This is a genomic window from Vreelandella sulfidaeris Esulfide1, assembly GCF_054072535.1.
In genome coordinates, this window is the sequence record NZ_CM133364.1 from 628,492 (window position 1) to 686,162 (window position 57,671).

Here is a 57,671-nt window from a genome sequence, read left to right on the forward strand (position 1 = left end):
ACTCGGCCATGCCGATGGCTCAGGCGCTCAAGCGCTGCCCGCATCTCACCGTAATCCGCGGTGAGATGGCTAAATACAAAGCGGTGGCCCGCCAGGTATTTGCGATTTACCGCGAGGTCACCGACCTTATCGAACCGCTCTCCCTGGATGAGGCTTTTCTGGATGTCTCGGAGGTCACGCTGCATCACGGCAGCGCCACGCTAATGGCAGAAGCGATCCGCGAGCGGGTGAGCCGCGAAGTGGGAATTACCGTTTCCGCCGGCGTGGCGCCCAATAAGTTCCTGGCCAAAATTGCCAGCGACTGGAACAAGCCCGACGGCCTGTGCGTGATTACGCCGGATAAAGTCGATAGTTTTGTGCAACTGCTGTCGGTGAAAAAGATCCACGGCGTTGGCCCCCGCACGGCCGAAAAGTTGGCGGGGTTGGATATTCATACTTGCGCTGATCTGCGTACCCGCTCGCTGACCGAACTGGTCGAACACTTTGGCCGTTTTGGAAGGCGGCTGCACGAGCTTAGTTGGGGGCGGGATGAGCGCCCGGTAAAAACCCACCGCGAGCGTAAGTCGGTCAGTACCGAGCAGACCTATGCCCAGGACTTACCTGACCTCGATGCCTGCCGCCGCGAGCTACCGGCACTGATCGAGGATTTAGAGCGGCGCTACGCACGGCTTGATCCACCGCTGGCGGTGCGTGGCGTGATGGTGAAAGTGAAATTTAGTGATTTCACCCAAACCACTGTAGAACACGCCGACCCCGCGCCTAATCTTGAACAATTCGAAACCTTACTCAATGTCGGTTGGGCCCGGGGCGAGCGGCCCGTACGCCTGCTAGGCGTAGGTTATCGGCTCGCGGAAAACAGCCAAGAACAACAGCTATCGCTGTTTTAATTAGCCTGTTAACCCTTATGCTGATTGACGCTCCATCAGGTGCACGATAAAACAGACGTATGATAGGTGGTCTATCCATCGCCAACTTGACCATCGCCATTTAGTTATTTTTCCAACGAGCCCGCCATGTCTGCTGATGCCACGTCACGTACCCGCTTAGTGTTTGCCCATGCCAACGGTTTTCCAGGGTTAAGTTACCGCAGCCTGCTGAATCCACTGGCAGAGACCTTTGATCTGCATCCGCTGGACCGCCTGGGCCACCACCCGGATTACCCGGTGAATCACAACTGGGGCAACTTGGTGGATGAGTTGCTGAGTTATTTGCCTCAGAGCGATACGCCGTTGTTGGGCGTGGGGCATTCGCTGGGTGGCACTCTGATGGCCATGGCGGCTGATAAACAGCCCGAGCGGTTTTGCGGTGTGATTATGCTGGACCCACCATTAATGCTGGGAACGGATGCTTGGGCGATGAAAGCCGCTAAGCGATTTGGTTTTATTGATCGTGTGACGCCTGCCGGCAAAACCCAGGGGCGCCGCACGGTGTGGCCGAGCCGTGAAGTAATGGCCAGCTCGTTGGGACGCCGGGGCTTGTTTCGCCGCTTTACCCCAGAAGCGCTTAACGACTACATTGAAGCAGGAACGCGTTTGTTAGATGACGGCAGTGCGGAGCTGACGTTTGATCCGCGGATCGAAGTTGAAATTTTCCGCCACCTGCCTGATCACCTTTCGCAGATGCCAAAGCGGCTAGGCGTGCCGATAGAATTGGTGGCGGGTAGCGAGTCGCACCTGCTGACGGCGTCGCGCATCAAGCGCTTGAAGCGTAAGGGTTTATCGGTGAGCGAAGTGCCTGGTACGCACATGTTCCCAATGGAACACCCGGATGAGACGCGCGCCGCTATTCTGGCTGCCTGGCAGCGCATCGCTAACGTTAGGCAGTCTTCCCATACAGCGTAAGGAGGCGTTATGTATCTTTCCGTACAGCTTAGTTATTACCCACTGGCCGATGACTTCAAACCGGTGGTTAAAGAGGTGGTGAAACGCCTGGAGGCGACGGGGTTGGAAGTACACCCGAATCGCATGAGCACTCAGGTATTTGGCGAGTTCGATGCCGTGATGGCGGCGTTAAGTGAGGTAATGAAGTGGTCGTTTGAGACCCATGGCAAAGCAGTGTTTACGGCGAACTTCCTGGAAGGCGACCGCAGACCACGTTAACGACCATGTTAATTAGCCATTTTGGCAATGAGGTCTGAATCAACCCGTAGCACTCACCAAAACGCCGCCCGATTGGGCGGCGTCTGTTTTGGCATTGCTGAAGCTTAGGTCAGTGATTCCAAGCAGGACTCAATGATATCCAAGCCTTCGTTGAGCACGTCGTCTTGAATAGTCACGGGCATCAAGAAGCGGATAGTGTTGCCGTACATACCGCATGAAAGCAGGATCAAGCCTTCTTCGCGAGCTTTCTTGCACAGCGCAGCCGCTAGTTCCGCGTTAGGCGTATGGTCAGCTTTGTTTGAGACCAGCTCAAACGCGGCCATCGAGCCCATGTTGCGCACGTTATCGATGCAGTCAAACTTGCCAGCCCAATCATTGAAGCGCTTCGCCAGTTTGTCACCCAGGGCTTGGCTCTTCTCCAGAATGTTCTCTTCTTCAAATACGTCCATGACCGCTAACGCCGCCGCACAGGCAGTGGGGCTACCGGTATAGGTGCCGCCCAGGGAGTTAGGGCCGGAGGCATCCATTACTTTGTCGGTACCGACGATCGCGGAGATCGGCATGCCGTCGGCCATACTCTTGGCCATGGTCATGATGTCCGGCTCAACGCCGCTGTGTTCGATGGCAAACATCTTGCCGGTGCGGCCAAAACCCGATTGCACTTCGTCGATGATCATTAATATGCCGTGCTCATCGCAGATCTCACGGATCTTGGTCAGGAAGCTGGTCGACGCTGGGTAGAAGCCGCCTTCACCGAGCACCGGCTCAAGCACGATCGCCGCGGTATCTTTCGGGTTGGCATCGGTTTTTAGCGTCATCTTCAAGCCGCGGATGGCTTCATCTTCGCTAACGCCATGGTAGGGCACTGGGAAGGGGGCGCGGAAGACGGTGCCCGGCATGGGGCCAAAGTCGCTCTGGTAGGGCGCTACCTTGCCGTTCATGGCCATGGTGAAGAAGGTCCGGCCGTGGTAGCCGCCGTCAAAGCAGATGACGTTGGAACGGCCGGTAGCCGCGCGCGCGATCTTGACCGCATTTTCGAGTGCTTCTGCACCTGAGTTAGCCAGCATGACTTTGGCATGGCCACGGACCGGAACGATTTGGCTGAGCTTTTCAGCCACTTTTACATAGCCTTCATAAGGCATGACCGTTTGGCAGGTGTGCATCAACTTATCGAGCTGGGCTTTGACCGCAGCGACCACTTTAGGATGGCGGTGGCCTACGTTGAGTACGCCAATACCGCCCGCAAAGTCGATGAAGCGGTTGCCGTCAGCGTCCCAGATTTCAGCGTTTTCAGCACGGTCGGCGAATGCCGTCGCTGGGCTAGCGGCGCCAGCAGCGACGTATTTGCGTTTTAGCTCGTTCAGTTCGGCATTGCTGCTCATGGCTTACTCCCTATTGATGAAGGTTGATCTTTCAACATAGTGCGTAACTTTTAGCATAGTTCTTAATATAGTTCTTAATAAGGTTGCTTACATGAGTGACGATGCGATGACAGCACATTATGCCATTTTAAACTTATGCCATTTTAAACTCATGCCGTAGCGCTTGAAGGCGCGCCGTTAAATCTACGCTAAGGGCGTTCACCCGAGGCTTGGCAAAGTAAAAACCCTGCTGGCAAACAATGCCCGCTCGCGCCAGCCATAGTGCTTCGGCGTGGGTCTCTACGCCTTCGGCAATCAACGTCATATTGAGTTTTTTAGCGAGGGATATAATCGCACTCAACAGCACTTGGCGGCGATGATCGCTATCGCAGCGTACCACCAGTTCACGGTCGATTTTAAGCTTATCAGGCGTTAAATCGGTGAGTAGGTCCAAGTTGGCGTAACCGTTGCCAAAGTCATCGAGCGCCGTTTGAAAGCCCAGGGAGTGATAGGTATTAATAATATTACGCAGGTGCTGTCGGTCGTGGACGCGCTCGGTTTCGGTGATTTCAAAAATGAGCCGGTGAATTGGCCAGCCAACCCTTTTGGATGCCGCTAACGTTGGTTGGATACAGGCTTTGGGCTCATTAACGGCGTTGGGCAGGAAGTTAATCGATAGATTGGTTTGCATGCCCAAAGCGCTGGCCATTTCGATTGCTTTCACTCGGCAGGCTTGGTCAAAGCGGTAGCGCAAATCATCAGTGACTTTTGCGATCATGCTCTTAGCAGATTCCCCGTTCGTACCGCGAGCCAGGGCTTCGTAAGTAACGATGCGAGCCAGGGATAAGTCCACAATCGGCTGAAAAGCCATGGTGAATTCAAATGGTAATTCGCCTTCACAGCGATGGCAGCTGCCGTTAACGCGTGCGCACTGGCTCATTGCTGCTCCTGCCTGATAGTGGCGAGTTAGGGGCGCGTTAGGGGCTGGTGCCGCTAAAACTTTAGTGTGAAGAAGCGCTGTGACTATAGGCAAGGCTGCAGTCGAAGATAGGGGCGCTTTGCGTTGTTTTATACATCTAAATATAGTCTTGATGACGCTTTATACAACAATGATTGTCTTTCAAACGCTGCTAAATAATCCCCGCTTCGCGAAGCGCAGTGCGCTGTTCGACACTAATACCCAGTTCTTCTAACACGCTTTCAGTATGTTGCCCCAAGTGGGGCGGCGCTATGCCGGCACTCATCTGGGTGCCGTTAAACCGGATCGGATTGGCGACAAGATCCACTTGGCCTGCTTGATCGTGAGGCAGCGTCTGTTTGAGACCGCGGGCTTTAACATGGGGGTCATCGAAGACGCGGTCGAGCGTATTGATGGGGCCGCAGGGCACACCCACGGCTTCAAAGGCGGCCAGCCATTCATCGGTGGTGCGTTGGGCCAGTGCCGCTTCCAGCTGGGGAACCAGCAGGGCACGGTTATTCACTCGGGCGCCGTTGGTGGCAAAGCGTGGATCCTCGGCCAACGCTGGTAGCGAAAGCACCGCACAGAAACGCTTGAACTGTTCGTCGTTGCCGACGGCCATAATCATATGACCATCTTGGGTGGCGAAGGCCTGGTAAGGAACGATGTTAGGGTGAGCATTACCCAACCGCTGGGGCACATTGCCGGAGGTCAGGTAATTCAATGCTTGATTGGCGAGCACACCGACCTGTACATCCATCAGTGCCATATCGATATGGCACCCAACGCCGCTATCGCGGCGCTGGTAAAGCGCTGCCAGTACTGCATTGGCCGCATACAGCCCGGTAAAAATATCGGTGAACGCAACACCGCTCTTCACTGGTCCGCCACCCGGTTCGTTATCGGGCTTACCGGTTAGGCTCATGATGCCGCCCATGGCTTGAATCATAAAGTCGTAACCGGCGCGATGGGCGTAGGGGCTCTCCTGGCCGAATCCGGTAATCGAGCAGTAAATCAGCTTGGGATTCAACGCTTTAAGACTTGCGTAATCCAAGCCATAGCGCTTTAAGCCGCCGACTTTAAAGTTCTCAAGCAGTACGTCAGATTGAGCGACTAACTGCTTGATCACCGCCTGGCCTTCGGGCTTGGCCATATCCACTGTTACGGATCGTTTGCCTCGGTTAGCGCAGAGGTAATACGCCGACTCTTCGGTACCGGCCAGCCAAGGAGGGCCCCAATGACGTGTGTCGTCGCCGCTACCGGGTCGTTCCACCTTAATGACATCCGCGCCCATATCCGCAAGCATCTGGCCGCACCAAGGCCCGGCCAGTACTCTGGAAATATCGAGTACTTTTATCCCGGCCAGTGGTTTAGTGGGCTCACTCATAACGGGCTTGCTCATAAAGGCTGTTTCCTTGGCTGATGGCGTTTAAAAGAACGACTGAATGCCTGTCTGCGCGCGGCCAAGAATTAAGGCGTGGACATCGTGGGTACCTTCGTAGGTATTCACTGATTCCAGGTTGACCATATGACGAATAACCCCGTACTCGTCAGAAACGCCGTTGCCGCCGTGCATATCGCGGGACTGGCGAGCAATATCCAGCGCTTTGCCGCAGTTGTTACGCTTGATCAGTGACACCATTTCCGGTGCCCAGTTGCCGCTATCCATCAGGCGGCCTACCTGCAGCGCTGCTTGCAAGCCCAGTGTTATCTCGGTTTGCATATCGGCGAGCTTTTTCTGGATCAACTGGTTGGCAGCCAGCGGGCGGCCAAACTGCTTGCGGTCTAGCGTGTACTGACGTGCTGCGTGCCAGCAGAACTCCGCGGTACCCATAACGCCCCAGGCGATGCCGTAGCGTGCTTTGTTCAGGCAGCCGAACGGGCCTTTCAGGCCGCTGACGTTGGGCAGCAGGTTCTCTTCGGGAACGAAGGCGTTATCCAGTACGATCTCACCGGTAATCGATGCACGCAGTGATACCTTGCCTTCGATTTTAGGCGTGGTGAAGCCTTCGGTGCCGCGCTCAACGATAAAGCCTTTAATTTGATTATCGTGGGCTGCTGACTTCGCCCACACTACCGCGATATCAGCGATCGGGCTGTTGGTGATCCACATTTTGGCGCCGGTTAGACGGTAGCCGCCGTCGACTTTTTCCGCCCGGGTAATCATGTTGCCGGGGTCGGAGCCGTGATCAGGCTCGGTCAGACCAAAGCAGCCGACCATTTCGCCACTGGCAAGCTTGGGCAGGAATTTTTGCTTCTGCTCTTCAGAGCCGTACGTTTCGATGGGGTACATCACCAGCGAGGACTGCACACTCATGGCGGAACGGTAGCCGGAGTCGACGCGCTCGACTTCACGGGCGATCAAACCGTAGGCCACGTGATTAACGCCTGCGCCGCCGTACTCGGGGGAAACGGTGGCGCCGAGTAGGCCAAGCTCGCCCATCTCGGTCATGATCTCGCGGTCAAAGCGCTCTTCGCGGAAAGCGGTTAGCACGCGGGGCTGAAGGTTTTCCTGGCAATAATCGTAGGCCGCATCGCGGATCTGGCGCTCTTCATCAGTGAGCTGTTGTTCCAGGAGCAGCGGGTCGTCCCAGTTAAAATGTGTCATGGCGTGGATTCCTTTATTCGTTCGGCAGGCGCTGTTATGGCAGTCACTTTTTTGACGGTCTCTAAAGAGCGTAGCGCCTACAGCGATGAAATGGGCAGTCGTAAGAAGTTGCAAAGGTGCTTGCAGTCAATGTATCGCCGTTTTTTTAAAATATCTACATTTTTTTAAAACGCAGAATTTAATTGATACGAACTGACTAGGTGGTGCTACGTGGCTAGGTGATACTACGTGGCTAGGTGATACCCCGTGCTTTGAGCACCCGCGTAATAATCGGCACCGGGGTCATCAAGTGGTCCCGCATCATCGTGTCGGCCTGGTCTGTATTCCTGGCTAAAATAACCTCCACCAGTGCCGTATGTTCCTGCCGCTTAAGCTCTAGCGCTTGGGATGACATCACGGTTTCCTGAAGCCATAGGTGGCGGTAACGTTCCACCTGATCAAACAGGGTGTTGCGCATTTGCAATAGGTGAGGGGAGTTACAGCCACTGGCGATGGCGGTATGGAAAGCTTTGTGGCGCTGATCCCAGATGTCGAGCAGATCATCGGGTGTGCTGACGTCGGTGACTTTCGCTAATCGGTGCGCGGTGGCCAGCACCGTGGCTTCCCAGTCGTCGTCGCCGCGCTCGATAGCCAAACGCAGTATTAGCCCTTCAAGCTGAGCGCGAGCATCATAAATATCGTTGAGTTCGGCCAGTGACATTGGGGCCACGCGGTAGCCTCGCTGGCTGATCGCTACCACTAAACGGTCAGCGACTAACTGTGAGAGCGCCTCCCGCAAGGGCCCGGTGCTGGCGCCGTAGTGTTCTTTCAAATGGCTCATTAGCAGCTTCTGCTCTGGAGCGTAGCGGCCACGAATAATGTCATGCTTGAGTTGGCGATAAGCGCTAATGGCTAGATTCTGGCGCGGCGCGCTGGACGCCTTAAAACCTGACTCCATAGCAGTGGGGCTCCTGGGCGTTTGACGGTAAGAGGTAAAGAGTGTCAGCTGTTATCAAAAATATTAACAATTTGGCATAGGGTAAGGCATTTATGCAGAGTTTCGTCATTTTGTTGAGCAAGTAATCACTCGAGTACATGCCTACAGCGCAGGCAATCAATAGCAGATTAAGGCACCGTTGCGCTGATAACCTCTATTAGCATCTAACGCATAAGCCGTGCTAACTTCTCTTCCACCGCTTCTGGTTGCCTATGGATCAAGCAGAAGTTGGGGCTTCAACACCTCCTTTTTCGTCAACCATACCTATAAGTCCAAGCAGGACGGAGGAAATGCTCATGCGAACTCTACGCTCTCTACCCTACGCTGTTGCTGCCGCTTCTATGCTCGCAGTCGCGCTTCCCGCCAGTGCCCAACAACTTTCAATCGCGACTGGCGGTACCGGTGGCGTTTATTACCCGATCGGCGGTGGTTTTGCCGAAATGATCAACAACCATATCGAAGGCGCTCAGGCGACTGCTGAAGTGACCGGTGCCTCGGTTGAAAATATGGGTCTGATCATGCGCGGTGACGCGGACCTTGCGCTGGCACTGGCCGATACGGTTTATCAGGCGTACAACGGTTCGGGCGACTTCGAAGGTCGTCAGATTGAAAACATCCGTGCACTGGCCTCGGTTTACCCCAACGCCGTTCAGCTGGTCACCCTGGCGGAATCCGACATCGAGTCGATTGCCGACTTGGAAGGTAAGCGGGTTTCTGTTGGTGCGCCGGGTAGCGGTACCGAGCTAAACGCTCGTGCGCTGCTCGAAGCCAATGGCGTCAGCTATGAAGACTTCACTCCCCAGCGCCTTAACTTCAACGAAACCGCTGATGCCATTCGCGACGGTGATATCGACGCTGGCTTCTGGAGCGTTGGCCCCCCGACCAGCTCGATTCTTAACCTGGCCGCCACACGCGACATTCGCCTAATCGGTCTTTCCGATGAAGAAGTGGCCAATGCTCAGGCGGAAGAAGAAGTCTTTGCCCCCTACGAGCTTGCCGCCGGTATGTATGACGGTATGGATGAAGCCGTTCAGACCATCGGTATTCCCAACGTGCTCGTCGTTAACTCTGATATGGACGAAGAGCTGGCTTACCAGTTGACTCAGTTGCTGTTTGAAAACACCGATGAGCTAATTGCCGTTCACCCGGCAGCGAACGACACGACGGTGAAGTTCACGATGGACTCTACCCCGGTGCCGTTACACCCAGGCGCACTGCGTTACTTCGAAGAGACCGGTGCTGAGATTCCGGATCGCCTGCGTCCGTAACTGCTAACGTGTCTTGAAGGATATTGCCATGCAGTGGCAGCAACGCTTGGTGGCGCTACTGATTGCATGTTCTCCGTTCGCCGAAGTGGGGGCTTCCCCTGCTTCGGCGTCGGCGTTTATGCACCTAGCCGTGGTGACCGAGCAAGGCGACACCCTGGTGGATGAAGCGGTGCCTGCGGGTGGTCGCTGGTGCATTAAGTGGCAGCACTCCGTCGAGCATTTTACGGTGTTGGATTGCTATCGTAATGCGGCCGGTGTCATGCAACTGGAGCGCAGTCATCAACCTGACTTTGCCGCCGGGCTCGGGCATATTTTTGGCCGCGGCGAGCAGGTATCCGACGGTGAAGGCGGTTACTGGATTAATGGTATTAACGAGCCAGTCGCCAATAACCGGTATGTGTTAAGAGTCGGTTCTCCTGCCGTCAACCATCGCGTCGTGTGGCCCGGTGGTGAGCATGCGCCGGTGAGCTTAAGTGATCACGCGGCTGGGCAACGCGTGACCATTCAGCTAATAGCCCCTCACGCATCCCCGCGTGAATAAAAACGACATTAGTTAACGCTTCCGAGGACTTCATGAACGAATCCAAGCAACCGCCGAGCGTGATGCCGGGCGGTAATGCGATTCAACCCCGCATGGTGCTGTGGTCAATCACCATTGTGGCGGTGGGTCTCTCCCTATTTCAGCTCTATTCTGCGGGTATTCAGCCGTTAGGGCTTTTTTATCAGCGCAGCATTCACCTGGCATTGATCATGATGCTGGCGTTTTTGATGTTTCCCGCCTTTGGCCCGACCCGCAAACGGGGCGTGTTAGGTTGGGGGCTGGACGTGGTGTTTTTAGCCGGGGCGGTGCTGACCGGTGGCTACTTGGTTTTCAACCTGGATGAGATATTCAGCCGTGCCGGGTTTTGGAACAGTACCGATATTCTGGTTGCCTGTATCGCCACGGTAACCGTGCTGGAAGCCAGCCGACGGGCGGTAGGCTTCGGTATGACCGTGATTGGCCTGTTGGCGATCGTCTATGCCTTTGCCGGGCCGCGGGGTGAGCTGCCGTGGTTGGGCGAGTGGATGCCGGGCATTCTGGAGCACCGCGGCTATACCTTTGATCGGGTCGCCGGTCAGCTGTACCTGGGGCAAGAAGGCATCTTTGGCCTGCCGCTAGGCGTTGCGGCAACTTATATCTTTATCTTTGTGCTATTTGGTGCCTTTTTGGAGTGTACCGGAGCGGGCAAGTTCTTTATCGATATGGCCTATGCGGCGACGGGCCGCCAGCGCGGTGGGCCAGCCAAAGCTGCCGTGCTGGCCTCCGCCGGGATGGGGTCTATTTCCGGCAGTGCGATTGCTAACGTGGTCACCACCGGTGCCTTTACCATTCCGCTTATGAAGCGCTTGGGCTACAAGGCCAAGCAGGCGGGCGGTATTGAAGCGGCGGCTTCGACCGGTGGGCAGATCATGCCACCGCTAATGGGCGCCGGGGCGTTCTTGATTGCCGAATACACCAATACGCCTTACCTGGATATCGTCAAAGTCAGTATCCTGCCAGCGATTATGTATTTTGCGACGGTGTATTTGTTTGTCCACATCATTGCGCTTAAGCAAGGCATGCAGGGGTTACCCAAGGACGAACTGCCGCAGATGCGCCAGGTAATGAAAGAGGGCTGGCACTTCCTGCTACCGCTAGCGGTACTGGTCTGGCTGCTGGCGATGAGCATGTCGCCGATGCGGGTAGGCTACTACGCAGTGGTCACTATGGTTGCCGTGGCGGTGATTCGCTATGCGCTGTGGTTCTTCTTTGTAGCGCCTCGCCAAGGACAGCCGGTGACGGCCTCGGCGGTGAAAGATACCATCCGCGCCGGTATTGCCAAATTGATCGAAGGTTTGGAGCTGGGTGCGCGTAACGCGGTCGCGGTGTCGATGGCCTGTGCGGTGGCCGGTATCATCGTCGGGATCGTGGGCTTGACCGGTCTCGGGTTGAAGTTCTCTTCCATGATGTTGGCTTTCTCCGGCGGTAATATCTTACTGGCGCTATTAATGGTGCTGTTGGCTAGCTTGGTGCTGGGCATGGGGCTGCCGGTCACCGCCAGCTATATCGTTCTGATCGTACTGGTCGGCCCTGCGCTTACCCAAGAGTTTGGTATTCCGCTGTTGGTCGCTCACTTAGTGGTGTTCTGGTACTCCCAGGACTCCAACGTGACGCCGCCGATTGCCTTGGCAGGCTTTGCCGGGGCGGCGATTGCTGGCAGTAAACCGATGGAAACTAGCTTCCAGGCATGGAAGTTCGCCAAAGGGCTTTACCTGATTCCGCTGTTTATGGTCTTCAATCCTGAGATCATTATGGGTGGCCCGGTGCCGGTGGTGATTTGGAACGGAGTGATCGCCATACTGGCGTTGGGCGCTTTTGCGGCAGCGCTGGAAGGGTATCTCTTTACCCGCATGTCGTGGTTGCCACGTATCGCAATTACCGGGGCGATCATTGCGGTGTTCTACCCCAATCTGCTCAGCGAGGTTGCCGGTGTCGTTGTAATGGTTGTTGCCATTGGTGCTAACTGGCTGGCCAGCAAACGCGAAGCGACCGCGACGCCTGTTAGCGGTTAGTGGAAGGCGGTTTAACCAGTAGTGAAAAAGTAACAAATAGAGAAAAATAATAAGTAATGAAAAGGCCCGGAGATCTAATCTCCGGGCCTTTTGTTTGGTGGATCTTTTGTTTGGTGTGCTATGGGATTGGCTGGTTTAGAAGATCGACTCAGCGGTACCTGAACCCTGGGAACCACTAGCTTCTTCCAGCTCACGGCTGATGCGGCGCTGCTGGTAGTCCGGCAAGTGATCCTGGTGGAACAGCTCGGTAATGCCCCCCGTCTGGCCGTCCGCTAAGCGTCGGCCTGATTGCGGGTCCACCTGCGCGGTCACCACTGTCGATGGGCGCTCGGGCACGGCACTAGGCGTACCTTCCAGGGCATCGCCCATGAACTCTATCCAAATGGGTAGCGCGGCCTGAGCCCCATATTCAGAAATAGTTTCGTTACTGTCCTTGCCTACCCATACCGTGGTCACCAGGTTGTTGTTAAACCCTGCAAACCAGGCATCACGCTGGCTATTGGTCGTGCCGGTCTTACCCACGATATCGTCGCGGTTAAGGCTTAGCGCGCCACGGCCAGTGCCTGAAGTGATAACGTCACGCAGCATATCGCGCAGAATGTAAACCGCTGCCGGGTCCGCTACGCGTTTGGCGATTGGGTATTCACGCCCATCGATTTCTACCGTCTCTTGATCCTCGGCACAGCTTGGGCAAGCGACCTGCGGGGTGGCTTCATCGATGATCTCGTTATCGTCGTCACGGGTGACGCGCTCGATGAACCAGGGCGATACCTGGAAGCCGCCATTGGCCAATACCGCATAGGCATTGGTCATCTCCATCGGCGTCAGGCTTGCGCTGCCTAGTGCCAATGCCAAGCCGTGTGGCAAGCGACCAGGCGCAAAGCCAAAGCCTTCCAGGTAGTCGATCGTATGATCAAGCCCCATGGTCTGCAGCACGCGGATGGTCACCAAATTGCGAGAACGGGCAAGGGCGGGGCGTAAGCGCATGGGACCTTGGAAATCGCGACTGGAATTGACCGGCCGCCATATGGAGTCGCTGCCATCATCGAGTACCACGGGCGCATCGTTCACGACGCTGGCGGCATTCATCTCGCCATCTTCAAGGGCCGCTAAGTAAATAAAGGGTTTGAAGATCGAGCCTGACTGGCGCTGCGCTTGTACCGCACGGTTAAACTTACTGGCGTTAAAGTCAAAACCGCCCTGTAGCGCCAAAATAGCGCCTGTCTGAGGATCTTGCGCGACCAGCGAACCTTCAGCATCCGGACGCTGAGAGAGGCGTAGTGAACCGTCTTCCTCCTCAATTACGCGAATCATGTCGCCGCGTACCGCAATCTCTTCCGCCGAACTGGGCTCGGCACCGCGGCTACGCGGGCTTAGGTAAGGACGAGCCCAGCTCAAGCCTTCCCAGTCGATAGTTTGTAAGCCACCGCGGCGGGTAAGCACCTGCATCTCTCGACCGCTACTCTCTACCACAATGGCGGGCTGGAGAAGCCCATAGTTAGGCGTACGTTCAAGCACCTGAGCCCAGTTGCTAACGTCGCCCTCTATACCCTCGACTTCCGTTTGACTGCGCTGGGCCGCTTGACGTGCGGTCTGACGGATTTCCGGCGATTCGGAAAGCTCTTCTTCCAGGCCTTGGATAGCCGTTTGCTCCTGCGCTTCAACCAGGCTTGCGGCAATATCACGCTGCTCCGGTCCGCGCCAACCATGGCGCAGGTCATAGTCAGTCAACCCATTGGCCAAAGCTTGGCGGGCAAGGGGCTGCAGCTCGCTATCAATGGTGGTGTAGATACGATAGCCGCCGGTGTAAGCGTCATCGCCGAAACGCTCCACAGCATACTGGCGCGCCATTTCAGAGACATAAGCGGCATCGACTTCTGCCCGGGTATAGTGGCGGCGGGCGGTGACGGGATCTTGAACGGCTACTTGGTAAGTTTCATCGTCGATATGACCAAGCTCGCGCATGCGGAATAGGATCCAGTTGCGACGAATCAGCGAACGCTCGGAGTTAGCTAGCGGATTAAACGCGGAAGGTGCCTTGGGCAGGCCGGCAATCATGGCCGTTTGCGCCAGGTTAAGCTCGGCGAGAGGCTTGTCGTAATAGGTTTCGGCAGCCGCAGCGATACCGTAGGCGCGATTCCCCAGGAAAATCTTATTGACGTAAAGCTCAAAAATTTCCTCTTTATTGAGCACTTGCTCCATTTGCAACGCCAGCAGGATTTCGCGAATTTTACGTGTAAAGGTCTGGTCCAGCGTTAGCATATAGTTACGCGCGACCTGCATGGTGATGGTCGAACCGCCTGATTGGATGGTGCCGCCACTCTGCACAAGTTCCACGGCGGCCCGGGCCAAACCGCGCGGATCGACGCCTGCGTGGTCGAAATAGCTGGCATCTTCGGCTGCGATCAGGGCATTGATCATATCCTGGGGGATTTCATCAAAGTTGATCGCCATGCGACGCTCTTCACCAAATTCGCCGATCAATTTACCGTCCTGGGTAAAAATGCGCAGCGGCGTGTGCAGTTCGAAGTCCTGCAGTTGGCGAACGTCGGGCAGCCCCGGGGCAAAGTAAATGGCGGCACCTACCACGGCTAACGCGGTGGCACCGACCAGCGACACAACCAGGAAAAACAGCGACACAATAAGGGTTCGAAGAAACGTCATGAACAGAGAGCACCCGGGGAAGAATAAAAAGTACGGCAACTAAACGGCCGTATCATGAAATTGGCTGCCATTATAGGAAGCTGAGGCGGCCACCACCAGTGTTGATATGTCGTAAGTTCGTTAGCGTGTGACTTAACTAAAAATCATGTAACCTCAAACTACGTGTGATAAATGGGCGACAAGCAGGTGGAGCCAGACCCAATATGCGCTTTCTAAAATCTGGTAAGGGATTGATCGGTGTCGATATTACATCGGCAACCGTTAAACTGCTTGAGCTAAAACAGTGCCACGATAACTACCAAGTTGAAAGCTATGCAGTGAGGCCGTTACGCGAAGGCGCCGTCGTCGAGCGCCGTATCCGCGATATTGATGACGTCGCTAGTGTACTGAGTCGTGCCGTGGAACACGCCAAGCCTTCTACCCGCAAAGCAGCGGTTGCCGTTCCTGCGAGCGCCGTGATTACCAAAACGCTGAGCTTTCCTGCCGGGCTAAACGAAGAGGAGATTGAAGAGCGCATCGTGGCCGAATCCGACCGCCATATTCCTTTTCCGTTCAATGAAGTCGCGTTTGATTTTCAGTGCTTGGGCCCTGCGCCTTTCGACGATGAGCAGCAGCAGGTAATGCTGGTCGCCTGTCGGCAGCAGGATATAACTCAGCTTACTGAGACATTAGAGCGAGCTGGCTTAGAGCCTGCCGCCGTTGACGTTGAAACCTTTGCTATGGAGCGTTCGCTAGCTGAGCTGCGCCGTCAGCTTGAGGTTGAGAATGACCCTACCGCCTGCGTTGGGTTGGTGGATATTGGCGCCAATATGAACGCCTTTCACGTCGTCCGTGGCGGGCACATCGTTTATACCCGCGACACAGTGTTTGGCGGTCGGCAGCTAACCGATGCGATCCGCGATCGCTACGAATTGAGCATGGAGGAGGCAGGGTTCGCTAAAAAGCGTGGGGGGCTACCTGATGATTATCACGAGCGCGTCCTTAACCCTTTCCTGGAAACCGTGGTGCAGCAGGTGGGACGCTCATTGCAGCTTTACTATACCGCCGGGCGTCAGCAAGAAGTGAAGCACATTGTGTTGGCAGGTGGTTCGAGCGTTATTCCAGGGCTTGCCGAGCGGATTGCCGACGACAGCGGTATGTCAGTGACGATTGCCAACCCCTTCCAACGCATGCTGGTGAATAAGCGCTTAAATCTTCAGGCGTTGACTAATGATGCCCCCGCGATGCTCACGGCAGGGGGCTTGGCGATGAGAGTGAGTCAATGAGCATCACTATTAATCTTTTGCCCTGGCGCGAAGCGCAGCGTGAGCAACGAACACGCAAATTTTACGCTATCGTGGCAGGCATGGTGGTATTTGGCGTAGCCCTTGGCCTGCTGATCTCTCAATATTACCAACTCAAACTGGCCGCCCAGGAACAGCGCAATGCTTACGTGAGTGATCATATTGAGCGGCTTAATGCTGATATCGACGGCGTTTCTCGCTACGCAAGCGATGCTGAGCGTTTAGGCGAGCAGATCGCGGTGTTCCAGGCATTAAAGGCCGAGCAAACGAATACCGTGCAGCTATTTAATGACGTGGCGGATAGTGTGGCTAACGGTGTCATTTACCAACGGCTGGCGAAAAGCGGTAACAGCGTTAGCGTCACGGCGGTGGCTGGCAGCGAACGGCAGGTCTCTGAGCAACTGCGACGTATTGCAGCGCTGCCTGGTTTAGGTGTGCCCTCTCTCTCGGCGGTTGAAAATGACCAAAATGGTACAGGTCGGCTATTTCGTTTTGACGTTAATCAGACCCCGACAGCAGAGTTGCAAGAAGCGGGTCAAGACGTGGAAAGAGGAACACCATGAGCCTTAACCGCGAGCAATGGGCTATCGAATGGCAGAACCTGCGCGATGTCGACTGGCGGGATCTCGACGTGAAGGAAGCCGGGGGCTGGCCGTTGCTGTTAAAAGGTTTGTGCTGTTGTTTGGCACTGCTGGCGGCATTGAGTGTCATGATGTGGTTAGTGGTGAGCGAACAGCGCGAGGCTTTCGGCGCGGCCCAGCGTGAAGAGGTCAGGCTGTTGAGTGCGTATCGCAGCCAGGCCTCGGAAGCGGCCTTCTTACCGGAAATGCGTGAACAGCTGGCTACCCTGGAAGAGCAGATGGCGCGTTTGCGCACCATGCTTCCCACCGATGCAGAAATCCCCTCGTTGCTCGATAGTATCAGCGATGCCGCCGTCGACAACCGCCTGACGATTGAAACGATTCGGCTGCGCCCAACGCTAACGCAGGCCCATTATATCGAGCAACCGCTTGATATACAGGTGCGTGGCGGTTATCACCAATTAGCTCGTTTCAGTGCCGATATTGCCTCGTTACCGCGGATGGTGACCCAGCACGATTTTACCTTGGAGTCAGTTGAAGGGCGTGGAGACACGCTGCGTCTTTCGCTATTGGCCCGTACCTATCGCTACGTTGAGGAAAGTGATCAGGCAGCCAGTGATGAGGCGAAAGCGCTATGAGGCGAAAACAAATAGCGCTGCTCGTCGTGAGGGGGGCCGCCGCCATTACCCTAATGGCCTCAACAGTGATGCTGGCAGGTTGTGCGGACGCAGACTTGCCCCAGCTTGAACGCGTCTTGGCCGATATACGTCAGTCGCCGGGGGGGCAGCCGCCGAGCATGACTGTCGCGATGCCCGAAAGCCGCGATTTAACCTACTTATATAGCGATGGTCGTAGCCCTTTTTTGCCGCCTGAAGCCATTGCCCAGGGCGGCCTTAATCGTAACGAGGGCGCTCTCGCCCCTGACCAGCAGCGCACGCCGGAGCCACTGGAGCAGTTTCCACTGCAGGAGCTCAGATTGGTCGGTACGATGCAGATGGCGGGACGGCAGGTGGCGCTGGTTGCATCGCCGGATGGTAATGTGACCAGCGTGAAAGAGGGAAACTATATGGGTACTGATTATGGGCGTATTGCCGAGGTAAGCGCACAAGAAGTTCGTGTCATCGAACGGGTGTTTACCCAGCGGGAAGGTTGGCAAGAGCGGCAAGCATCGCTCGTTATCAACGCAGGGTCTGCGCGCTAATCACGTAGCCACTTTTTTACCAGTAAGCGGATAATAGCTCATGGCAGTTACAGCTTGGCGAAACACTCTCTTTATGGCCATGGCCTCAGTACTTTTATTAGTACTTGTATTAGTACTTTTATTACTGCCTTCTCTGGCGGCTGCCTCGGTGCTGACCGATATTGATGTGCAGCCCGCCGACAACGGTGGTGTCAATGTCGACCTTAGCTTCACTGGCGGTGTGCCTGAACTACGCAGCTACCGCTTGGATTCACCTCCACGTGTGGCCTTGGATTTGGCTGAGGCCCAAAGTGGCCTCACTAATCGGCGAATCAAGGTGGGCCGCCACGGTATCGAGCAGATTACTGCCTTGGAGGGCAATGGCCGAACGCGTTTGGTGGTAACGCTCAGCGAGCCGCAGGCGTTCACATCTAGTGTGCAGGATAACCATCTACGGCTTACCTTCGAGGCAGACAGCCGCCGCTCTCCTCGTCCTTCTCCCAGCATTGCTTCCGCAGGGCTTGAAACTGACGAAGGGCCGCAGATCGAGAATATTGATTTTCGTCGTGGTGCAGATGGCGCCGGTCGGCTGATGGTCACTTTTGACCGAGAAGGTGTCGAGGCGGACGTCCGCGAAGGCGGCCCTGATCAAGTGCTGGTTAATTTGCGCGATGTGGCCATTCCCGACTCGCTTAACCAGGTCTACGATGTCACCGATTTTGCTACACCGATCACACGGATTACGCCCCGCACCAACCAGGGTGATGCCCAGTTGGCCATCGCCACACAGGGCGCTTATGCAATGATTTCCTCGCAAAGTGGCCGAACGCTGACGGTCGAAGTGCAGCCCGCCAGCCAGGAAGCACAATCCTCCCAGGCAACAGGCGAGCGCTTCACTGGTGAGCGTTTAAGTCTTAATTTTCAGGATATCGAAGTGCGTTCGGTGCTAGCGACGCTGGCCGAGTTCACTGGGTTAAATCTGGTGGCTAGTGACAGTGTAACGGGTCGAGTGACGCTCAATTTAAACGACGTGCCTTGGGACCAGGCGCTAGCGTTAATTCTACAAAGTCAGGGGTTGTCGAGCCGGGAGCAGGGCAATGTGATTGTCGTGGCACCTGCCAGTGAGCTGGCAGATTTGGAGCGCCAGGAGCTAGAGGCGCGCAACCAACTTGAAACCCTTTCGCCACTGGTGACCGAGTTCATCGAGATCAAGTACGCCCGAGCTGAGGATTTGGCCCAGCTGCTGCGCGGCGGTGAAGGCGATGGTTTTGGACTGCTCACCGAGCGTGGGCGTGTCAGCATTGATAACCGCACCAATACGTTGCTAGTACAGGATACGGCTGATCAGGTGCGCGATATCGTGCGCACCATTGACCGCTTGGATGTCGCCGTCCGCCAGGTGCAAATAGAAGCACGTATTGTCATTGCCCGAGACACCGCTTCACGCGAGCTGGGCATTAACTGGGGCATGTCGAGCACTCGAGGCTTTCAAGAGGGGGAGGATGGCACGTTCGGTCGACGCGATATCAACCCGAATGGCATTAACCGGGCGCAAGGGGACTTGGCCGTGGATTTAGGTGCTGCCACTGGGCCTGGCACCGGTTTTAGTTTTGGTTATTTATCCGGTGATATTTTGTTGGATTTGGAGCTGCGCGCACTGGAAAGCGAGGGTAAAAGCCAGACTATTTCTCAGCCTAGAATTATTACCGCCAATCAACGTACCGCCAAAATTAGCCAGGGTGAAGAGCGCGCCTTCCAGAGTGTGGATGGCAATGACAACCCGGATACCGAGTTTAAAGAGGCTTTGCTCTCTTTGGAGGTGACGCCACAGATCACCCCGGATAATCGCGTTATCATGGATCTGATCATCAAAAATGATAGCTTCCGTGAATCGGAGTTTGGCGGCGAGCCCCCGATAGACACCAATACAATTGAAACCCAAGTGCTGGTAGATAACGGCCAAACGGTGGTGTTGGGCGGTATTTTAACCACGGAAGAACTGCGCCAAATCGCCAAAACACCGCTTTTGGGTGATATTCCTTTGCTGGGTAGACTGTTTCGCTATACCGAAGAGAGCAATGAAAAGGTAGAGTTGTTAGTCTTTATTACTCCACGACTCCTAGACGATGGCTTAACGGTTCGCTGATGCAGGATTTACCCAACTTATTTCTCATAGGCCCCATGGGGGCTGGCAAAAGCACTATTGGTCGCCTGTTGGCGGCCGAGCTTTCGCGCCAATTCTATGACAGTGACCACGCCATTCAAGATCGCTGCGGGGCGGATATACCCTGGATTTTTGATGTCGAGGGCGAACAGGGCTTTCGCCTGCGGGAAGCGCACATGATCGATGAGTTAACCCGGCTTTCACCCGTGGTGGTTGCCACCGGTGGTGGTGCGGTGCTGCGCGAAGAGAACCGCCGTGCACTGCGCGAGCGTGGCACAGTGGTGTATTTGCTGACCACTGTCGACCAGCAACTCAAAAGAACGGCAAAAGATCGCAATCGCCCGCTTTTGCAGTGCGATAACCGCGAGCAGGTGCTGAAGGATATGTTTGCCCAACGTGATCCGCTCTATCGGGCGACGTCGGATATTGCGGTGCGCACCGACCGGCGAAGCCCGCGGGCAGTCGTGAATGAGATCCTGCGTCGGGTGCATCGGCTGGTGGACCCTCTGAAGTCCTCGTCGCCGTCTCATACGGCCGGAACGCTTAACCATAAGGTATCTCCATGACTTCGACAGCTGGTGCGCCACGCACGCTTCATGTTGCGTTAGATGAGCGCAGCTACCCGATTCATATTGGTACCGGTCTAATGGGTCGGGCCGATACGCTGACACCTTACTTGGCCGGAAAACAGGTGATGGTGGTGACCAACGAGACCATCGCGCCATTATATCTGGAAAAACTCTGTGCCAGCCTGCCCGATCATTTGGATGTGCGTACGCTGGTGTTGCCTGATGGCGAGCAGTACAAAAACATTGAGCAGGTCAGCCGTATTTGGGATGCGCTATTGGAATCCGGTTTTAACCGTCGCTGCACCCTGATCGCCCTAGGCGGCGGGGTGATTGGCGACATGGTTGGCTATGCCGCAGCTTCCTATCAGCGCGGCGTGGCGTTTATTCAAGTACCGACCACGCTGCTTTCCCAGGTTGACTCCTCCGTGGGCGGCAAGACTGGTGTGAATCACCCTCTGGGAAAAAACATGATCGGTGCTTTCTGGCAGCCTAAAGCCGTGCTGGTAGATATCGATACGCTGAGGAGTCTGCCCAGACGCGAACTCTCCGCCGGGCTGGCCGAAGTCATCAAGTACGGACTGATCCGCGACGAAGCGTTTTTAAGCTGGCTGGAAGCCAACATGCCCGCACTGCTTGATGTGGAGCCTGAAGTAGTCACAGACGCCATTGCGCGCAGTTGCCAAATCAAAGCAGACATTGTTGCCGAAGATGAGACTGAACAGGGCGTGCGTGCATTGCTCAACTTGGGCCACACGTTTGGTCATGCCATTGAAGCGCATCAAGGCTACGGCAACTGGTTGCACGGTGAGGCGGTCGGCGCGGGCATGGCCATGGCGGCAACGCTTTCAAACCGGCTGGGGTGGATTGATGATGCAGCACTCGCGCGCAGCCTAGCGGTGATTGACAGCGCCGAGCTACCTTTGGCGGCACCCGCCAACATGTCCAGCGATGACTTTTTAACGCGCATGCGGCTAGATAAGAAAAACATCGATACCCGGCTGCGACTAGTGTTGCTTAATGCGCTGGGTGATGCCTGTGTCAGCGATACAACGCCCGTTGAAATGCTTGCTACCCTGCTTGACGATTACCCTCGCTGTTAAACCACTCTAGAACATCTGCTTCAGCAGAACGCATACGGCAGGGCAGCCCTATCATCGGGCTGTCCTGCCGTCGTTTGTAGGTCAGGATGATCGGGATGAAAAGCTAAAATCATTCGTTTGCCGGCTGCGGTTTAGATAATCCGCATGCCTTATGCGCTATCGGCATGGGGTTTTTTAGCCTTATTAGACTAAAGTATGGCGCCTAATCTGGTTGGTTTATTTATCGTTTAACGTCTTTACAAGTGCTTGAAGTATATGCTTTTTTCACTTAAGAAGGTGTGCAAATACAGGATTTGAAAAGGGTTTCCCTGACGTTGTGAACGTCAAGAGATTGCGCAACGTAGGCGCCAATCGCTATGCTTACCGGCCATTTTCTTGCAGCAGCCTACGTGGGAAACACCCTATTCTGGGCAGGTTATAAGCACCATAAAAAAAGCAAAACCGTCCTTTATACCATATAAAAGCTGCTAAAAAAATACGCTGACTAGTAGAGGCACGCCCATGAATAGAGGTCTTCACCAGCCTGGCGAATTTCGCGATAACTGTGGTTTTGGCCTGATAGCCCATATGGAAGGCCAGGCTAGCCACGACTTGCTGAAAACTGCCATCGAATCATTGACCTGCATGACCCACCGGGGCGGTATCGCTGCCGACGGAAAAACCGGCGACGGCTGTGGTCTGCTACTCAAAATGCCTACCCCCTTTATGCAGGCGCTGGCCAAAGAGTCGTTTGATGCCGACTTGGGTGATCGCTTTGCCGTGGGCGTCGTGTTTTTACCCAACGATGATGCCCGGGAAGCGAATGCCCGCGATACCTTGACCCATGAGCTAGAAGCGCGTGGGCTCAACGTGCTGGGTTGGCGCGATGTGCCGACGGATCCCAGCGTTTGTGGCCCCATGGCGCTGGATTGCCTGCCGCGTATTCGTCAGCTGTTTGTAAAGCCTGGCCTGGGTGAGCACTTCGATGTTGATCTGTTTATGGCTCGTCGCCGCGCTGAACAGGCGTTGCGTGACGAAGAGGACTTCTATGTCGCATCGCTTTCATCCGAAGTGATCTCCTATAAAGGTCTGGTAATGCCGGAGGATCTACCGGCGTTTTATCAGGACTTGAACGACCCGCGTCTGGAAACTGCCATTTGCGTTTTCCACCAACGCTTCTCAACCAATACCGCGCCTCGTTGGCCGCTGGCACAGCCGTTCCGCCTGTTGGCGCACAATGGTGAGATTAATACCATTGAAGCCAACCGCGGCTGGGCGAACTCGCGTAAAGCCAATTTTGTTAACGAGCGCCTGCCGGATATCGCCGGTCTGGATGAGATCGTCAACACCACCGGTTCTGACTCTTCAAGCATGGACAACATGCTGGAAGTGCTGCTGACCGGTGGAATGGAACTTCATCGCGCGGTGCGCATGATGGTGCCGCCAGCGTGGCAGAACGTCGAAACCATGGACGCTGAACTGCGCGCGTTCTACGAATATAACTCCATGCACATGGAGCCGTGGGACGGCCCAGCGGGCGTGGTCATGACCGATGGCCGCCAAGCAGTCTGTATGCTTGACAGAAACGGCCTGCGCCCGGCGCGCTGGGTGATTACCAAAAACGGCTATATCACGCTAGCCTCGGAAACGGGCACCTACGGCTACAAGCCGGAAGACGTGGTTGCCAAGGGTCGTGTTGGTCCCGGCCAGATGCTCGCCGTGGACACCCAGACCGGTGAAGTGCTGCACACTACTGATATCGATCAGCGCCTGAAATCCGCCTACCCCTATAAGCGCTGGTTAAAGCAGGAAGCCAACTACTTGGAGTCAGCGCTGACCGAGCTTGCGCGTTTCCAGACCATGGATACCGACTCGCTGAACGTTCAGCAGAAACTTTTCCAGGTAAGTAATGAAGAGCGCGACCAAGTGCTGCGTCCGTTGGCGGAAAGCGGTCAGGAAGCCGTTGGCTCGATGGGCGACGATACACCGATGGCGGTGCTGTCGAGTCGGCCTCGCTTGTTGACGGACTTCTTTCGCCAGAAGTTTGCCCAGGTCACCAACCCGCCGATCGACCCACTGCGCGAAGCGATCGTCATGTCGCTGGAAACCTGCTGTGGCGCCGAACTGAACGTGTTTAAAGCCACGCCTGAGCACGCGCATCGCTTGATTTTGACGACCCCGGTGCTGTCGCCGCGCAAGTTTACTGCGCTGGTGAGCCAGGATGACCCGGCCTTTGCCAGCCATACGCTGTCACTGGGTTACGACCCCGAGCAGCAGAGCCTGCACCAGGCGCTCAAGGCGCTCTGTGCAGAAGCTGAAGCACAAGTGCGCGCAGGTAAGGTCATTTTGGTACTTACCGACGCCGAGTTGGCGAAAGGGCTGATTCCCATTCAGGCTGCCTTGGCGGTGGGGGCTGTGCACTCGCATTTAGGCCGTTTGGCATTGCGTCCCAACGCCAATATCGTGGTCGAAACCGGCTACGCACGCGATGCTCACCAGATGGCGGTGCTGTTTGGTGTGGGTGCCACGGCGGTTTATCCCTGGCTTGCCTATCAGGTCATGGCGGATATGCACCGCATCGGCGAGCTGACCGGCAACCCGGCTGACGGTCGCGAGAATTATCGTAAAGGCCTACAGAAAGGCTTGTTCAAGATCCTGTCTAAAATGGGTATTTCGACATTGGCCTCCTACCGGGGTTCGATGTTGTTCGAGGCGGTGGGTTTGTCTGATGAAGTGATGGACCTGTGCTTTGTGGGCATGGCATCGCGTATTCAGGGCGCTGGATTTGCCGAGTTGCAGATGCAGCAGGCGCTGCTGGCAAAAGATGCCTGGACTCCCCGCAAAGGTATCTCCCAGGGCGGCATGTTCAAGTATGTCCATGGCCACGAGTATCACGCCTACAACCCCGACGTGGTGATGACGCTGCAGGCCGCCGTGCAGGAAGGCAGCTACACTAAGTGGAAAAAGTTTGCGCAACTGGTTAATGAGCGTCCGGTCGCTACTATTCGTGATTTGCTCAAGCTCAAACCTGCTGAAACGCCGCTTGCGCTGGAGGAAGTAGAGCCGATTGAAGACTTACTGCCCCGTTTTGACAGCGCGGGTATGTCACTGGGTGCGCTCTCGCCTGAAGCGCATGAAGCGCTGGCTCAAGCCATGAACGAAGCCGGTGGTCGCTCCAATTCCGGCGAAGGCGGCGAAGACCCAGCGCGTTACGGCACTATCCGTAGTTCGAAGATCAAGCAGATCGCCTCGGGTCGCTTTGGTGTTACCCCGGCGTATTTGGTCAATGCAGAAGTGCTGCAAATTAAAGTCGCCCAGGGCGCCAAGCCCGGTGAGGGCGGTCAGTTGCCCGGCGGTAAAGTTAACCAGCTAATTGCCAGGCTGCGTCATGCAGTGCCCGGCGTTACGCTGATTTCACCGCCGCCGCACCACGATATTTACTCTATCGAGGATTTGGCCCAGCTGATTTTTGACCTCAAGCAGGTCAATCCAGACGCCCAGGTGTCGGTCAAGCTGGTCTCCGAGCCCGGCATCGGCACCATCGCCACCGGCGTGGCCAAGGCCTACGCCGATTTGATTACGGTCTCGGGCTACGACGGCGGCACGGCGGCGAGCCCGCTGACCTCGATCAAGCACGCCGGTTCTCCTTGGGAATTGGGCTTGCCCGAAGTGCACCAAGCGCTGCGTATCAACGGCCTGCGCGACAAGATTCGCCTCCAGACCGATGGCGGCCTGAAAACCGGCTTGGATGTGGTGAAAGCCGCGATTCTGGGTGCAGAGAGCTTTGGCTTCGGTACCGCGCCCATGGTCGCGTTGGGCTGTAAATACCTGCGTATTTGTCACCTCAATAACTGTGCCACCGGTGTGGCGACCCAGGATGATTTTCTACGTGGCGAGCATTTCCGCGGCACTGTGGACATGGTCAAAAACTACTTCCGCTTTATCGCCGAAGAAGTGCGCGAGTTAATGGCGATGCTGGGTGTACGCAAGCTCACCGACCTAATTGGCCGCACCGACCTGCTGGAAGCGCTTGAGGGCAATACAGCGTCCCAGCGTAAGCTTGACCTGACGCCGCTGTTGGCGAATGACTTTGTGCCTGCCGATGCGCCGCAGTTCTGCAAGGTTAGCCGTAACGTACCTCACGACCCAGGTGCTAAAAACCAGGAAGTGCTGGCGGCGTTGAAAGATGCCATCGAAAACCGCTCGGGTGGTGAGTTTGATTTCACTATTACCAACTGTGACCGGAGCGTGGCTGCGCTAACGTCCGGCGCGATCGCCAAGCGCTATGGCGACGAAGGCCTGGAAGACGCACCGATCACCGCCCGCTTTACTGGGGTGGCGGGGCAGAGCTTTGGGGTATGGAATGCGCGCGGCTTGAACCTTTATTTGGAAGGCGATGCCAACGATTACGTCGGTAAAGGCATGAACGGCGGCAGCATCGTAATTGTGCCGCCTAAAGTCAGCCAGTTCGAAAGCCATAAGACCGCTATTGTCGGAAACACCTGCTTGTATGGTGCTACGGGCGGTACGCTGTTTGCGGCCGGTATGGCGGGCGAGCGCTTTGCGGTACGTAACTCTGGCGCGACAGCCGTCATCGAAGGCGCGGGCGACCACTGCTGCGAGTATATGACCGGCGGTTTGGTCTGCGTGCTCGGCGAAACCGGGGTTAACTTCGGCGCGGGCATGACCGGTGGGTTTGCCTATGTGTTAGATGAGGAGCGCACCTTCGTGGACAAATATAACCACGAGCTGGTCGAGATTCATCGTATCAACACAGAGGTCATGGAGGCGTATCGTCGTCACCTGCGTGAAATGATCGAAGCCTATGTGGCTGCAACGGGGTCAGCGCGTGGGGCGGAAATTTTAGAAGACTTCAGCGATTACGCGCGCCACTTCTGGCTGGTGAAGCCCAAAGCGGCCAGCCTGGGTAGCTTGCTGGATCAGTCTCGGCGTCAGCCGGAATAGCCCGCTTATGCCCCTCACGCTGACAGGAGAAAAAGATCATGGCTAACCGTTTAAATAACGATTTCCAGTTTGTCGATGTGGGTCGTAAGGACCCACAAAAGAAAGATGCTCGCGCCCGCGCTAAAGAGTTTGCGGAAATTTATGAGCCGTTCAAACCCACCGATGCGGCAAGCCAAGCGCATCGCTGCCTGCACTGCGGTAACCCTTACTGCGAGTGGAAGTGCCCGGTGCACAACTATATTCCCAACTGGCTACAGCTGGTGGTGGAAGGCAACATTATTGAAGCTGCTGAGCTGTCGCATAAAACCAATTCGCTGCCCGAAGTATGTGGCCGCGTTTGCCCGCAGGACCGCCTCTGCGAAGGCGACTGTACGCTGAATGACGGCTTCGGTGCGGTGACCATTGGGTCGGTGGAGAAGTACATCACCGATACGGCATTCGCCATGGGCTGGCGTCCCGATATGTCTCACGTCACCTGGACCGACAAAAAAGTGGCCATTATTGGCGCGGGCCCTGCTGGTTTAGGCTGTGCCGACATTCTGGCCCGTAACGGCGTCAAGCCGGTGGTGTTTGATAAGTACCCTGAGATCGGTGGCCTGCTGACGTTTGGTATTCCCGAGTTCAAGTTGGAAAAGAACGTCATGGAACGCCGCCGTGCGGTCTTTGAGGAAATGGGCGTCGAGTTCCGTCTCAATACCGAAATCGGTACCGATATCGAGTTTGAAACCTTGATGCAGGAGTACGACGCGGTCTTTCTGGGCATGGGTACCTATAAGTACATGGAAGGTGGCTTTCCAGGTGAAGAGCTGCCGGGCGTTTACAAGGCGCTCGATTTCCTGATTGCCAACGTCAATCGCTGCCTGGGCTTCGAGCAAGACCCCAACGACTATATTTCCATGGAAGGCAAGCGTGTCGTGGTGTTGGGCGGCGGCGATACAGCGATGGATTGTAACCGCACGTCCATTCGCCAGAATGCAACCAGCGTGACCTGTGCGTACCGTCGTGACGAAGGCAACATGCCGGGGTCGCGCCGCGAAGTGGCCAATGCCCGTGAAGAGGGCGTGGAGTTTCTGTTCAATCGTCAGCCGGTCGCGGTAGTGGGTGAAGAGAAGGTCGAAGGCGTGAAGGTGGTTCGCACACGCTTGGGTGAGCCCGATGAAAACGGCCGTCAGCGCCCTGAGGTGGTGCCCGGCTCGGAAGAGATCATTGCGGCGGATGCTGTGGTTATCGCTTTCGGTTTCCAGGCAAGCCCCGCGCCGTGGTTCGACAGCGCCAACATTCAGGTCGACGAGCGCGATCGCGTCACCGCGCCGGAGCACGGTCAGTATGCGTTCCAAACCAGCAACGAAAAAATCTTTGCCGGTGGCGATATGGTGCGCGGTTCTGATTTGGTGGTCACGGCGATTTACGAAGGCCGCCAGGCAGCGGAAGGCATTTTGGATTACCTGGGCGTTTAAAAGCGTTACTGAATACGCTTGATGTCATCGCGAGCGAAGCGTGGCGATCTGGTTAGATTGCCGCGTCGCTGCGCTCCTCGCAATGACAGGGCGCGATGCTTCAGCTAAATGTCATCGCGAGCGAAGCGTGGCGATCTAGGGTTAGATTGCCGCGTCGCTGTACTCCTCAATGAAAGGGACTCCTCCCCTCTCGAAGCTTCAGAGAGCTACATTGATAGCTGAACCACTTCAATGCGGAGGGGAAGAGTCATGAACAAGCATAAGACAATAGGTATTGATCTGGCAAAGCGCGTTTTTCAAGTGTGTGTTGTCGACACACGCTCCTCGCGTGTTCAGGTCAACAAAGAGCTTAAACGGCATCAGGTGTTGGATTTTATGCGCCGTCAGCCGGCCTGTCGGGTGTTCATGGAAGCGTGTGGCGGATCGCATTATTGGGCGCGACAGCTGCAGGCCCTCGGCCATACCGTTGCCCTCATTTCGCCCCAGTTTGTGACGCCCTTCCGCAAGGGGCACAAGACCGATGCCAATGACGCGCTCGCGATCGTCGAGGCTGGATTGCGCCCTGATATGCGCTTTGTCCCACTCAAAAGCGTCGAGCAACAGGATATTCAGAGCCTGCACCGCATTCGGGAAAGGTATATTCATCAACGCACCCAGTTGATCAACCAGGTTCATGGACTATTGCAGGAATATGGAGTGATCAGCGGTCGGGGGCAGAAAGCGTTAAAGCAACGTGTCTGGCTCGCCCTGGAAGATGCCGACAACGAGCTTTCGATGTTGATGCGTGACTTGATTGCCGAGCAAATGGCGGAGCTGGATCGACTCAACGAGCGTATTCAGTCACTGGATAAACGCGTGGAGCAGATGAGCCGTGCGGTGATGCCTTGTCGCCAACTGTTGGCGATTGAGGGAGTGGGGCCGGTGGTCGCCACCCAGCTCTATAGCGCCCTCGGTAACGGCAACGCGTTCAAGAAAGGTCGCCAAGCATCAGCGTATCTGGGATTAACCCCGACACAACACAGCAGCGGTGGCATCGCGAAGATCAAGGGCATTGGCCGAACGGGTCAAGTCTCGCTGAAAGCCGCTCTGATACGCGGCGCACACTCGGCCATCAACACCGTGGGTGACAAGCAGGATGCTAAAAGCCGTTGGCTACGCGCGCTGGTCGCACGCGTTGGCAAGAACAAGGCGGCAGTCGCGCTAGCGAACAAGACGGTGCGAACCGCCTGGGCTGTCCTACACCGTGGTCAGGCCTACCGCCAGGAGTTTCATGAGAGTTCAGCGCTGATGGCGAGCTAAACGTTAATACCATCAGCGTTTAAGCGCCGAGAGGCGACTACCTTGTTGCCGAGCAACGATGGATGAAAAACAGGTCAGACCGACCTTCTCAAAACCTGGTCATTGCGATGGCTGAAGAAGCCTACCGCTCGTTGAGGAGAGAAGGTGCGCGACATTCATCAGGGTCCGGGGATAGCGTCCCCCTTGAGAGGCCGACTATACGCACGCATCGGCTTACGTTTTTCCATCATCGTCGCTTGCAACCGGGGAGGAGTCCCTATACGCACACTCGGCCATCAACACCGTGGGTGACAAGCAGGATGCTAAAAGCCGTTGGCTACGCGCGCTGGTCGCACGCGTTGGCAAGAACAAGGCGGCAGTCGCGCTAGCGAACAAGACGGTGCGAACCGCCTGGGCTGTCCTACACCGTGGTCAGGCCTACCGCCAGGAGTTTCATGAGAGTTCAGCGCTGATGGCGAGCTAAACGTTAATACCATCAGCGTTTAAGCGCCGAGAGGCGACTACCTTGTTGCCGAGCAACGATGGATGAAAAACAGGTCAGACCGACCTTCTCAAAACCTGGTCATTGCGATGGCTGAAGAAGCCTACCGCTCGTTGAGGAGAGAAGGTGCGCGACATTCATCAGGGTCCGGGGATAGCGTCCCCCTTGAGAGGCCGACTATACGCACGCATCGGCTTACGTTTTTCCATCATCGTCGCTTGCAACCGGGGAGGAGTCCCTATACGCAATGACAGGGCGCGATACTTCAGCTAAATGTCATCGCGAGCGAAGCGTGGCGATCTAGGGTTAGATTGCCGCGTCGCTGTGCTCCTCGCAATGACAGGGCGCGATGCTTCAGAATGGCAGCGCGTACTTTCAGTAGTGCAGTTCAAATTGAGCCTTAGGTCGTAATCTGCTAGTCTGTCGACCCATCCTGGCGTGGCTTTCTGCCGTGCCTTCTGATCACGTTTCGACAGGTTATCCATGACACGATATATCTTCGTGACCGGCGGCGTTGTGTCCTCTCTTGGCAAGGGCATCGCCTCCGCCTCGCTGGCGGCGATTTTAGAGGCCCGCGGCCTTAAGGTCACCATGCTCAAGCTCGACCCGTACATCAACGTGGATCCGGGCACCATGAGCCCCTTCCAGCACGGTGAGGTGTTCGTCACAGAAGATGGCGCCGAAACCGACCTTGATCTCGGGCATTACGAGCGTTTTATTCGCACCAAAATGACCCAGCGCAATAACTTTACGACTGGGCGTGTTTACGAGCACGTACTGCGTAAAGAGCGTCGTGGCGATTATCTTGGCGGCACCGTTCAGGTCATCCCGCACATCACCGACGAAATTAAGCAGCGCGTTTACGCGGGCGGCGAAGGGTTCGATGTGGCGCTGGTCGAAATCGGCGGCACCGTCGGCGATATCGAATCACTGCCGTTCCTGGAATCCATCCGCCAGATTCGTAGTGAGCAGGGCGCCAACCGCGCGCTGTTTATGCACCTCACGCTGGTGCCCTACATCAAGACGGCGGGTGAAACCAAAACCAAGCCGACCCAACACAGCGTCAAAGAGCTGCGTTCCATCGGTATCCAGCCGGATATTCTGATTTGTCGTAGTGAAGTGGAGCTGGAAGAGAGCGAGCGTCGTAAAATCGCCCTGTTTACCAACGTCGAAGAGCGTGCCGTGGTACCACTGCAGGATGCCGATACGATTTATCGCATTCCGCTGATGCTCCATGAACACGGCCTGGACGAGATCGTTTGCGACAAGCTGCGTTTGGAAGCCCCCGAAGCCGATCTCTCTGAGTGGGTGAAGGTGCTGGACTCCAAACTCAATCCGCTCAAATCCGTTAGCATCGCCATGGTAGGTAAATACATGGAGCTGCTGGATGCCTACAAGTCGCTCAATGAAGCGCTGATTCATGCGGGTATTCAAGGTCGCATCAAGGTCAACGTCGACTATATTGACTCTGAAGACATTGAACGCCACGGCACTGAGCGCTTGGCGGGCAAAGACGCCATCCTGGTGCCCGGTGGCTTCGGCGAGCGCGGCGTGGAAGGCAAGATCCTCACGGCCCAGTTTGCCCGTGAAAATAACGTTCCCTACCTGGGTATTTGCCTAGGCATGCAGGTGGCCGTTATTGAGTTTGCGCGTAACGTGGCAGGTTGGAGCGATGCCAACTCGACTGAGTTTACCCACGATACCCAGCACCCGGTGGTGGGGTTGATCACTGAGTGGCTGAACCCGGAAGGTAAGATTGAGCTTCGCGACGCCGCGTCTGATTTAGGCGGGACCATGCGTTTGGGCGGCCAGGTTTGTCATCTTGCATCTGGCACCAAAGCACGCGAAGCCTACGGGTCTGATGAGATTGTCGAGCGCCATCGTCATCGCTTCGAAGTCAATAACCAGTTTATTGATGAACTTGAAAAAACTGGGCTGGTGATTTCGGGTAAGAGCGTTGACCAATCTCTGGTCGAGGTTATCGAATTGGCGGATCACCCCTGGTACGTGGCTTGTCAGTTCCACCCGGAGTTCACTTCCACGCCGCGTGATGGCCATCCGCTCTTCTCAGGATTTGTGAACGCCGCGCTAGAACATAAAACAGCGCGCAATCGCGCCCATGCACATTCTCAGGAATAAGAGGGCAGAAGCATGGCTTCTCAAGAAGGGTCTCAAGAGGGATCTCAAGAACGTCATATCAACGTTGCCGGCTTAACCGCCGGCAATTCGTTACCGCTAATGCTGCTAGGCGGGATGAACGTGCTGGAGTCTGCCGAGCTTGCCGACGAAGTCGCGCAGGCCTACGTCACGGTAACGAAAAAACTGGGCATGCCGTACGTTTTCAAAGCCAGTTTTGATAAAGCCAACCGTAGCTCGATCCACTCCTATCGCGGCCCTGGTATAGAAAAGGGGCTGCAGATATTGGCCGACATCAAAGCCCGCCACAACGTGCCGATTATCACCGATGTGCACGAACCCTGGCAGGCTGAGGCGGCGGCGGAAGTGGCCGATATTATCCAGTTGCCTGCTTTTTTGGCCCGGCAAACCGACCTGGTTGTCGCTATGGCTAAAACTGGCGCGGTTATCAATATCAAGAAACCTCAGTTTTTGGCGCCCCATGAAATGCGCCATATCTTGAGTAAATTCCAGGAAGCGGGTAACGACCAGTTAATGCTCTGCGAGCGCGGCTCAAGCTTCGGTTACAACAATCTTATTGTTGATATGCTGGGCTTTGGCGATATGAAGCAAACGGGGTATCCGGTATTTTTCGATGTGACCCATGCGTTGCAGCGCCCCGGTGGGCGTGCGGACAGCGCTGATGGTCGCCGGGCTCAGGTGTCGGAATTAGCGCGTGCAGGCGTGGCTGTCGGGCTCGCAGGGCTGTTTTTAGAGGCTCACCCTGACCCTGATAACGCCAAGTGCGATGGGCCCTGTGCGCTACCGCTCGATCAGTTAGAGCCGTTTCTAACACAGCTTGCCCAGCTGGATGCACTGGTTAAAGGGTTTGAGCCGCTAACGATTCGCTAATCAGGACGTTATATTAATAATTCTATTTAATTAACAGGAAAGGATATAGCCATGACCAAAATTGTTGCTATCAGTGCGTTGGAAGTACTGGATTCACGTGGTAACCCGACCGTTCAGGCGCATGTGCGTCTTGCCAGTGGCGCTGTCGGTGAAGCCTGTGCGCCCAGTGGTGCCTCTACCGGATCGCGTGAAGCATTAGAGCTTCGTGACGGCGATAAATCGCGCTATCTGGGCAAAGGCGTACTGAAAGCAGTCGAGGCGGTGAATGGCAAAATCCGTGATGCGCTATTGGGAATGGATGCACGTGATCAGCGTGGCCTAGACGAGGCCATGCTGGCGCTGGACGGCACGGACAATAAAGCAAACCTGGGCGCTAACGCGATTCTGGCGGTTTCGCTGGCAGCGGCTAAAGCCGCTGCTAACGCCAAAGGCGTGCCGCTGTATGCGCACATTGCCGAACTCTACGGTCAGCCGGGCCAGTACAGCATGCCGGTACCAATGATGAACATCATCAACGGCGGTGAGCATGCGGATAACAACGTCGATATCCAGGAATTTATGGTGCAGCCGGTTGGCGCGCCTAATTTCCGCGAAGGGCTACGCATGGGCGCGGAGATTTTCCACGCGCTGAAGAAAGTGCTCTTCGCGAAAGGCCTTTCAACCTCGGTTGGCGATGAAGGTGGCTTTGCGCCCGATTTAGCCTCGAATGCCGACGCACTGGCAGTCATCAAGCAAGCCGTTGCAGATGCCGGCTATACCCTGGGTAAAGATGTCACCCTTGCGCTGGACTGTGCTTCTTCCGAATTCTACAAAGACGGTCAGTACAACCTTTCTGGCGAAGGTAAGAGTTACGATGCCGAGGGCTTTACTGATTATTTGGCAGGCCTATGCGCTGATTACCCGATCGTCTCTATTGAAGACGGGATGGATGAATCGGATTGGGCGGGCTGGAAAGCGCTGACCGACAAGCTGGGCGATAAAGTACAGTTGGTGGGTGATGACCTGTTCGTCACTAATACCAAGATCCTCAAGCGCGGTATCGATGAGCAGATCGGTAATTCTATCCTGATCAAGTTCAACCAGATCGGTTCGCTCTCCGAGACCTTGGATGCTATCAAAATGGCCCAAGACGCGGGCTTCACAGCGGTTATTTCGCACCGCTCGGGTGAAACCGAAGACACCACCATTGCCGATTTGGCGGTGGGCACCTGTGCCGGGCAGATCAAAACGGGCTCACTGTGCCGCTCTGATCGTGTTGCCAAGTACAACCGTTTATTGGTGATTGAGGCCGAGCTAGAAAACGTCACTTATCCGGGCTTAAAAGCAATTAAAGGTCAGTAAATAGCCAATGCTGAGCGAACTTTTCATTTGGCTTGTAAGAGATGTCTCAAGATTTTGTAAGATATATCTTACAAATGCCGACGAGAATTGCTCGGATTAGATGGTTAAATACGAAATTTTCCACTAATTTAAGTTTAAGTGGCTGTTTTAAATATATTATTTTTTATAAGGCGAGTCGCTAAGGCTCGCCTTTTTGCATTTGGGCGTTGTTGAGAAGTCGAGACGATCTGCGACAATGAACACAGGACAAGGGGAGGCAAGGATGCTTCAGACAGGATGCAGCGGGATGAGGGTCAGATGCGCCGGGTGATACAAAGAGGTAAGTCCCGGCAGGGAAGTCATCTGAGGAAGTTGATCCAGGGAGTGGTCAGAGGAAGTGCTTGGAGCGGGCGGCCTAAGGGCCGCCTTTTTTTTGCCCGCAATTTGGCAACACATTTTTGACGAATCACTTTCGGCGACACAATAAAAAACCAGCGCTAATTTAAAATAAGCGCTGGTTTTAAAGAGAGGTATTGATTAGCGGCTAGCGCTCTAGTTTCTCTAGCTTGCCGGGCTTGCCATCCCACTCTTCGGCGTCAGGCAGCGGATCTTTGCGCTCGGCAATATTGGGCCATACTTCTGCCATCTCAGCGTTTATCTCGATAAATGGCTCCTGCCCATCGGGCAGCTCATCCTCGGAAAATATCGCTTCGGCGGGGCACTCAGGCTCACACAGTGCGCAGTCAATGCACTCATCCGGGTGGATGACCAGGAAGTTCGGGCCTTCGTAGAAACAGTCGACCGGGCATACTTCCACGCAGTCGGTGTATTTGCACTGGATGCAGTTCTCGGTAACGACAAACGTCATCTTGCTATCCCTCTTGCAGGGCCGGGTTGCTCCCGGCCATGGTCAATCGTGAATGGTTATAAATCAGCCGTTTTTTATAAGCTAAAAGTTTGTGCGACATTCTAGAGGTGCGCATACCTGGCGGCAAGCGCCATATGGCCTTCTGTATAACCTGCTATAGGTCGTTCGGTGATCACCATTAGATCAGGTCTCGCCATTGATACAACAGTGATAGCGCTTCCCGCGGCGTCAAACCATCCATATCCACATTTTCCAATGCCTCCACCACAGGATGTGGCGCAGCGGCGAACAGGTCGTTTTGCTGCGGGGTGCTGCGTGGTGCTTGTCTGGTTGTATCTACGTCGTGGTGCTCCAGGCTCATCAGCTTCTCACGGGCTCGCTTAATAACATGGCCGGGAACGCCCGCTAACTGTGCCACCTGTAAGCCATAGCTCTGACTGGCGGGGCCTGCCTCAATGCGGTGCATAAACACGATGCTGTCGCCATGCTCGGTCGCTGTTAAATGAATATTGGCAACCCCTTCAGTATGTTCAGGCAATGCGGTCATTTCAAAGTAGTGAGTCGCAAACAGCGTTAGCGCACGGCCCTTTGCCAAATGCTCGGCACTGGCCCAAGCCAGCGACAAGCCATCAAAGGTGCTGGTACCGCGGCCAATTTCATCCATCAAAATTAAGCTTTGCTGGGTGGCGTTGTGAAGAATATTGGCGGTTTCGGTCATCTCGACCATAAAGGTGGAACGTCCGCCAGCGAGATCATCTGAGGAGCCAATGCGGGTAAATATCCGGTCCAGCGGACCAATCTCAGCGGCGTCGGCGGGTACAAAGCTGCCACAGTGGGCCAGTAGAGCGATTAACGCTGTCTGGCGCATATAGGTTGATTTACCGCCCATATTGGGTCCGGTAATAATCAGCATATGCTGGTCTGGATTGAGCGTCACGTCATTGGGAACAAAAGGCGTTTCACTGACTTGTTCAACCACAGGGTGCCGGCCTGCCTCAATACGAATGCCGGTGGTCTCGCTTAACGTCGGACGAACCCAGTGCAGCGCTTCGGCACGCTCGGCGAAGGCGCAAAGTACGTCTAGCTCCGCTAGAGCTTGAGAGGTGCTTTGTAGTGCATGGAGGCTGTTATTAAGCTCACCCAGCAGGCGATCATACAGCCACTTTTCACGCGTCAATGCGCGGGATTTGGCCGATAGCGCTTTATCTTCAAACTCCTTGAGCTCGGGAATGATAAAACGCTCGGCGTTTTTAAGCGTTTGACGGCGAATATAGTCAGCGGGCGCCTGCTGCGCCTGGGAGCGGGGCAGCTCAATAAAGTAGCCGTGTACCCGGTTGTAGCCCACTTTAAGATTGGCAAGCCCGGTGCGTTCGCGCTCGCGAATCTCCAGCTTAACAAGGTAGTCCCCGGCATTTTCGGCCATGCCGCGGTGTTCATCGAGCTCGGCATCAAAACCATCGGCAATCACGCCGCCGTCCCGAATCACGACAGGTGGATTTTCGATCAAAGCACGGCTAAGCGTGTCGGCTAATTCGGGGTAGGGGCGAATATGTGGGCGCAGGCTGTCGAGGGCGCTTCCGCTCTCTACCTCGCCCAGCTGCTCCTCAAGGGTAGGCAAGGTGACCAAAGCGTCACGCAGACGCGCCAAATCTCGCGGACGAGCGCTATACAATGCGACCCGGGCCAGAATGCGCTCCACATCGCCCACCGCGCTCAGCGTGTCGCGTAGCGGCATATAAGCGGCATCCAGACTTAATAGCGCCACGCCCGCATGGCGGTTCTGGACGATCTCTCGTTGCCGCAAAGGACGATTGAGCCAACGTTTGAGTAGCCGCGAGCCCATGGCCGTGGTGCAAGTGTCCAGCACACTAGCGAGTGTATTGTCCGCACTGCCGCCGAGGTTGATGTCGATTTCCAGATTGCGTCGGCTGGCGGCGTCAATCACCACGGCATCATCGCGATTCTCAACGCTAATCGCAGTAACGTGTGGCAGGCGCGAACGCTGGGTATCACGGGCGTAATCAATCAGCACCCCGGCCGCAATCAGCGCCGTGGTGAGATGCGCGCAGCCAAAGCCGCGTAAGTCCTGTACTTCAAACTGATCGCAGAGGCTGCGGGTAGCGCTCTCCAGGTCAAACAGCCACTCGCCCTGGCGGCGCAGGCTGCGCTTTTGCGACCAGGTGTCGGGTAACGCCAGGCTTTCGGGTACCAGTAGCTCGGCGGGGGAGAGGCGTGTTAACTCGGCGAGCATTTCGGCCTCGCTCTCCACTTCCAGTACGTTGAAGCGGCCGCTGGAGAGTTCCAGCCAGGCCAGGCCCCAGCTATCTTTGCCGGGAGAGACTGATACCAACACGTTGTCGCGGCGTGCATCCAGCAGCGCTTCATCATGCAGCGTGCCGGGGGTGACGATGCGCACGACCTGGCGGTCAACGGGACCTTTGCTGGTAGCGGGATCGCCAATCTGTTCGCATATAGCCACCGACTCGCCACCGGCGACCAGGCGTGCGAGATAGCCTTCAGCACTATGATAAGGTACGCCTGCCATCGGGATCGGTTTGCCCCCCGACTGCCCGCGCTGGGTAAGCGTAATATCCAGTAGTGCCGCGGCGCGCTTGGCGTCATCAAAAAATAACTCGTAAAAATCCCCCATGCGGTAGAACAGCAGTACCTCGGGGTGTTCGCGTTTGATCTTTAAATATTGCGTGATCATTGGCGTGTTCGGGGGGATGGCCTGTGACATGGGCGTCCTGATTGAGCAATTTCTTTGAGAAAGCTAAACACAGTATTCTACGCTGAACTGACGACTCACTTGAAGGAGCGACATAGTGCCCAGCGTATCTAGTCTGAAAAATCTTGACTTAACCCTGCTCGCTCAGCGTTTGGGGCGGCTTTGTCAGCAGTTAAAGGTGGAAGTAACCGCTGCCGAATCTTGCACGGGTGGTGGTATCGCCAGCGTGATTACGGGAGTGGCAGGCAGTTCAGCCTATTTCACAACGGGCTATGTCACCTATGCGAACGCAGCTAAGACACGTTTGTTAGGGGTTCCCGAGGCTACGCTGAGCGCACACGGCGCGGTAAGTGAAGAGGTGGTAAAAGCGATGGTGCAAGGCGCCTGTCGGGAAAGTGGTGCAGGTTTGGGGGTTGCTGTTAGCGGTGTGGCCGGGCCGGATGGCGGCAGCGCTGAAAAACCGGTAGGTACTGTCTGGCTGGCCTGGGGAGATGCCACCGACCAGCAGGCGGAGTGTTTTCATTTCCCGGGTGACCGTCAGGCAGTGCGGGAGCAGGCAGTGCGACAAGCATTGGCAGGGCTAGTGGCGCGTCTGGATGCCCGCGTGAAGGAGAGCAAAAAGTAATCGTAGGAAAATAGTTGTGGGAAAGCGTGATCAAGGATTTGTTTACGGCGCAATCTTTGGCATACTACTGGGTAATTATACAGCTTGTTATGAGGAATTTCTGAATGGCTCAGGATGACAACCGCACTAAAGCGCTAAACGCTGCACTCACCCAGATCGACCGTCAGTTCGGCAAGGGCACCGTTATGCGTCTGGGCGACGCACCGCGCGTGGTCATGCCGTCGGTTTCCACGGGTTCTTTGGGGCTGGATATCGCACTTGGCATCGGCGGCCTGCCGTTTGGCCGTGTATGCGAAATCTTTGGCCCGGAATCGTCGGGTAAAACGACCCTGACCCTTTCGGTGATTGCTCAGGCGCAGAAGCAAGGCAAAGTGTGTGCCTTCGTTGATGCCGAGCACGCCCTTGACCCCAGCTACGCAGAAAAACTGGGTGTTAATCTGGATGACCTGCTGGTTTCCCAGCCGGATACCGGCGAGCAGGCGCTGGAAATTACCGACATGCTGGTGCGTTCCGGCGGTGTTGACGTGATTGTTATCGACTCGGTCGCAGCTCTAACACCCCGCGCGGAAATCGAAGGCGAAATGGGTGATGCCCACGTTGGTCTTCAGGCGCGTTTGATGTCTCAAGCACTGCGTAAAATCACCGGCAATATTAAAAATGCTAACTGCCTAGTGATCTTTATCAACCAAATCCGCATGAAGATCGGTGTGATGTTTGGTAGCCCAGAAACCACTACCGGCGGTAATGCACTCAAGTTCTACGCCAGTGTGCGTTTGGATATTCGCCGCACAGGCTCGGTGAAAGTGGGCGATGAAGTCACCGGTAACGAAACCCGCGTAAAAGTAGTTAAAAATAAGGTGGCGCCGCCGTTCCGCCAGGCTGAATTCCAGATTCTTTATGGCAAAGGTATTTACCATGCGGGTGAGGTGATTGACCTGGGCGTGCAGTGCAATCTGGTTGACAAAGCCGGTGCATGGTACAGCTACAAAGGTACTAAAATCGGCCAGGGTAAAGCTAACTCAGCACTGTATCTGGAAGAGCACCCGGAAGTCATGCTCGAGATCGAAACACAGATTCGTGAGCAGCTCCTGGCCAAACCTGATCCGAAGAAGGAAGAGGCACCTGCAGATGCAGCGGCGGAAGTGGATGCTGGTGACGACGATCTGCTGTAAGCCGATCTTCGCTAAGGCAAGCTGATGGCATTTGGCTCGCAGCGCGATGCCACGCCCCGTGACATCGCCATTGGCTTACTAGCTCGGCGCGAATATTCTCGCGCTGAGTTAGCCCAACGGTTGAAGAAAAAGTCCTTCGATGATGCAGCTATTGATGAATGCTTAGACACTCTAGCTGAGCAGGCGCTACAGTCAGATGCTCGTTTTGCGGCTAGTTTTGTGCGCTCGCGTGTTTTGCGTGGCCAAGGCGTTGTTCGCATTAAAGGCGAGTTGCGTCAACGCGGCGTTGATCAAGAAACGCTCAATGCCGCTTTTGAAGCGGTGGAAGAGAGTGAGCAAGTCGATTGGTTTGAATTAGCCCGCGATACGCTTGCGCGTCGTTTTGACAGCCCCGGCGAAACACCTAAAGAACGTGCCCGGCGCGAGCGCTTTCTGGCCAGCCGAGGCTTTGATTTTGAACAAATTCGCTACGCGCTCTCCTGTTTGTAATTTCTCTTCTTCAGCCCGCTAACACCTCCCTCCTTACATTTTTAATCGCGCTCTAATACGCTTGTTCACCTAGCTGTTTGCCTCTCTGCCACTAAGTGCGGCTTTAGTCGTTTGACAACTGCGCTATAATGGCTGCTTTGCGACCCCTGAGGGTAGCGTCGACAGCGCCCTGGGACATCACGCTTTCTTGTTACGGATACCCTATGAAAAGCGCAGAGATTAGACAGGCCTTTCTCTCTTTCTTTGAAGAGCAAGGGCATACCATTGTACCCACCGGCTCTTTAGTGCCGGGGAATGACCCCACGCTACTGTTTACCAATGCTGGCATGGTGCCGTTTAAAGATGTATTTCTGGGACGAGATCCGCGCCCTTACGTGCGCGCCACCTCTGCGCAGCGCTGCGTGCGCGCGGGCGGTAAGCATAATGACTTAGACAATGTCGGCTATACCGCACGTCACCATACCTTCTTTGAAATGCTGGGTAATTTCAGCTTTGGCGATTACTTCAAGCATGATGCCATTCGCTTTGCCTGGGTGTTCCTGACCGAAACGCTGGGACTACCCAAAGAAAAGCTTTGGGTAACGGTGCACATTAGCGATGACGAAGCCGAGCGCATCTGGAAAGATGAGATTGGCATTGATCCTGAACGCTTCTCCAAGCTCGATGAAGATAATTTCTGGCAGATGGGCGATACCGGCCCTTGTGGCCCCAGCTCGGAAATTTTCTTTGATCACGGACCAGAGGTTTGGGGTGGCCCTCCCGGTAGTCCTGAAGAAGATGGTGATCGCTACATCGAAATCTGGAACTTAGTGTTCATGCAGTTTGATCGCGATGCCCAAGGTACGCTCAACCCGCTGCCCAAGCCGTCTATCGATACCGGTATGGGCTTAGAACGGGTGGCCGCCGTCATGCAAGGCGTGCATTCAAACTATGAAATCGACCTGTTTCAAAACCTGCTGCAAGCCGCCGCCAAAGCCACCGGCCACCCGGATATCGCCACACCTTCTCTGCGCGTGATTGCTGACCATATCCGTTCATGTGCCTTCCTGATTGCCGATGGCGTGCTGCCTTCCAACGAAGGGCGTGGCTATGTGCTGCGTCGTATCATTCGCCGCGCGATTCGTCATGGCCATAAGTTGGGCGCGGTAGAGCCGTTCTTCCACAAGCTGGTGGACGCGCTGGATGCGGAGATGGGCGATGCTTATCCGGAACTGCGTGAGGCGCGCGCTCAAATAGCGCGAGTGCTATTGAAGGAAGAAGAGCAGTTTGCGCGCACGCTGGATCACGGGATGGGGTTGCTGAATGCGGCGCTAGCTGAGCTTGATGGCAAGGTACTGCCGGGTGAGACGGTATTTAAGCTTTACGATACCTATGGTTTCCCTTTTGACCTTACCGCCGATGTTTGCCGTGAGCGCGGCGTTACCCTCGATGAAGAGGGCTTTCAACAAGCATTGGAGGCTCAGCGCGACCGCGCTAGGGCGGCCAGCCAATTTGGCGCCGACTATAGCGCCTCGATTGAACTGGATGGCGAAACGGCCTTTACCGGTTATGACCGGTTAGAAGACCAAGCCAAAGTAACGGCATTGGTCGACAGCGAAGGCAATGCACTGGCTGCGCTGGAAGCAGGCCAAAAGGGCGTCGTGGTATTGGATCGCACGCCGTTTTACGGTGAGTCGGGCGGGCAGGTAGGTGATACGGGCTATCTATATGTCGACGGTGGGCGCTTTCAGGTCACCGATACCCAAAAGCAGCGCGGTCATCACCTTCATCAAGGCATGATGGTAGAGGGCTCGCTGAGTGTTGGCGCCAGTGTGCGTGGCGAAGTAGATGCCAGCCTGCGAACGGCAACCATCCGCAATCACTCGGCAACACACCTGCTGCATAAAGCGCTACGTATGGTGTTGGGCGATCACGTTCAGCAGAAAGGTTCGCTGGTCAATGCAGAGCGACTGCGTTTCGACTTTAGCCACTTTGAGCCAATGACCGCTGAGCAACTAGCGGAAGTCGAACGGCTGGTTAACGAGCAGATTCTGGCCAACGCACCGACTCAGATCGAGCAAATGAGCCTTGATCAAGCCAAAGCCAAAGGTGCAGCGGCGTTGTTTGAGGCTAAGTACGCCGAGAACGTGCGCGTACTGACTATCGGCGCCGATGACTTCTCTATTGAGTTATGTGGTGGTACCCACGTGGCGCGCAGTGGCGATATTGGCTGCTGTCATGTGATGAGCGAAGTAGGCATTGCTTCCGGTGTACGTCGTATTGAGGCGATCACCGGTGAAAACGCGCTGACCTACTTCCGCGAACAGGAGGCATGTCTTGAGCGCTTGAGCGAACGTTTGAAGACCAAGCCCGAGCAGGTTGAAGCACGTGTGGAGTCGCTGGTTGAGCGTAACCGTAGCCTTGAAAAAGAGCTCGAACAGCTTAAAGCGAAGCTGGCCAGCGCTGCAGGCAGCGACATGCTCAGTCAGGTGCAAGAGATTAATGGCGTTAAACTCCTGGCGACTCAGCTGGAGGGTGTCTCAGGCAAAGACCTGCGCGGCATTCTTGATCAGCTTAAAAACAAGCTCAGTTCAGGCGTCATTATTCTCGGCGTTGCAGACCAAGCCGCTGGCAAAGTAAGCCTGATCGCTGGGGTAACCCAAGACTTGACCAGTCAAGTGAAGGCCGGTGAGCTGGTTAACCATGTTGCCTCCCAAGTGGGAGGGAAGGGCGGTGGCCGCCCTGATATGGCGCAAGCGGGAGGTAGTCAGCCCGACGCCTTGCCGGATGCGTTGAAGAGCGTACCGGTATGGTTGGAAAACGTGCTTAGCTAAACCTCTAGGCCGGTGGCATGATTGTCGCCGGCCTTATTTGTGACAATTTCACCCTAAATTCCCGAACGCATAGGAAAAACGGCATATGGCACTATACGTACAGAAGTTCGGCGGCACTTCGGTGGGCTCTGTCGAGCGTATCAAGGCCGTAGCGGAAAAGGTTAAGGGCTTCCGCGATCAAGGCCACCAGGTCGTAGTTGTGGTCTCCGCCATGAGCGGCGAAACCAACCGTTTAACAGATATGGCACAGGCGCTTAACGAAGATCCTGCACCACGCGAAATGGATATGCTGCTATCGACCGGTGAGCAGGTAACCATATCCTTGCTCGCGATGGCACTTCAGCAAATTGGTGTATCGGCCACGTCGCATACTGGCGCCCAGGTAGGTATTCATACCGATAACGCCTATACCAAAGCACGTATTCAGCGGATTGAAACCGATGACCTGAAAGCTGACCTGGAAGCAGGGCAGGTCGTGGTTGTGGCTGGTTTCCAAGGGGTGGATGAAGACGGCAATATCACTACCTTGGGACGCGGTGGTTCTGATACCACTGGGGTGGCGCTGGCGGCGGCATTAGGTGCCGATGAATGCCAGATTTACACTGATGTCGATGGGGTGTACACCACTGACCCGCGCGTATGCTCAAGAGCTCAGCGGTTAGAGAGCATTACCGTAGAAGAGATGTTGGAGCTGGCCAGCCTCGGTTCCAAAGTACTGCAGATCCGCGCGGTAGAGTTTGCAGGCAAATACAACGTGCCCCTGCGGGTGCTGTCGAGCTTTGAAGACGGCCCCGGTACCCTAATTGTTGCAGAAGCAGACCAAGACGAGGACGCTATGGAAGAACCACTGATCTCCGGTATCGCTTTTACCAAAAACGAAGCAAAGTTAACCCTGCTGAATACGCCGGATGTGCCGGGTGTGGCATCGCGTATCTTAGGCCCTATTGCCGATGCCAATATTGAAGTGGATATGATCGTGCAGAACGTGGCGCCAGCAGGTGACTATACCGATTTCACTTTTACGGTCGCCAAGGGCGATTACAAAGCGACTAAAAAGTTACTTGAAGAAACGGTAATCCCAGACTTAGGCGGTGGTGAGTTGCGTGGCGATGATAATATCGCCAAGGTATCCTTAGTGGGTGTGGGGATGCGCTCTCACGCGGGTGTAGCGTCTAAAATGTTCCGTGTACTAGCCGATGAGAACGTTAATATCCGTATGGTATCCACCTCTGAGATTAAAATCTCAGTCGTAATTGATGAGAAACATATGGAACTTGCTGTCAATGCACTACATAAAGCGTTTGGTTTAGATAAGGCAGATATCGAATCTGAATAACATGAATGCTTTAAACCTTCTACGCTGAAGGGGTACTTGCTGCCGTGTGGTGGTGAGCTTTCTTTCAACGGGAGGTTTAAGTGTCATGGAGCCGGAGTCCTTGGTGACAGGCAACACTATACTGCATAATGGTGTAGTGTTGCCTCCGGCTGACATATCCCGTTGCATAAAACGTCTGAAAAGGAGATCAGCCATGCTCATCCTAACTCGCCGAGTCGGCGAAACCCTGATGATCGGTGATGAAATCACCGTCACCGTTCTAGGTGTAAAAGGCAATCAAGTGCGTATTGGTGTTAATGCACCTAAAGATGTTGCAGTTCATCGTGAAGAGATATACCAGCGCATTCAGCGTGAACGAAACAGTGAAAACGAAGTAGAATAAGACTTGCGAGTTTGCATAATGACACGATGCTTAAGACGTAAGCTTATCTGTAAGATATGGTCGGTGCGAAAAAAATCCGTCGGGGACTAGACATAAGAAGCCTAAATCGGTAATATTCGCGCCGTGCCGTTAAGGAGAGGTGGCCGAGTGGCTGAAGGCGCTCCCCTGCTAAGGGAGTATAGGGTTTATAGCCCTATCGAGGGTTCGAATCCCTCTCTCTCCGCCAACAGCACGGCCAGTTAGTACTTTGTTAATGAGAGTTTTTATTAATAAAAGTTTTGTTAAAAAGTACATGGTCACAAGGTATGCGCCCGTAGCTCAGCTGGATAGAGTACCTGACTACGAATCAGGGGGTCGGAGGTTCGAATCCTCCCGGGCGCGCCACCTTCTAAGATTAGTAATCTGAATTCCAGCAGCGCTGGTTCTAATAGCATCAGCACTAGTCTTGGTAAATGTAAGTATAAATGTTTACAGAAATATTACGCGCCCGTAGCTCAGCTGGATAGAGTACCTGACTACGAATCAGGGGGTCGGAGGTTCGAATCCTCCCGGGCGCGCCAGATTCCTAAACCCGCTCTCAAACGAGAGCGGGTTTTCTGTTTCCAGCCTGACCGGCTATTTTTCTAGTCTGAACACTTGTTTCTAGCCTGACCGGAAGAGAATCGCTCGCACCCCGGTCTTGCGATCGTGTGTAGCGCCCCCGCTTTGCGGTAGGGCGCTTTTTTTTGGCTATTGAGTTTTATATTTCTAGCGGTATGAGCAGCACCGTTGAGCGTAAGGCTAAGCCAGTGCAGCGAACTGCTCATCAATGACGAGGCTGCCGAGCAGTTGGTCTAATTCGGTAAGACGTTTAACGCGCTGAAAGTTCTGATGTGCTTCGCTACTGCCTTGGCGCATTTGGGCGAGCCATTGTTTAACCAGCGAGACCACGACGCGGTCAGGCAGGTGTTGCCTTTGTAGGGCGGCATACTCTTTTAGCACGCTGGCCCGCATTGCCCAGCTGCTTTCGGGTAATCGTTCGCCGGTTAGCTGCCAGTGACGGATGCGCGGAGCAAGCCAGGGGTCCGCCAGCGCGCTGCGTCCTAGCATCACGTCACAACACCCCGACAACGTGCGAGCTTTCCAGTAATCTTCCAGGGTCCAGATATCGCCATTGGCGACCACCGGAATACTCACGTGACGGCGAATTTTGCCGATCCACTCCCAATGCGCCGGAGGGCGGTAGCCTTCGTCGCGCGTCCTCGCATGCACGACTAACTGCGCTGCACCGCCCGCTTCAGTGGCTTGGGCGCAGGCAACGGCTAAGCGGCGATTGGCAAACCCCAGGCGAATCTTGGCCGTCACGGGGATTTCGCCTTCTAGCGCTTCTGAAACGGCTTTGACGGCTTGATAAACGCGATCCGGTTGGCGTAGCAGCGAAGCGCCGCCATCATGGCGGTTAACCAGCTTGGCAGGGCAGCCAAAATTGAGATCAACGCTCACCGCGCCAAGCTTGAGAGCCTGGCGCGCATTGGCCGCCAGTGCGGTAGGGTCAGAGCCAAGCAGTTGTAAATGCACGGGAATGCCGCTTGGTGTTGTCACAGGCGGTTGCGCAAGCTCTGGGCAATGCTTGTAGAATACTCTTGGTGGCAGGCGCGCATCGACAACGCGGACAAATTCGGTCACCGTCCAGTCAAAACCGACTTGCCTAGTCAACAGGTCGCGAGTCAATGCATCAATCACCCCTTCCATCGGGGCTAGGCCAATTCTGCCTTTATGTAGTAAATTAACAACCATGAGTTCCACTATCGCGCCATTGCATTCTATTCTGAGTGTGGCAGGTTAGTGTATTCCCCTCACTGCGCCAAGTGCCTTTCACGGCATAGGCTTAATGATGTGCGCATGAGCAATTTAGAAACCAATTAGAAGCCCTGGTTGTGAATCATCGTTATAAACCGTATTTAGTAAATTAGGAGAGCGCCTTATGCAGGATCTAGAGCTATTGCAAGACGGTTTGGCGTTAATGGCGCTTGGAATGGGTGTCGTTTTTGTTTTTCTTACACTTTTAGTGATCAGTGTCACTTTCATGTCGAAGCTGATCGGGCGTTTTCAACCCGTACCAGTGACCGCCGTGACCGCTAAGAAATCGCCGTCATCTCATGCTCCCTCTGCTCAAAATGACGAGGTGATGGCGGTGATCAGTGCTGCAGTGCATCGTTATCGATCAACACGGCGTCACTAACTTTCTTAAATTTTTTCATTAAAGCCATTTTTTGGCTATTTTTTTGTTATTTTTACTACAAACTTGTGATTCTCTACTGCGAGCCAAGACCATGAACGAAATTAAACGCCCACTAGGCATTACTGATGTCGTGCTGCGCGATGCCCACCAATCGCTGTTTGCCACGCGTATGCGGCTGGACGATATGTTGCCGATCGCCGAAAAGCTTGATCGTGTCGGCTACTGGTCGCTGGAAACCTGGGGTGGAGCCACCTATGACGCCTGTATCCGTTATTTGGGCGAAGACCCCTGGGAGCGTATTCGTGCCCTGAAAGAAGCCATGCCGAATACACCCCAGGCCATGCTGCTGCGGGGCCAGAACCTGTTGGGTTATCGTCATTATGCCGATGACGTCGTCGATAAGTTCGTCGAACGGGCAAAAACCAATGGCGTGGATGTCTTCCGTGTCTTTGATGCCATGAATGACCCACGTAATTTAGAGCGTGCCATCCAGGCGGTACGCAATGTCGAAGGCCATGCACAAGGCACGATTTCCTATACCGTAAGCCCGGTACATACCCTGGATAGCTGGGTCGACCTCGCCAAAACCATTGCCGGTTTGGGCGCGGATTCATTGGCTATCAAGGATATGGCGGGGCTGCTGACGCCTTATACGGCGTTCGATTTGGTCACCCGGCTCAAAAAAGAGCTATCGATTCCGGTACACCTGCACTGCCACGCCACCACCGGACTTTCTACCTCGACCATTTTGAAGGCGGTCGAGGCGGGCATTGATAACGTCGATACCTCGATCTCTTCCATGTCGATGACCTATGGCCACAGCCCAACTGAATCTGTGGTCGCGATGCTCAAAGACACCGGCCGCGATACCGGCCTGGACCTTGAGCTACTGGAAGATATCGCTGGCTATTTCCGTGAAGTGCGCAAAAAGTACGCCGCCTTTGAAGGCTCGCTGCGCGGTATTGATTCGCGGATCCTGATTGCTCAGGTGCCGGGTGGGATGCTGACCAACATGGAAGGACAGCTCAAAGAGCAGGGGGCGGGCGATAAGCTGGATGATGTACTCAGCGAAATTCCCCGTGTGCGCGAGGACCTGGGCTTTATCCCTTTGGTCACGCCCACCTCGCAAATTGTCGGCACTCAAGCGGTCATGAACGTAATGATGGGCGAGCGCTATAAGTCGATCTCCAAGGAGGTACAAGCGCTGCTCAAAGGTGAATACGGCGCGGCTCCCGCGCCCTTTAACGCCGAGTTGCAAAAGCGCGTGCTGGAAGGCGGCGAGCCGATCACCTGCCGTCCAGCAGATAACCTATCACCGGAGATGGACAAGCTGGCCGCAGAGCTAAAAGACAAGGCCAGCGCTGAGGGCATCCGCTTGGCCGAAGGCAAGCGGGAAGTCGACGACGTATTAACCTATGCGCTGTTTCCGCAGATTGGTTTGAAATTCCTTAAGAATCGAGACAACCCCGATGCCTTCGAGCCTGTTCCTCAGGCAGCTGAGGCAGAAAGCGCTAGCGTACCGGCACAAACCGAGAGCAAAGCGCCCGCCGCTAGCCGCGGTCCAGAAACTTATACCGTAAAACTCAACGGTAAAGCCTACGTTGTGGAGGTTGCTGAAGGTGGCGACATCAGCGACGTACAGGAGCAAACCGCCTCCGTTGCAGCAACGGATGCACCCAAAGACGACGCTCCGGCACCGAGCGGTGGCGGGAGTGGTGAAAGCATTGATGCCCCCTTGGCCGGTAATATTTTCAAGGTCAATGTACGTCCCGGCGAGCAGGTCGCTGAGGGTGATGTCGTCATCATTCTGGAAGCGATGAAAATGGAAACCGAAGTGCGTGCCAGCAGCGCAGGCACTGTCTCTAAGGTTAACGTCAGCGAGGGCGACAGCGTAGCCGTAGGCGATACGTTGATCGAACTCTAAGGGCATCCGGTAATGGATAAATTAGTCACGTTATGGGAAGGCTCTGGGCTGTATAACCTTGAGCTTGGCCAGGCGACCATGATTTTGGTAGGGCTGCTACTGCTCTATCTGGCCATTTATAAAAAGTTTGAGCCGCTGTTGCTAGTGCCGATTGGCTTTGGCGGCATTCTCGCCAACATCCCCGAGGCTGGCTTGGCTATCTCCGCACTCGACCAAGCGATCGAGGTGGCAAAGCCCGCCGTGTTACAGCAGATGGCGGCAGCACTGGGCGCCACCCTCGATCCGCTGGCGAACGCGGAAGCCTGGCGAGAGTCGCTGCATGCGATTGCTCATGACGGCGCCGCGCCGGATCAGGTGCGCGCCGCGCGGGATATCGCCGTGGGCGTTGGTTACAGCGATGGCATGCTTTACAACTTCTACAAAGTCGCGATCGGTTCGGGCATCGCCCCGTTGATTATCTTTATGGGCGTGGGCGCGATGACAGATTTTGGCCCGCTGCTGGCCAACCCACGAACGCTGTTCCTAGGTGCCGCCGCTCAGTTTGGTATTTTTGCCACGCTGTTTGGCGCCGTGGCGCTTACATCGATGGGTATCATGGACTTCTCGCTCAATCAGGCGGCCGCCATTGGTATTATCGGCGGCGCAGATGGGCCGACGTCTATCTATGTCTCCAGCGTGCTGGCACCCGAGCTACTGGGCGCCATTGCCGTGGCTGCCTACGCCTATATGGCACTGGTGCCACTAATTCAGCCGCCGATTATGCGTCTGCTGACCACCGATAAAGAACGGCAAATCAAGATGACGCAGCTGCGGCCAGTCTCCAAGCTGGAAAAGGTTGTTTTCCCGCTGATGCTGTTGATTCTGGTCGCACTGTTTCTGCCCGATGCCGCGCCGCTACTCGGCATGTTCTGTTTCGGTAATTTGATGCGCGAATGCGGCGTGGTCGAGCGTTTATCGGATACCGCGCAGAATTCCCTGATCAATATTGTCACCATTATTCTGGGGCTATCCGTCGGCTCCAAGTTAATGGCCGATAGCTTCCTGACATTTGAAACGCTGGGGATACTAGGCTTAGGTATAGTTGCCTTTGGGATCGGCACGGCCGCGGGGGTATTAATGGCGAAGCTAATGAACCTGGTCAGTAAAATGCCGATTAACCCCCTCATTGGTGCCGCAGGCGTATCGGCGGTACCCATGGCCGCCCGAGTGGCCAACAAGGTCGGGCTGGAATCGAACCCGCACAACTTCCTGCTGATGCATGCCATGGGGCCTAATGTAGCGGGGGTTATAGGCTCGGCGGTAGCGGCCGGGGTAATGATTAAATATCTTGGGTAACTAGTTCTCTGTCATCGCGAGCGAAGCGCGGCGATCTCGGTTTTGTTTGCCACCGCACCGGCCGAGATTGCTTCGTCGCAGGCTCCTCGCAATGACACAGACACACTACTAATATTCCGGCACCGCTTTATTCATGTCTTTGGTGCTGTAAGAACCTCAATAGCGTTCTTCACACGGTTTTCCAGCAGGGAAAGATCAAGCGGGCAGTCACGTGGCCAGCCAATACACAGGCGGACACCATCGCCGTCGTAGTCAGCTTGCTCAATAGGGATGTCGTGTTCTTCACACCAGGTGCGGGCAATCGCCTCGCTGGCAAAGCTGAGGCGTAGGGTATAAGTGTCACGCTCTATGACTTCTTGAGTAGGCAATGTCTCAAGCGCATGGCTAACCGCTTGGGCATAAGCGCGGGCTAAACCTCCGGTACCCAATTTCGTGCCACCAAAATAGCGAATCACCACACAGCCAATATGGCCCAGTTGGCTACCCTGCAGTACTTGGTACATTGGTCGCCCGGCGGTGCCGCCTGGCTCACCATCATCAGAGAAGCCAATCAAATTCTGTTCGCCGGGTGGCCCGGCAATATAAGCAGTGCAGTGGTGGCTAGCATTGGGATGTGCAGTTTTCGCGGCGTTCAACATGATGGTGAACGCGCTGATGTCCGGCGCGTGGCAGACCCAAGTTATGAAGTGGCTCTTTTCTACTTCGATATCAGTCGTATGCCAGGACGAAGGGGGGAGTGCCGGAACCCGGTAGCGCATTAATGCTCCGTGATAGTAGGCTTACTTTTCAGGCAAGCGCTTGGGTTAGGTTCAACACCCATCACCATCCCGAGTACCTGAATATCACGGTTATGCAAAAATAGCGCGGGCTGCAAAACATCTTCAGGCCATAACTCTACCCCAAAGCGGCTGATAGAGAGTTGCCTCAAGGCTATTGTTTGCTGATTGATTTCGGCAACGGCGGTTTCTGTCTGGGCATCGTGTTGATAACGCCGGATAATAATGACATCGCCATCGAATAAGTTGCAATCACACAGTGCGTTACCACGCACCTTTAATGCATAGGTATTGCGTCGAGTCACGCTTGGTGCCATGGCGAAAGCCCGCGGTACTGGTTGTCTATGGCCGAAGGTCGCGGTGGGTACTGCCATCGATATCGTCATTGATAAATCTCCAGTGCTGAGCTCGCCAGAGCATGTCTTTTCATACAGTAGTTTTAGTATAAGCCTGTTTTTGCATACAGTGCTAGCATTAATTCGTCTTAACGATCATTGACGGAGATCATGCTGCGACCCAGCGCCGCATAGACTGAGTGGCGAGAAAGGGGCTTTCCGTGTAGAGTTCGACGCGAAATCAATGTGTCTGGAGAGTCCCTTGAGCCTGTGCCTTCAAGCCCGACAGCTGGCCTGTGAACGTGATGACCGCTGGCTGTTCAATGGGCTGGATCTTGATATTCGCAGCGGAGAAATAGTGCGCATTGAAGGTCCTAATGGCAGCGGTAAAACCACGCTGCTCAAAATCCTCTCCGGGCAACTCAGTGACTATCAGGGTGAACTCTTTTGGAATGACGCTTTGATGAGCGAGGCGCGTGAACATTTTCTCGCTAATTTGCTCTATTTAGGACATGCCCCAGGCATTAAATCAGGGCTTTCCCCGTTAGAAAATTTAGCCTGGTATCAGGCGTTAAGCGGGGAGAGCGGTGATGAGGAAGAGCGCTTAGAAGCCCTTGAACGTGTTGGATTGGCAGGCTTTGAAGATGTGCCTGCAGGGCAACTCTCGGCAGGCCAACAGCGTCGTGTGGCCCTGGCGCGCTTAACATTAACGCCAAGGGCGCTATGGGTACTGGATGAACCTTTTACCGCCATAGATCGTCACGGCGTCGCTGATTTAGAAAGACAGCTTGTTGCCCACGCTCAGGCCGGTGGCTGCGTGTTAGTAACGACACACCACGAGTTAACCGCTTCTCCGTTGCTGAGGCGGATAGCGCTGGGGTAGAAGGAGTCAAGATTGCATAGCTCTTCACAGGGTTCCTCACATAGCACGTTACAGGGTTCTTCCATTACTTCGGTGCACGCTCCAAACACTGCCCAACAGGTGCCGGCAATGCCCCTGCTCGATCATAGGGGTGGGCTGATGATTGCCGTGAAGGCTACGTTAGTGCGTGACTTAACGTTATTGTTAAGGCGCCGTGGAGAAGTGCTCAATCCGCTGGTGTTTTTTGCGTTGGTGATCACCCTGTTTCCAATCGCTATTTCACCCGACCCTGAGTTATTGGCGGTTATTGCGCCGGGATTATTGTGGGTGGCAGCTTTATTGGCTGCGTTGCTGTCGTTAGACAGCCTGTTTCGCAGCGACTATGACGACGGAAGCCTTGAACAGTTGTTGCTGGCGCCCCAGCCGCTGGCTGCGCTGAGTCTGGCAAAAGTGGCCGTACACTGGCTGCTAACGGGGTTGCCTTTAGCGCTGATGGCCCCCCTGTTAGGCATTATGCTGGCACTGCCGGCGGGTAGTTACGCCGTGTTGGCGCTGTCGTTGGCGCTGGGCACGGCGAGCTTGAGTTTGATTGGCGCGATTGGTGCGGCATTAACGGTCGGCTTGGCGCGGGGTGGCGTACTGCTTTCGTTGTTGGTATTGCCACTGTATATCCCGGTATTAATTTTTGGCGCCGGTGCGGTGCAAGCGGCTATTTTCGGCGACGGTGTTTTAGCGCATTTGGCTATTTTGGGTGCGCTTCTCGCCGCCGCGCTGATGTTAGCGCCGTGGGCGATTGCTGCATCGCTGCGTATCAGTATTAACGGTTAAGGACAGGACTCGCTATGTGGGCCTTTATTCATAAACTAGGATCACCCAAGTGGTTCTATAGTATTAGCGCCAAACTACAGCCTTGGTTTTGGGCGGCGGCGGGGCTGCTGATTATCACCGGGTCGTTGTGGGGGCTGGCGTTTGCCCCGGCGGATTACCAACAGGGCAATAGCTTCCGGATCATTTATGTCCATGTGCCGGCGGCTTTTTTAGCCCAGTCCATCTTTATCGCCATGGCGGTGTCCGGTTTGGTTTTCATGGTTTGGAAAATTAAAGTCGCCGATATGGCCGCGGCGGTCATGGCCCCGCTGGGAGCCGCAATGACCTTTATAGCGCTGTTTTCCGGTGCGGTGTGGGGTATGCCGACCTGGGGAACCTGGTGGATGTGGGATGCGCGGCTGACTTCCATGTTGATTCTGCTTTTTTTGTATCTAGGAGTAATTGCTCTGCGTGGTGCCTTTACCAGCCGGGATAGTGCTTCGCGGGCGGCCTCGGTGCTGGCCATGGTGGGGGTGATCAACATTCCCATCATCAAGTACTCAGTGGACTGGTGGTACACCCTGCACCAGCCGGCTTCATTTACATTGACTTCGCGCCCGGCGATGCCCACTGAAATGTGGCTGCCCCTGGTCATCATGGTGCTGGGTTTCTACAGCTTTTTTATCGCGTTAACGCTAATGCGTACACGCAGCGAGATCTTGCGTCGCGAGGCTAACAAACACTGGGTGCAGGAACTGGTCAGCACCCGGGCGAAGGAGGCGCACTAATGGCATTTGGCTCTTTTTCCGAATTTATCGCTATGGGTGGCCACGCCCCTTATGTGTGGTCTGCGTGGGGCGTTACGGCGCTACTATTGCTCGCCACCGTATGGCATGCGCGTGTTGAACAGCGTCAACTGCTCAAGGGTTTAAAACGCCGTGTAAGGCGGCAAAACGGTACGAGGGGGAGCGCCCAATGACACCAAAACGTAAACAGAAACTCTTTGTAATCCTAGGCCTGGTGTCACTGGCTGCGATTGCCGTGGGGCTCACTCTGTATGCGCTGCGTGCAAACATTAATCTGTTCTTTAGCCCGGTACAGATCGCCCAGGGTGATGCGCCGATGGAGCGGCAAATTCGTGCAGGCGGCATGGTAAAAGAGGGTTCGGTTTCAAGAGACCCCGAGAGCCTCGACGTAGAATTTACCGTGACCGACTACGTCGATGACCTGGAGGTCTACTACAGCGGAATTCTGCCGGACCTGTTTCGCGAAGGCCAAGGCGTGGTGGTGGTGGGTGAGCTTCAGGCCGATGGACGTTTGTATGCCGATAAAGTCCTTGCGCGCCACGATGAGAATTATATGCCCCCTGAAGTCGCCCAGGCGCTGGAAGAGGCGGGTTATTCGCCTGCCGATTATCAGGCCAAAGCTGCCGAAGTAGGTAAACGCTTAGATGAAGAAGGCGTTCCCCAGGCAAGCGAATACTAGTTTTAGAAAACCAACCAGTTTTAGAAAACAAGTTTAGAAACCAGGTTTAGAAAACCAGGATTAGCAATACCAGGGCGGGTAACAAAGCCTCATGCGGAGTACACATGTTCATCAAACTGATCCCTGAAATTGGCCACTTCGCGCTAATTATTGCGCTGCTCATGGCGATGGTGCAGGCGGTGATGCCGCTGGCGGGCGCAGCGACCCGCCGTCCCTTGTGGATGGCTTACGGCCAGCCGATGGCGGCTGGGCAGTTTGTGTTTATAGCCATTGCCTACGCCTGTTTAACCGCCAGCTATATGCTCGACGACTTCAGCGTGGCGAACGTGGCCAATAACTCCAATTCATTGCTGCCCTGGTACTACAAATTCAGCGCAGTGTGGGGCAACCATGAAGGCTCCGTGCTGCTATGGAGTTTTATGCTGGCAGGTTGGGGGTTTGTGGCTAGCCTGTTCACCGGCAATCTGCCACGGGATATGGTCGCCCGGGTCATGGGTGTGATGGGCTTGGTCTGCACGGGCTTTTTACTGTTTATTCTGATCACCTCCAATCCTTTCGAGCGGCTGTTGCCCGATATGCCCCAGGACGGCGCTGATCTTAATCCGCTGCTGCAAGACTTTGGGCTGGTGGTCCATCCGCCGATGCTCTACATGGGTTACGTCGGCTTTTCCGTTGTCTTTGCGTTTGCCATTGCAGCACTGATGGGAGGGCGGTTGGACGCTGCCTGGACTCGCTGGGCAAGGCCTTGGACGAATCTGGCCTGGGCGTTTTTGACCGTGGGTATCGCGCTGGGCAGCTGGTGGGCCTATTACGAGCTTGGTTGGGGCGGCTGGTGGTTCTGGGACCCGGTCGAAAACGCCTCGCTATTGCCCTGGCTGACAGGCACTGCGTTGGTTCACTCGCTGGCTGTCACCGAAAAGCGCGGCTCGTTTAAAAGCTGGACCGTGCTGCTGGCGATCTCGACCTTTTCGCTTTCGCTGATGGGGACCTTCCTGGTCCGCTCGGGCGTGCTTACCTCGGTGCATGCGTTTGCCAACGACCCAGCTCGCGGGTTCTTTATCCTGATGCTGCTGGCGATTACGGTGACGTTGTCGCTCATAGTATTTGCTCTGCGCGCCCCACGGGTAAGCCATAAGGTTGGCTTTAATTGGCTCTCCCGCGATGCGCTGCTGCTGGTCAATAATATCTTCCTGGTGATTATGACCGTCACCGTACTGCTCGGTACTGTCTATCCACTGATTCTGGATTCTCTGGGGTTGGGAAAAATCAGCGTAGGCCCGCCCTATTTTAATGCCTTGTTTGTGCCGCTCACCGTAGTGATGTGTATCTTTATGGGGCTTGGTTCGGTTACCCGCTGGAAAAGCATGGCGACGAAGGATTTAGTCCGTAAGCTATGGCTGGCGGGTGTCGCCGCCCTAGTGCTGGGCGTGCTGATGCCGCTGCTGTATCGCGGCGAGTGGAACCTGTTCGTTTCGTTAGGCATTGTCTCGGCGTTATGGATTGTGCTGCCGATGGTGCGTGATGTATTCGATAAAACCCGCCACGCCAGCTCGTTTGTCGCCGGCGTACGCAAACTCTCGCTGGCTTACTGGGGCATGGTGCTAGGTCATGTGGGCGTAGCTGTCACCATCGTCGGCGTTACTGTAGTGTCTAATTACAATATCGAGCGCAATGTGCGCATGTCGCCGGGCACGACGGTAGAAGTCGCGGGTTATCAGTTCACTATGAGCGAACTGACCGAACGTCGCGGACCTAACTTCCTAGCGGATACGGCGATTCTTCAGGTTCAGCGCGGCGAGTCGGGCCGTCGCTTTACCATGCGCCCTGAAAAGCGCCTCTACTTGGCGACCGGCATGCCGATGACCCAGGTTGCCCTGAGGCCAGGGCTGTTTCGCGATCTCTATGTGGCCATGGGGGAGGATCTTGGCGATGGCAGTTGGGCAATGCGAGTTCAATACAAACCCTTTGTGCGTTGGCTATGGCTGGGTGCGTTGCTGATGGCGTTTGGTGGTGTGCTGGCAGTGCTCGATAAGCGCTACCGCCGTGCTGCGGTAAACCGCGAAGTGCCAAAAGTGGCCAGCAGAGGCGATACTGCCCAGGAGGCCACCGTATGAAGCGTCGGCTACTGCTATTACTGCTGCCGATAGGTTTTTTAGGCTTAGCACTATTTTTCTACCAAGGCTTAGCGCTGGATCCCTCCCAACGCGACTCAGCCTTGATGGCGCGGGAATTCCCCGCCTTTGAAGCCACCACACTGCGCAATGAGAACCGCCGGGTCGACCAAACGCTATTAGAAGGTGAAGTGACCCTGGTAAACGTTTGGGGCGAATGGTGCCCCGCGTGCAAGCAGGAGATGCCACAGCTGCTGGAGCTGGCTGACCGCGATATCCGTATGGTCGGGGTTAACTACCGTGATACCCGCGAGAAGGGCCTGCAGTTTCTCAGCGAATTTGGCGACCCGTTTGAAGTCAATATTTTTGATCCAGAAGGCGAGCTAGGGTTTGATCTCGGGGTTTACGGTGCCCCCGAAACCTTTTTGGTCGATGCCGACGGCGTGATTCGCTACCACCATAAAGGCTATGTCTCGCCGGAAGATGTGCGCGAACGGATACTGCCGGAGGTGGAAAAATGGCGTTAATACGTAACATCACCGCATTCCTGTTGCTGTTAATAGCGTTTGGTGCAGTGGCAGGCGGGATAGAACTGCGCGAATTTGATGACCCGGTCAAGGAAAAGCGCTATCACGACTTAACCGCCTCCATGCGCTGCCCGCTGTGTGAAAACCAGGCGATAGACGATTCCGACGCTCCTATTTCAGGTGATATGCGCGAGCGTGTTTACCAGCTACTGCAAGACGGCCAGTCGGATACCGAGATTATCAATCATATGGTGCAACGGTTTGGCGAGTATATTCTCTATAACCCCCGTTTAGAGAGCCGTACCTACCTGCTCTGGGGATTACCTATCGCCCTGGTACTGCTAGGCGCGGTCATTATCGTGTTGATGGTTCGCGCACGCCGCAACGCCTCGGCCAAAGCGCTGAGCGCCGAAGAGCGTCAGCGTATAGAAGCGCTGACTAACCGTAAGGGGGCCTCATGACGCTACTTTGGGTCGCAATTGCTGTTTTACTACTTCCAGCGCTATGGCTGCTGGTGTCGCCGCTTAGGAACGCTAAGTCTTTGCACGATCAGCAGTACGCCTTTGAAGCTAACGACACCTCTGCCGAGCAGAACGTAGCGATTTTTAAGCGTCGTCTGGCGTCGCTAGAGGCAGCACGTGAACGCGGTGATATTGATCCCGCGCGCTTTGAAGAAGACCGCCTAGAGCTTGAACGTAGCCTGCTGGAAGATACCGCCGTGCTCGAGCGGCGCCCTTTGAAGCCAGCCAGCGCCGGTCGCCTTGTGGTGCCATTCGTCATGGTTGCCATGGTTGCGGTCAGTGTCATTTGGTACCAGCAGCAGGGCGCAGAGGGTGACCTGGTGCTACTGGCAGTTCAGCAAGAGGTTCAGAACGACCCGGAAGGGTCGCTTGCCATGTATATTGAGCGCATGGAAGAGCAGGCCGAACGGCAGCCAGGTAATC

49 protein-coding genes and 3 tRNA genes (2 of these 52 only partly in view) are annotated in these 57,671 nt (G+C 55.3%); 41 read left to right on the forward strand and 11 right to left on the reverse strand.

The features are described from left to right. The 3 genes from dinB to ACW44H_RS03005 all read left to right on the forward strand — a co-directional run. Positions 1-887, forward strand: the 3' portion of a protein-coding gene (dinB, locus tag ACW44H_RS02995; protein WP_457506773.1) for a DNA polymerase IV. Its footprint begins 160 nt before the window's first position; 887 of the gene's 1,047 nt are visible here — the last part of the coding sequence; the start codon falls outside the window, past its left edge; its stop codon occupies positions 885-887. A 126-nt stretch (positions 888-1,013) separates the two neighbouring features. Beyond that, positions 1,014-1,841 (forward strand): alpha/beta fold hydrolase, encoded by an 828-nt coding sequence (locus ACW44H_RS03000; RefSeq protein WP_457506775.1) that lies wholly within the window; start codon positions 1,014-1,016, stop codon positions 1,839-1,841. Between the two features lie 9 nt (positions 1,842-1,850). Then, positions 1,851-2,099, forward strand: coding sequence for a YkoF family thiamine/hydroxymethylpyrimidine-binding protein (locus tag ACW44H_RS03005; RefSeq protein ID WP_113268657.1), 249 nt, complete (start codon positions 1,851-1,853; stop codon positions 2,097-2,099). Positions 2,100-2,203: 104 nt separating this feature from the next. Here the strand turns inward: ACW44H_RS03005 and gabT are convergent, their stop codons facing one another. From gabT to csiR, 5 genes are all read right to left on the reverse strand, one after another. Next, a complete protein-coding gene (gene gabT, locus ACW44H_RS03010; protein ID WP_113268658.1) occupies positions 2,204-3,481 on the reverse strand; it encodes a 4-aminobutyrate--2-oxoglutarate transaminase in 1,278 nt (425 codons plus the stop codon). 133 nt (positions 3,482-3,614) lie between these two features. After that, the gene (locus ACW44H_RS03015; protein ID WP_457506778.1) at positions 3,615-4,400 is read right to left on the reverse strand and encodes an EAL domain-containing protein; all 786 of its coding nucleotides are present in this window, start codon (positions 4,398-4,400) and stop codon (positions 3,615-3,617) included. Positions 4,401-4,590: 190 nt separating this feature from the next. Beyond that, positions 4,591-5,805 (reverse strand): CaiB/BaiF CoA transferase family protein, encoded by a 1,215-nt coding sequence (locus ACW44H_RS03020; protein WP_457508908.1) that lies wholly within the window; start codon positions 5,803-5,805, stop codon positions 4,591-4,593. Positions 5,806-5,847: 42 nt separating this feature from the next. Continuing rightward, a complete protein-coding gene (locus ACW44H_RS03025; RefSeq protein ID WP_035576748.1) occupies positions 5,848-7,026 on the reverse strand; it encodes an acyl-CoA dehydrogenase in 1,179 nt (392 codons plus the stop codon). A gap of 232 nt (positions 7,027-7,258) precedes the next feature. Next, positions 7,259-7,963, reverse strand: a complete 705-nt coding sequence (csiR, locus tag ACW44H_RS03030; protein ID WP_457506780.1) for a DNA-binding transcriptional regulator CsiR — start codon at positions 7,961-7,963, stop codon at positions 7,259-7,261. Between the two features lie 335 nt (positions 7,964-8,298). Between csiR and ACW44H_RS03035 the strand changes: the two genes are divergently transcribed. The 3 genes from ACW44H_RS03035 to ACW44H_RS03045 are packed head-to-tail and all read left to right on the forward strand — an operon-like array spanning position 8,299 to position 11,862. Continuing rightward, complete coding sequence (locus ACW44H_RS03035; protein WP_457506782.1) at positions 8,299-9,270, forward strand: TAXI family TRAP transporter solute-binding subunit; 972 nt, start codon at positions 8,299-8,301, stop codon at positions 9,268-9,270. Positions 9,271-9,298: 28 nt separating this feature from the next. Beyond that, a complete protein-coding gene (locus ACW44H_RS03040; RefSeq protein WP_113268663.1) occupies positions 9,299-9,811 on the forward strand; it encodes a DUF1850 domain-containing protein in 513 nt (170 codons plus the stop codon). Positions 9,812-9,843: 32 nt separating this feature from the next. Then, the gene (locus ACW44H_RS03045) at positions 9,844-11,862 is read left to right on the forward strand and encodes a TRAP transporter permease (protein WP_457506784.1); all 2,019 of its coding nucleotides are present in this window, start codon (positions 9,844-9,846) and stop codon (positions 11,860-11,862) included. A 135-nt stretch (positions 11,863-11,997) separates the two neighbouring features. Here ACW44H_RS03045 and ACW44H_RS03050 read toward each other — a convergent pair whose 3' ends face one another. Next, a complete protein-coding gene (locus ACW44H_RS03050; protein ID WP_457506786.1) occupies positions 11,998-14,526 on the reverse strand; it encodes a penicillin-binding protein 1A in 2,529 nt (842 codons plus the stop codon). 203 nt (positions 14,527-14,729) lie between these two features. Between ACW44H_RS03050 and pilM the strand changes: the two genes are divergently transcribed. The 14 genes from pilM (at position 14,730) to eno (ending at position 33,952) form a co-directional block, all read left to right on the forward strand. Further along, complete coding sequence (gene pilM, locus ACW44H_RS03055) at positions 14,730-15,791, forward strand: type IV pilus assembly protein PilM (protein WP_113268666.1); 1,062 nt, start codon at positions 14,730-14,732, stop codon at positions 15,789-15,791. Beyond that, the gene (locus tag ACW44H_RS03060) at positions 15,788-16,372 is read left to right on the forward strand and encodes a PilN domain-containing protein (RefSeq protein WP_457506788.1); all 585 of its coding nucleotides are present in this window, start codon (positions 15,788-15,790) and stop codon (positions 16,370-16,372) included. Before pilM ends, ACW44H_RS03060 begins: the two co-directional genes overlap by 4 nt. After that, complete coding sequence (locus ACW44H_RS03065; RefSeq protein WP_457506790.1) at positions 16,369-17,028, forward strand: type 4a pilus biogenesis protein PilO; 660 nt, start codon at positions 16,369-16,371, stop codon at positions 17,026-17,028. Before ACW44H_RS03060 ends, ACW44H_RS03065 begins: the two co-directional genes overlap by 4 nt. Continuing rightward, complete coding sequence (locus tag ACW44H_RS03070; RefSeq protein ID WP_457506792.1) at positions 17,025-17,591, forward strand: pilus assembly protein PilP; 567 nt, start codon at positions 17,025-17,027, stop codon at positions 17,589-17,591. Before ACW44H_RS03065 ends, ACW44H_RS03070 begins: the two co-directional genes overlap by 4 nt. Positions 17,592-17,631: 40 nt before the next feature. Next, entirely contained in the window at positions 17,632-19,716 is a 2,085-nt protein-coding gene (gene pilQ / locus ACW44H_RS03075; RefSeq protein ID WP_457506794.1) for a type IV pilus secretin PilQ, read from the forward strand. After that, positions 19,716-20,300 carry a shikimate kinase AroK gene (gene aroK, locus ACW44H_RS03080; protein ID WP_457506796.1) on the forward strand — a complete coding sequence of 195 codons (585 nt, stop codon included), beginning with the start codon at positions 19,716-19,718 and terminating at the stop codon, positions 20,298-20,300. The genes pilQ and aroK overlap by 1 nt, the downstream gene beginning before the upstream one ends. Further along, positions 20,297-21,403 carry a 3-dehydroquinate synthase gene (gene aroB / locus ACW44H_RS03085; RefSeq protein ID WP_457506798.1) on the forward strand — a complete coding sequence of 369 codons (1,107 nt, stop codon included), beginning with the start codon at positions 20,297-20,299 and terminating at the stop codon, positions 21,401-21,403. The genes aroK and aroB overlap by 4 nt, the downstream gene beginning before the upstream one ends. A 501-nt stretch (positions 21,404-21,904) precedes the next feature. Then, the gene (gltB, locus tag ACW44H_RS03090; RefSeq protein ID WP_457506800.1) at positions 21,905-26,347 is read left to right on the forward strand and encodes a glutamate synthase large subunit; all 4,443 of its coding nucleotides are present in this window, start codon (positions 21,905-21,907) and stop codon (positions 26,345-26,347) included. A gap of 38 nt (positions 26,348-26,385) precedes the next feature. Then, a complete protein-coding gene (locus tag ACW44H_RS03095; RefSeq protein ID WP_457506802.1) occupies positions 26,386-27,804 on the forward strand; it encodes an FAD-dependent oxidoreductase in 1,419 nt (472 codons plus the stop codon). A 249-nt stretch (positions 27,805-28,053) separates the two neighbouring features. Further along, entirely contained in the window at positions 28,054-29,103 is a 1,050-nt protein-coding gene (locus ACW44H_RS03100; protein WP_457506804.1) for an IS110 family RNA-guided transposase, read from the forward strand. A 283-nt stretch (positions 29,104-29,386) separates the two neighbouring features. Further along, positions 29,387-29,566 carry a hypothetical protein gene (locus tag ACW44H_RS03105; protein WP_457506806.1) on the forward strand — a complete coding sequence of 60 codons (180 nt, stop codon included), beginning with the start codon at positions 29,387-29,389 and terminating at the stop codon, positions 29,564-29,566. A gap of 501 nt (positions 29,567-30,067) precedes the next feature. Further along, positions 30,068-31,723, forward strand: a complete 1,656-nt coding sequence (locus tag ACW44H_RS03110) for a CTP synthase (RefSeq protein WP_113268674.1) — start codon at positions 30,068-30,070, stop codon at positions 31,721-31,723. A 12-nt stretch (positions 31,724-31,735) separates the two neighbouring features. Beyond that, positions 31,736-32,611: a 3-deoxy-8-phosphooctulonate synthase gene (kdsA, locus tag ACW44H_RS03115; RefSeq protein ID WP_457506809.1), complete on the forward strand. Its 876-nt coding sequence runs from the start codon at positions 31,736-31,738 to the stop codon at positions 32,609-32,611. A 51-nt stretch (positions 32,612-32,662) separates the two neighbouring features. Next, positions 32,663-33,952, forward strand: a complete 1,290-nt coding sequence (eno, locus tag ACW44H_RS03120; protein ID WP_457506811.1) for a phosphopyruvate hydratase — start codon at positions 32,663-32,665, stop codon at positions 33,950-33,952. 523 nt (positions 33,953-34,475) lie between these two features. On the opposite strand, the gene fdxA is transcribed toward eno, so the two are convergent. Both fdxA and mutS read right to left on the reverse strand, forming a co-directional pair. Beyond that, positions 34,476-34,799, reverse strand: a complete 324-nt coding sequence (gene fdxA, locus ACW44H_RS03125; protein WP_113268677.1) for a ferredoxin FdxA — start codon at positions 34,797-34,799, stop codon at positions 34,476-34,478. A gap of 178 nt (positions 34,800-34,977) precedes the next feature. Continuing rightward, a complete protein-coding gene (mutS, locus tag ACW44H_RS03130) occupies positions 34,978-37,539 on the reverse strand; it encodes a DNA mismatch repair protein MutS (protein WP_457506813.1) in 2,562 nt (853 codons plus the stop codon). An 82-nt stretch (positions 37,540-37,621) separates the two neighbouring features. On the opposite strand from mutS, the gene ACW44H_RS03135 reads away from it, so the two are divergent. The 9 genes from ACW44H_RS03135 to ACW44H_RS03175 all read left to right on the forward strand — a co-directional run bounded on the left by ACW44H_RS03135 (position 37,622) and on the right by ACW44H_RS03175 (position 44,904). After that, a complete protein-coding gene (locus ACW44H_RS03135; protein WP_457508910.1) occupies positions 37,622-38,152 on the forward strand; it encodes a CinA family protein in 531 nt (176 codons plus the stop codon). Positions 38,153-38,256: 104 nt separating this feature from the next. Further along, a complete protein-coding gene (gene recA / locus ACW44H_RS03140; RefSeq protein ID WP_113268680.1) occupies positions 38,257-39,324 on the forward strand; it encodes a recombinase RecA in 1,068 nt (355 codons plus the stop codon). Between the two features lie 24 nt (positions 39,325-39,348). Next, on the forward strand, positions 39,349-39,813 hold the full coding sequence (locus tag ACW44H_RS03145) for a regulatory protein RecX (RefSeq protein ID WP_457506816.1): 465 nt from the start codon (positions 39,349-39,351) through the stop codon (positions 39,811-39,813). Between the two features lie 203 nt (positions 39,814-40,016). Then, positions 40,017-42,626, forward strand: coding sequence for an alanine--tRNA ligase (gene alaS, locus ACW44H_RS03150; protein WP_457506818.1), 2,610 nt, complete (start codon positions 40,017-40,019; stop codon positions 42,624-42,626). 85 nt (positions 42,627-42,711) lie between these two features. Next, positions 42,712-43,962, forward strand: a complete 1,251-nt coding sequence (locus ACW44H_RS03155) for an aspartate kinase (protein WP_457506820.1) — start codon at positions 42,712-42,714, stop codon at positions 43,960-43,962. A 193-nt stretch (positions 43,963-44,155) separates the two neighbouring features. Continuing rightward, entirely contained in the window at positions 44,156-44,344 is a 189-nt protein-coding gene (csrA, locus tag ACW44H_RS03160; RefSeq protein WP_007111501.1) for a carbon storage regulator CsrA, read from the forward strand. A 133-nt stretch (positions 44,345-44,477) separates the two neighbouring features. After that, positions 44,478-44,570: transfer RNA gene (locus ACW44H_RS03165), tRNA-Ser, on the forward strand. Positions 44,571-44,651: 81 nt separating this feature from the next. After that, positions 44,652-44,728 (forward strand) — tRNA-Arg (locus ACW44H_RS03170). 99 nt (positions 44,729-44,827) lie between these two features. Next, positions 44,828-44,904 (forward strand) — tRNA-Arg (locus ACW44H_RS03175). 220 nt (positions 44,905-45,124) lie between these two features. On the opposite strand, the gene ACW44H_RS03180 is transcribed toward ACW44H_RS03175, so the two are convergent. Beyond that, a complete protein-coding gene (locus ACW44H_RS03180) occupies positions 45,125-46,075 on the reverse strand; it encodes a tRNA dihydrouridine synthase (RefSeq protein WP_457508912.1) in 951 nt (316 codons plus the stop codon). A gap of 232 nt (positions 46,076-46,307) precedes the next feature. Between ACW44H_RS03180 and ACW44H_RS03185 the strand changes: the two genes are divergently transcribed. The 3 genes from ACW44H_RS03185 to ACW44H_RS03195 all read left to right on the forward strand — a co-directional run bounded on the left by ACW44H_RS03185 (position 46,308) and on the right by ACW44H_RS03195 (position 49,824). Then, the gene (locus ACW44H_RS03185) at positions 46,308-46,565 is read left to right on the forward strand and encodes an OadG family protein (RefSeq protein ID WP_457506822.1); all 258 of its coding nucleotides are present in this window, start codon (positions 46,308-46,310) and stop codon (positions 46,563-46,565) included. Positions 46,566-46,656: 91 nt separating this feature from the next. Beyond that, a complete protein-coding gene (gene oadA, locus ACW44H_RS03190; protein WP_457506824.1) occupies positions 46,657-48,489 on the forward strand; it encodes a sodium-extruding oxaloacetate decarboxylase subunit alpha in 1,833 nt (610 codons plus the stop codon). Between the two features lie 12 nt (positions 48,490-48,501). Further along, the gene (locus ACW44H_RS03195; RefSeq protein ID WP_457506826.1) at positions 48,502-49,824 is read left to right on the forward strand and encodes a sodium ion-translocating decarboxylase subunit beta; all 1,323 of its coding nucleotides are present in this window, start codon (positions 48,502-48,504) and stop codon (positions 49,822-49,824) included. A gap of 131 nt (positions 49,825-49,955) precedes the next feature. On the opposite strand, the gene ACW44H_RS03200 is transcribed toward ACW44H_RS03195, so the two are convergent. Both ACW44H_RS03200 and ACW44H_RS03205 read right to left on the reverse strand, forming a co-directional pair. Further along, the gene (locus tag ACW44H_RS03200) at positions 49,956-50,582 is read right to left on the reverse strand and encodes an IMPACT family protein (RefSeq protein WP_457506828.1); all 627 of its coding nucleotides are present in this window, start codon (positions 50,580-50,582) and stop codon (positions 49,956-49,958) included. Then, complete coding sequence (locus tag ACW44H_RS03205; RefSeq protein WP_241524557.1) at positions 50,582-50,986, reverse strand: LexA family protein; 405 nt, start codon at positions 50,984-50,986, stop codon at positions 50,582-50,584. Before ACW44H_RS03205 ends, ACW44H_RS03200 begins: the two co-directional genes overlap by 1 nt. Positions 50,987-51,197: 211 nt before the next feature. On the opposite strand from ACW44H_RS03205, the gene ccmA reads away from it, so the two are divergent. From ccmA to ccmI, 9 genes are all read left to right on the forward strand, one after another. Next, the gene (gene ccmA / locus ACW44H_RS03210) at positions 51,198-51,818 is read left to right on the forward strand and encodes a cytochrome c biogenesis heme-transporting ATPase CcmA (RefSeq protein ID WP_113268688.1); all 621 of its coding nucleotides are present in this window, start codon (positions 51,198-51,200) and stop codon (positions 51,816-51,818) included. A 108-nt stretch (positions 51,819-51,926) separates the two neighbouring features. Continuing rightward, positions 51,927-52,625, forward strand: coding sequence for a heme exporter protein CcmB (gene ccmB / locus ACW44H_RS03215; protein WP_457506831.1), 699 nt, complete (start codon positions 51,927-51,929; stop codon positions 52,623-52,625). Between the two features lie 14 nt (positions 52,626-52,639). Further along, a complete protein-coding gene (locus ACW44H_RS03220) occupies positions 52,640-53,392 on the forward strand; it encodes a heme ABC transporter permease (RefSeq protein ID WP_457506833.1) in 753 nt (250 codons plus the stop codon). Next, complete coding sequence (ccmD, locus tag ACW44H_RS03225; protein WP_113268691.1) at positions 53,392-53,583, forward strand: heme exporter protein CcmD; 192 nt, start codon at positions 53,392-53,394, stop codon at positions 53,581-53,583. The genes ACW44H_RS03220 and ccmD overlap by 1 nt, the downstream gene beginning before the upstream one ends. After that, a complete protein-coding gene (ccmE, locus tag ACW44H_RS03230) occupies positions 53,580-54,089 on the forward strand; it encodes a cytochrome c maturation protein CcmE (protein ID WP_007111490.1) in 510 nt (169 codons plus the stop codon). The genes ccmD and ccmE overlap by 4 nt, the downstream gene beginning before the upstream one ends. A gap of 104 nt (positions 54,090-54,193) precedes the next feature. Further along, the gene (locus ACW44H_RS03235; RefSeq protein WP_457506836.1) at positions 54,194-56,203 is read left to right on the forward strand and encodes a heme lyase CcmF/NrfE family subunit; all 2,010 of its coding nucleotides are present in this window, start codon (positions 54,194-54,196) and stop codon (positions 56,201-56,203) included. Further along, positions 56,200-56,727, forward strand: a complete 528-nt coding sequence (locus ACW44H_RS03240; RefSeq protein WP_457506837.1) for a DsbE family thiol:disulfide interchange protein — start codon at positions 56,200-56,202, stop codon at positions 56,725-56,727. The genes ACW44H_RS03235 and ACW44H_RS03240 overlap by 4 nt, the downstream gene beginning before the upstream one ends. After that, on the forward strand, positions 56,718-57,188 hold the full coding sequence (locus ACW44H_RS03245) for a cytochrome c-type biogenesis protein (protein ID WP_113268694.1): 471 nt from the start codon (positions 56,718-56,720) through the stop codon (positions 57,186-57,188). The genes ACW44H_RS03240 and ACW44H_RS03245 overlap by 10 nt, the downstream gene beginning before the upstream one ends. Next, positions 57,185-57,671, forward strand: the start of a protein-coding gene (gene ccmI / locus ACW44H_RS03250) for a c-type cytochrome biogenesis protein CcmI (RefSeq protein WP_457506840.1). The gene runs 752 nt beyond the window's last position; only the first 487 of its 1,239 coding nucleotides appear in the window; it begins with the start codon at positions 57,185-57,187; its stop codon lies off the right edge, out of view. The genes ACW44H_RS03245 and ccmI overlap by 4 nt, the downstream gene beginning before the upstream one ends.

Coding starts and splice junctions, on each gene's coding strand:
- ACW44H_RS03000 (WP_457506775.1), top strand. CDS start 1,014: ATGTCTGCTGATGCCACGTCACGTACCCGCTTAGTGTTTGCCCATGCC.
- ACW44H_RS03005 (WP_113268657.1), top strand. CDS start 1,851: ATGTATCTTTCCGTACAGCTTAGTTATTACCCACTGGCCGATGACTTC.
- gabT (WP_113268658.1), bottom strand. CDS start 3,481: ATGAGCAGCAATGCCGAACTGAACGAGCTAAAACGCAAATACGTCGCT.
- ACW44H_RS03015 (WP_457506778.1), bottom strand. CDS start 4,400: ATGAGCCAGTGCGCACGCGTTAACGGCAGCTGCCATCGCTGTGAAGGC.
- ACW44H_RS03020 (WP_457508908.1), bottom strand. CDS start 5,805: ATGAGTGAGCCCACTAAACCACTGGCCGGGATAAAAGTACTCGATATT.
- ACW44H_RS03025 (WP_035576748.1), bottom strand. CDS start 7,026: ATGACACATTTTAACTGGGACGACCCGCTGCTCCTGGAACAACAGCTC.
- csiR (WP_457506780.1), bottom strand. CDS start 7,963: ATGGAGTCAGGTTTTAAGGCGTCCAGCGCGCCGCGCCAGAATCTAGCC.
- ACW44H_RS03035 (WP_457506782.1), top strand. CDS start 8,299: ATGCGAACTCTACGCTCTCTACCCTACGCTGTTGCTGCCGCTTCTATG.
- ACW44H_RS03040 (WP_113268663.1), top strand. CDS start 9,299: ATGCAGTGGCAGCAACGCTTGGTGGCGCTACTGATTGCATGTTCTCCG.
- ACW44H_RS03045 (WP_457506784.1), top strand. CDS start 9,844: ATGAACGAATCCAAGCAACCGCCGAGCGTGATGCCGGGCGGTAATGCG.
- ACW44H_RS03050 (WP_457506786.1), bottom strand. CDS start 14,526: ATGACGTTTCTTCGAACCCTTATTGTGTCGCTGTTTTTCCTGGTTGTG.
- pilM (WP_113268666.1), top strand. CDS start 14,730: ATGCGCTTTCTAAAATCTGGTAAGGGATTGATCGGTGTCGATATTACA.
- ACW44H_RS03060 (WP_457506788.1), top strand. CDS start 15,788: ATGAGCATCACTATTAATCTTTTGCCCTGGCGCGAAGCGCAGCGTGAG.
- ACW44H_RS03065 (WP_457506790.1), top strand. CDS start 16,369: ATGAGCCTTAACCGCGAGCAATGGGCTATCGAATGGCAGAACCTGCGC.
- ACW44H_RS03070 (WP_457506792.1), top strand. CDS start 17,025: ATGAGGCGAAAACAAATAGCGCTGCTCGTCGTGAGGGGGGCCGCCGCC.
- pilQ (WP_457506794.1), top strand. CDS start 17,632: ATGGCAGTTACAGCTTGGCGAAACACTCTCTTTATGGCCATGGCCTCA.
- aroK (WP_457506796.1), top strand. CDS start 19,716: ATGCAGGATTTACCCAACTTATTTCTCATAGGCCCCATGGGGGCTGGC.
- aroB (WP_457506798.1), top strand. CDS start 20,297: ATGACTTCGACAGCTGGTGCGCCACGCACGCTTCATGTTGCGTTAGAT.
- gltB (WP_457506800.1), top strand. CDS start 21,905: ATGAATAGAGGTCTTCACCAGCCTGGCGAATTTCGCGATAACTGTGGT.
- ACW44H_RS03095 (WP_457506802.1), top strand. CDS start 26,386: ATGGCTAACCGTTTAAATAACGATTTCCAGTTTGTCGATGTGGGTCGT.
- ACW44H_RS03100 (WP_457506804.1), top strand. CDS start 28,054: ATGAACAAGCATAAGACAATAGGTATTGATCTGGCAAAGCGCGTTTTT.
- ACW44H_RS03110 (WP_113268674.1), top strand. CDS start 30,068: ATGACACGATATATCTTCGTGACCGGCGGCGTTGTGTCCTCTCTTGGC.
- kdsA (WP_457506809.1), top strand. CDS start 31,736: ATGGCTTCTCAAGAAGGGTCTCAAGAGGGATCTCAAGAACGTCATATC.
- eno (WP_457506811.1), top strand. CDS start 32,663: ATGACCAAAATTGTTGCTATCAGTGCGTTGGAAGTACTGGATTCACGT.
- fdxA (WP_113268677.1), bottom strand. CDS start 34,799: ATGACGTTTGTCGTTACCGAGAACTGCATCCAGTGCAAATACACCGAC.
- mutS (WP_457506813.1), bottom strand. CDS start 37,539: ATGTCACAGGCCATCCCCCCGAACACGCCAATGATCACGCAATATTTA.
- recA (WP_113268680.1), top strand. CDS start 38,257: ATGGCTCAGGATGACAACCGCACTAAAGCGCTAAACGCTGCACTCACC.
- ACW44H_RS03145 (WP_457506816.1), top strand. CDS start 39,349: ATGGCATTTGGCTCGCAGCGCGATGCCACGCCCCGTGACATCGCCATT.
- alaS (WP_457506818.1), top strand. CDS start 40,017: ATGAAAAGCGCAGAGATTAGACAGGCCTTTCTCTCTTTCTTTGAAGAG.
- ACW44H_RS03155 (WP_457506820.1), top strand. CDS start 42,712: ATGGCACTATACGTACAGAAGTTCGGCGGCACTTCGGTGGGCTCTGTC.
- csrA (WP_007111501.1), top strand. CDS start 44,156: ATGCTCATCCTAACTCGCCGAGTCGGCGAAACCCTGATGATCGGTGAT.
- ACW44H_RS03180 (WP_457508912.1), bottom strand. CDS start 46,075: ATGGAAGGGGTGATTGATGCATTGACTCGCGACCTGTTGACTAGGCAA.
- ACW44H_RS03185 (WP_457506822.1), top strand. CDS start 46,308: ATGCAGGATCTAGAGCTATTGCAAGACGGTTTGGCGTTAATGGCGCTT.
- oadA (WP_457506824.1), top strand. CDS start 46,657: ATGAACGAAATTAAACGCCCACTAGGCATTACTGATGTCGTGCTGCGC.
- ACW44H_RS03195 (WP_457506826.1), top strand. CDS start 48,502: ATGGATAAATTAGTCACGTTATGGGAAGGCTCTGGGCTGTATAACCTT.
- ACW44H_RS03200 (WP_457506828.1), bottom strand. CDS start 50,582: ATGCGCTACCGGGTTCCGGCACTCCCCCCTTCGTCCTGGCATACGACT.
- ACW44H_RS03205 (WP_241524557.1), bottom strand. CDS start 50,986: ATGACGATATCGATGGCAGTACCCACCGCGACCTTCGGCCATAGACAA.
- ccmB (WP_457506831.1), top strand. CDS start 51,927: ATGCCCCTGCTCGATCATAGGGGTGGGCTGATGATTGCCGTGAAGGCT.
- ACW44H_RS03220 (WP_457506833.1), top strand. CDS start 52,640: ATGTGGGCCTTTATTCATAAACTAGGATCACCCAAGTGGTTCTATAGT.
- ccmD (WP_113268691.1), top strand. CDS start 53,392: ATGGCATTTGGCTCTTTTTCCGAATTTATCGCTATGGGTGGCCACGCC.
- ccmE (WP_007111490.1), top strand. CDS start 53,580: ATGACACCAAAACGTAAACAGAAACTCTTTGTAATCCTAGGCCTGGTG.
- ACW44H_RS03235 (WP_457506836.1), top strand. CDS start 54,194: ATGTTCATCAAACTGATCCCTGAAATTGGCCACTTCGCGCTAATTATT.
- ACW44H_RS03240 (WP_457506837.1), top strand. CDS start 56,200: ATGAAGCGTCGGCTACTGCTATTACTGCTGCCGATAGGTTTTTTAGGC.
- ACW44H_RS03245 (WP_113268694.1), top strand. CDS start 56,718: ATGGCGTTAATACGTAACATCACCGCATTCCTGTTGCTGTTAATAGCG.